This is a genomic window from Nonomuraea sp. ATR24, from assembly GCF_041950485.1.
Classification (GTDB): domain Bacteria; phylum Actinomycetota; class Actinomycetes; order Streptosporangiales; family Streptosporangiaceae; genus Nonomuraea; species Nonomuraea ceibae.
On the sequence record NZ_JBGNUU010000027.1, the window covers coordinates 1 to 56637 of the forward strand.

The window sequence follows — 56637 nt, forward strand, 5'->3', positions numbered from 1 at the left end:
ACTGGCTTTTGACACACTGTTGAGTTCTCAAGAAACGGACGCTTGCTCCCCAGTCCTGCGAGAGGCGCTCATTTCGTTGTGTCTTAATTCTTTCAGCCGTTCAAGTCTCTGTCAAATTGACCGGACTCGCTCGACCTGCGGGAATTTCGACCGCCCCGTCTCCGGAGCAACCCTTCTAACTTACTCCGAACTCCGACTCTTGTCGAATCGGCGCCCCGTGGACGTGAAGCATCCACGGACCGGAGGTGGTTGGAGGAGGTGCCCTGGGCGAGTCCGGTGATCACACCGTCCTCGCGGGACTGGTGAACTCTATGTACGGCTCCCGCAACCGTCAAATCGGCGGCGCGCGGCGGTGTGTTCCCAAGGGCAGGGGTAGGAACCCCCGCGTGAATGATCAGCCGGTGCCCAGAGCGCTCATCGTCCTGATGGGGATCGCCGGCGCGGTGATCGCACTGTTCGGGATCCGCGAAGTGGCCTCCATCGCCGGGCCGGTCATCCTGGCCCTGGTTCTCGTCATCGCGGTGTCACCACTGCGCGGGTGGCTCGCCCGGCACGGCGCGCCCGTCTGGATCCAGGTGGCGGTGCCGTTCCTCATCCTCGTGCTGGTGCTGCTCGGGATGGCCGCGGTGCTGACGGTGTCGGCGGTGCAGCTCACCACCCTGATCAGCTCGTACGCGGGGAAGTTCAGCCAGTTGCTGGGCGACGCCGAACGGTTCGCGGTCGCGCACGGCATCAGCGACGCGCAGATCGACCGCGCCTTCGACAGCTTCGACCCCGAGCGGCTGCTCGGCATCGCGCAGAGCCTGCTGGGCGGCGTGATCGGGGTGCTGTCGAGCCTGTTCCTCATCGTGGTGCTGCTGCTGGCGATGTGCCTGGACGCGCCGATCACCTCGCGCATCCTCGCGGCGGGCGAGGGGCGCCGGCGGGGGCTGGTGATCGCGCTGGCCGGGTTCACCCACAAGACGCGCCGCTACCTGATCGTCTCGACGGTGTTCGGGCTGCTCAACGCCGTGCTGGACGTCATCGCGCTCACGCTCATCGGGGTGCCGCTGCCGCTCCTGTGGGGGGTGCTGGCGATGATCGGCATGTACATCCCCAACATCGGCTTCGTGCTGAGCCTGATCCCGCCCGCGCTGCTGGCGCTGCTGCACGGCGGGGTGAAGGAGATGCTGCTGGTCGTCGCCGCCTACGGGGCCATCAACGTGGTGACGCAGTCGTTCATCCTGCCCAAGTTCCTCGGCGACGCGGTGGGGCTGTCGACGACGATGACGTTCCTGTCGCTGATCCTGTGGACGTTCGTGCTGGGGCCGCTGGGCGCGATCCTCGCGATCCCGCTGAGCCTGCTGGTCAGGGCGCTGCTGATCGACAGCGACCCGCGGGCGGAGTGGGCGGGGGCGCTCATCTCCAGCAAGCCCGCGAGCCTCCCCCGGTAGCCCGGTAGAACTGTCAGCCGGTGGGCACCAGGCGGCGCAGCGTGACGCCGCTCAGCCGCTTGACGTCGTTGGCCAGGTGGGCCTGGTCGGCGTAGCCGGCGCGGGCGGCGACGTCGGCGAGCGGGACCCCGGCCCGGGTCAGCCTGAGCGCGCGCTGGAACCGTACGACGCGTTGGAGGGTCTTGGGCGCGTAGCCGAAGCCGGTCAGGGAGCGGCGGTGGAGCTGGCGGACGCTGAGCCCGAGGTCCCACGCCGTCTCGGCGACCGTGCGGCCGGTGCGCAGGCGGGCGGCGATGGCGGGGACGGACGGGTCGGGGGCGGCGGTGCGGCGCAGCCGCGTCTGCACCACCGCGAGCAGCACCCGGAGGGGGTCGTCCGGCGGGTCGGCGGGCAGCCCGGCGAGGGCGTCGAGCGCGGCGGCCGGGACGCGCTGGTCGCGCAGCTCCGACAGCGGCACGCCGAACACGTCGCCGGCGGCGCCCGGCTTGAAGCGGACGCCGGCGAACCGGTCGCCGGCCCGCATCGCGACCGGGGCGGGCCGGGTGTCGGGCCCGGCCACGAACGGCCCTCGGGGGCCCCAGATCAGGTCGACGCAGCCGTCGGGCACCACCAGCTGTGCCCGGTCGTCCTCGCTGGCCTGCCGCCACAGGCAGGCCACGCGATCGGCAAGGGCCGGCTCCGGAGCCCGTTCCGCGTACATGCCCCCAGGCTACGCACGGGCACCGACAGAACTTCAGAGGCGTCCGTACGCCCGCAGGGTGTTGAGGTTGGCCACCGTGATGTAGCCGCCCCACTCGTGCCGCACCAGCGGCGTCCACATCTCCCAGTTGGGCGCCCAGCCGCCCTCGTCGTCCTGGTCGCGCAGCATCACGTCCAGGTGGCGCTCCAGCACGGCGGCCTCGAACAGGGGCAGCGTGAGCGGCTCCGGCGCGAAGTCGAGCGGGTAGTGCACGTGGCCGGGCTGGTCGGGTTCGAGGGAGACCGCCGCCAGCAGCGCGGGCTTGAGCCGGGTGAACTCGGCGAGCGCCCGCTCCCTGTCGGGTACGTGTTCGAGGAAGGTGAGCACGGCGCGCGCCTCGTACTGCTCGGCCTTGTCGGTGATCCGGGCGATCCGCGACCAGCAGAAGGCGGTGGCGGGGCCGAGCCACGGGTGGGTGACGCCGTGCTTGTGGAGCAGGCCCGCGAGCGGGGCGGTGGGGTTGAGGTCGGCGGGCGGGTCGTCGGGCGTCTGCCACCAGGGGGCGCGCGGCTCGCCGGTGGGCAGCATGAACGGGACACCGCCCTCGGGGGTGCTGACGGCGGCGAGGTAGTCGCAGGCGGCGGCCACCATCGGGTCGCCGAACGCGTCGAGCTCGTCCAGCAGCCGGAAGGCGACCTCGACGGGCTGCGGCTGGCTGCCCGCGCCGCGCAGGTCGGGCTCCAGCGCGTGGCCGAAGCCGCCGTCGGGGTTCTGGTAGGCGCGCAGCGCGCCGGCCACCCGCTCGCGCGAGCCGCCGGCGAACAGCGCCTCGAACCTGAGCCTGTCGATGAGTCTGGCGTGCAGCCGCAGGTAGCCGGCCGCACGGTCGAGAACGTCCATGCGGCCGACGGTACGCCACCGGCCGCATGGTTCTCTTGTACGAATCGGCCTCGTCAGGGAGCGGCCAGCGCTTCCGTGGGGGACATGCGGGCGGCGCGGACCGCCGGGTAGAAGCCGGCGACGCCGCCGATGACGAGCGTGGCCAGCACTCCCCCGGCCATCGCCCACGCGGGCACGGTCGCGGGCCAGCCCTGGAGGCTCGCGTAGGCGGCGGTGACGAGGATGCCGAGCGCCACGCCGCCGACGCCGCCGACGGCCGACAGCAGCAGCGACTCGGCGAGGAACTGCAGCCTGATCTGGCCCCGGGTGGCGCCGAGCGAGCGGCGCAGGCCGATCTCCGCGCGGCGTTCGAGCACCGAGATGACCATCGTGTTGGCCACGCCGACGCCGCCGACCAGGAGGGCGACCCCGCCGAGGCCGAGCAGGAGGGCGTTGAGCGTGGCGTCGGTGGCCTGCTTGGCGGCGAGCACGTCCGACGGCCTGGACACCTCGACCTCGTTCGGCGCCCGCGGGTTGGCGGTGGCGGCGAGCACGTCGCGCACCGCGGTCACCGACGGCTCGCCGGCCCTGGCGTAGATCGTGGTCGGGTAGCCGTCGAAGTCCAGCCGCTCCTCGGCGACGGGCCAGCCGACCAGGGCCGCGGTGTCGAGCTCGGGGGCAAGCGGGACGTGGGCGAGCACGCCGACGACCGTGAACCACTGACCGCCGAGCCGGACCCGCTGGTCGGGGCCGGCCTGGACGACGCCGAGCCGGTCGGCGGCCTTGGCGCCGAGCACGACGGCCGGGTAGCGGTGGGTGGCCTCGTTGAGCCAGACGCCGGTGGTGAGGGCGGCGTTCACGTCCGCGGGCAGGTCGAGGCGGGCTGCCAGGACGGAGATGCTGCCCGACTCGCTCTCCGGGATGTGCTCGTTGCGGTAGACCTTGGCCGGGGTGCGGCCGGTGGCGGTGACCGAGGTGACCGGGCCTATCTGGCCGATCATGCCTTCGGCCTCGGCGGGCAGGTGGGCGTCGGCGCCGAAGAGCGTCTGGCCGGGGGCGACGGTGAGCAGGTTGGTGCCGAGCGCGGCGAGCTGCCGGTTCAGGTCCTCCCGGCTGGAGGCGGAGATGCCGACGACGCCGAGCATGGCGGCGATGCCGATGGCGATGCCGAGCGCCGACAGGAACACGCGCAGCGGTCTGGCGCGCAGGCCGGAGCCGCCCGTCCTGATCACGTCGCGGGGGCGCATGCGGGGGCTTTCCAGGACGTTCACCGGCGTGCCCCGTCGAGCATCCGGCCGTCGAGCATCTCCACCTGGCGGGGCAGCGAGGCGGCGATGTCGCGGTCGTGGGTGATGACGACGACGGTGGTGCCCGTGGCGTTGAGCTCGCGCAGCAGGTCCATGACGCCGGCGCCGGAGCGGGAGTCGAGGTTGCCGGTGGGCTCGTCGGCCAGCAGCAGGCCCGGGTCGCCGACGACGGCGCGGGCGATGGCGACGCGCTGCCGTTCGCCGCCGGACAGCTCGTGCGGGCGGTGGCCGAGCCGGTGGCCGAGCCCGACGCGCTCCAGCGCCTCGGCGGCCCGGTCGCGGCGTTCGCGCAGCGCGGGCCCGTTGTAGAGCAGGCCGTCGGCGACGTTGTCCAGTGCCGGGACCCCGGCGGCCAGGTGGAACTGCTGGAAGACGAAGCCGATGACGTTGGCGCGCAGGGCCGACAGCTGCCTGTCGCCGAGCGTGCCGACGTCGTGCCCGGCGATGCGGACGGTGCCGGCGGAGGGCCGGTCCAGGGTGCCGAGCATGTTGAGCATGGTCGACTTGCCGGACCCGGACGGCCCGACGATGCCGACGAGCTCGCCGTGCCCGATGCTCATGGTGACGCCGCGCAGGGCGGCGACGTCGCCGTACTCCTTGCGCACGTCGGTCAGCTCGGCGATCACGTGGGCACCGCCACGGTGACGCCCTCGGCGATGCCGGTGACCTCGACCTGGCCGTCGGCGAACATGCCGGTCTCCACGGCGGCGTAGCGGGTGGCGGGGCCCTCGACGACCTGGACGCCGTAGCCGCCCTCGGCGAGGGCGACCAGGGCGCCGACGGGGACGGCCAGGACGTTCTCGCGCTGCCGGGCGACGACGGTGACCTCGACGGGGGCGCTGTCGTAGGTCTTCTTCAGCCCGGACACCGACACCTCGACCTCGACCGTGGTCGCGGTGTCGTCTGCGTCGCCGCTCTGTTCGGCGACGCGGCCGACGGCGGTGACCTCGCCGTCGACCTCGGTGCCGTCGGGCAGCTCGACGGTGGCGGACATGCCCTTGCGCACCAGGTGGCTGTCGGCCACGTCGAGGTCGACGAGCACCCGGCGGGCAGTGCCCGTGGCGGTGAGGACGGGGCCGGCCGCGCTGTCGCCGAGCGCCTTCTTGAGCTCGGCGACGCGCAGGGGGCCGCCGGCCACGACGACGTCGCCGGGCTCGACGCGGCCGGTGACGTCGAGGCCGAGGTCCTCCTGCCAGTTCTCGACGGCCTCGCGGGTGGCCCAGGTGTAGGCGTCGTCGACGTCGAACCCGGTGTAGCCGAGCTTGGCCAGGTTGCGTTCCAGGAGCTTGACGTCGGCGCCCTCGACGCCGTCCTGGAGGGTGCGGTAGAGGGGCATGGCGCCGTAGAGGAGGGGGCGGCGGTCGGCGTCGACGCTGTAGACGGCGCGGCCCCGGGTGATGGTGGCGCCCTCGGCGGGCAGCCAGGTGATCGTGCCCTGCGCCTTGGCGGTGACGGTCGTGGCGGGGCCGTGGCCGAGGGCGCCGTCGACGGTCTTGGTCTCGGTGAGGGTGGTCCTGGTGACGGTGGCGGTGGCGGGCGGGGTGCGGACGGCGGCGGCCGGGCCGGTGGCGTCGCCGCCGAAGCCGAGCGCGGCGGCCGTGACGGCGGCGGCGAGCAGGGCGGCGCCGGCGGTCCAGGCGACCGGGCGCACCAGTGACCGCCGGGGCCGCGACAGGGGTTCCGGTGTGCGGGCCATCCCGGTCACTTCCGCCTCCCGTTGCGGGGCAGCCGGTCCTGGCACGTGTCCATCGCCTTCCGGAACGCGGGGTCCTCCGGGTCGATCCGGCCGTCGGCCTTGAGCCTGAGGCCGCTGCCCGGCTCCGGGTCCGGCATGTCCACGCCGTTGTCGCGCATGCACTTGGCGTAGGCGCGCATCCGCTCCTCGTCCTCGGGGGTGAGCTCGCCGCGGTCCTTGAACGGGGCCAGCGATCGGCAGGCGGCCATGGCCTTCTCGAACTCCGCCTTGCCCGCCTGGGCCTTGCCGAGCACGCGCACGTTCCCGCCCGGCTCGGGGTCGGGCATGTCGACGCCGTGCTCGCGCATGCACGCGGCGAACTTCCTGCCCTGCTCCTCCGGGTCCGTCGTGGCGGCCGGGGAGGCGGAGGCCGTCGGCGCGGCCGAGGCGCTCGACACCGAGGCGACGCCGGTGGCGGGCTGCTGCGTCCCGCATCCCGCGGCCAGCGCGAGCAGGGCCGCGGTGAGAAGTGTTCGTCTCATGCCCCCGACGGTGCCGGGTGCGGATCAGAGCGGGCTGGGAGCCGCCTGGGAACCAGGTAGGAGCACCGAGAACGTGGCGCCCCGGCCCGGCGCGGTGTCGACGTCCACGCTGCCGCCGTGGGCGCGCACGATGGCGGCGACGATGGCCAGGCCCAGTCCGTTGCCGCCGTCGGACCTGGATCTGCCCTGGCTGATCCGGTAGAGGCGGTCGAACAGGTGGGGGACGTGCTCGGGCGCGATGCCGGGGCCGGTGTCGGCGACCTCCAGCACGGCCCGCCCGGCCCGGCTGCCGACGCGGACGGTGACGGCGGCCTCGGGCGGGGTGTGGGTGAGGGCGTTGCCGATGAGGTTGGCCGCGACCTGCCGCAGCCGGGCCTCGTCGCCCAGGGCGGAGACGGGGGCCAGCGCGCCGCCCAGGCCGGCCAGCCTGACCTGCCGGTCGGGGACGCGGGCGCGGGCGTCACGGATGGAGTCGGCGGCCACCGCCAGCAGGTCGACCGGCTTCCGGTCCAGCGGCCGTTCCTCGTCGAGCTGGGCGAGCGTGAGCAGGTCGTTGACCAGGACGCTCATCCTGGCGGCCTCGTCCTCGATGCGGCCCATCATCTCGCCGGTGTCGCCGCCGCCCCGGCGGTAGAGCTCGGCGAAGCCGCGTACGGAGGTGAGGGGGGTGCGCAGCTCGTGGGAGGCGTCGGCGAGGAAGCGACGCATGCGGGCCTCGGAGGCGGTGCGGGCGGCGATCTCCGACTCGACGCGGTCGAGCATGACGTTCATGGCGGCGCCGAGGCGGCCGGCCTCGGTGTGCGGGTCGGGGGCGGGCACGCGGCTGGCGAAGTCGCCCCGGGTGATGTGGCCGGCCGTGCGCTCCATGCGGGTCAGGGGGCGCAGGCCGAGGCGTACCAGGGCGTCGCCGGCGAGGCCGAGCAGGAGCAGCACGAGCGCGCTGACGGCGGTGGCGATGGCGATGCTGGAGGTCCTGACCTGCTCGGCCTCGGCGAGCGACTGGGCGACCACCCACACGGTGCCGTCGGGCGACGGGGTGACGAGCACCCGCCAGGACGCGCCGGTGGTGCCGGGCACGGTGTACGGGGCGCCCACCCGCAACGTCTCGATCGCGGGGCCGGGGCTGCCCGCGCCGGGCGTCTGGGCGATGATGCTGCCGTCGGCGGCGAAGACGAGGATACGGAGCTGGCTGGCGAACCGTTTGGCCAGCACGCCGCTCTTCACGACCGCCCCCGTGGGCTGGACCCGCTCCCCGCTGATCTTGCTGAGGCCGGTGAGCTCCTTGTCCACCCGGCCGACCATGGTGTTGTGCAGCAGCGTGATGCCGAACACGTTGGCCAGCACGAGCGCGACCGCGGTGAGGGCGAGGACGGCCATGACGAGGCGGGTGCGCAGCGTCCAGGTGGCGGGCCTCACCGGGGCGTCCTGAGCGTGTAGCCGAAGCCGCGCACGGTGTGGATGAGCTGCGGCTCCCACCGGTCGATCTTCTTGCGCAGGTAGTAGACGTACGACTCGACGATGCTGGAGTCTCCGTCGAAGTCGTAGCGCCAGACGCTGTCGAGGATCTGCGCCTTGCTGACGACGCGGCCGGCGTTGGCCATCAGATACTGCAGCAGGTTGAACTCGGTGGGCGACAGCTCGACCGGGACGCCGCCGCGCCGCACCTCGTGGGCGGCAGCGTCGAGCTCCAGGTCGGCGTAGCGCAGGACGTCGTCCGGCGGGGCCGGGGTGCGGCTGCGGCGCAGGATGGCGCGGATCCGCAGCACGACCTCCTCCAGGCTGAACGGCTTGGTCACGTAGTCGTCGGCGCCGAGCGTCAGCCCGCGCACCCGGTCCTCGACGGCGTCGCGGGCGGTCAGGAACAGCACCGGGACGCGCTCGCCGAGCCGCCCGGCGACCTCGAACCCGTCGATGTCCGCCAGCATGACGTCGAGCACCACCAGGTCGGGGTCGAACTCGCGGGCGGCCGCCACCGCCTCGGCGCCGGTCTCGGCGGTCCTGACCTCGAAGGAGACCAGGCGCAGCGTTTGCGAGAGCAGGGCGCGGATGTTGGGTTCGTCGTCGACGACGAGCACCCTGGCCGGACGGTCCATAAGCCAAGGAATACCTCAGGGACTTCAATGCCAGCTCAAAGCGGATTTAATCGGTTGCCGCGCCGGGGCGGCTCTTCCTAGCATCAGCCGCATGTTCGGCACCGTCTACATGCGCATGCGCCGCAGCCGGCCTCTGGCCCGCTAGCGGACGACTGAGCGCGTCCGCGGCGCGCCCGGGGCCCTTCGAGCCTCCCATCGACTCGAAGACCCGAGAGGGCGAAAGCTGTGGCGCAGAACTTCGCGCACGGAAACTATTCACACACCCAGAAGAAGGCCAGGAGCTCCGGCGGCGGCCGCACGCCCCGGGATCGGGCGCGGCGCGAGCTGTCGCAGAACTTCCTGGTCGACAGGCATGCCCTGGAGCTGGTGGTCAAGGCCGCCGCACCGGCCGGGCCCGTCCTGGAGCCCGGGGCGGGCGAAGGCGCGCTCACGCTGGCGCTGGCCGAGGCCGGGGCCCAGGTCACGGCCTACGAGATCGACCCCCGGCTGGCCGGCAGGCTGGCCTCCCGGACGCGCGACGATCCGCGGATCGACGTGGTCCGGGGCGACTTCACGGCGGCCCGCGCGCCACGCGAGCCGTTCGCGGTCGTGGGCAACATCCCTTACGCGGTCACGTCGAGGATCGTCGACTGGTGCCTGCGGGCGCCGGGGCTGACCTCGGCGACCCTGCTCACCCAGCGGGAGTACGCCCGTAAACGCACGGGCGACTACGGCCGCTGGAGCCTGGTCACGGTCGAGTCATGGCCGTGGTTCGACTGGCGGCTGGGCGAGCGGGTCGGCCGGAAGAGCTTCCGGCCGGTCCCGTCGGTCGACTCGGCGATCCTGCGCGTCGAGCGCAGGCCGGAGCCGCTGGCCGGCTCGCGCCGCGACTATCAGGCGCTGGTCGAGCTGGGCTTCAGCGGGGTGGGCGGGTCGCTGCGCGCCTCGCTGCGGACGCGCTACGAGGGCGTGGACGCGGCGCTCGCCGCCGCGGGCGTGGCCCGCGACACCGTGGTCGGGTACGTGCGACCCGACCAGTGGATCACCCTGTACGACCGGCTGAGGTGAGGCCGCCCGGGCCCGCCGGAGTGGCGGGCCCGGTCAGGCCGGGCGCCTGCGGCTTGCGCCGGCCCCACGGCATGGCCAGCAGCAGCACCGGCAGCAGCACAATCGAGGCCCGCGACCAGTCGGCGTGCAGCACGCCCCACGCCTCGCCCCTGTACTGCGTCATGTAGATGTAGCCGTAGGCCGACCAGAGCGAGACGCCGAGGATCGCCGGCCAGGCGAACCGGGTCGGCCTGGCGACCAGGAACGGCATGAACCACAGCAGGTACTGGGCGCCGAGCCGGGGCGTGACGACCATGAAGATGAGCAGGATCGCGATCGTCATGTCGATCGGGTCGGCGCGCCGCCAGACCAGGATCGCGGCCACCACGCACGCGTAGATCAGGTAGGTGCCGAACGTCGCCAGGTCGGGCCGCAGGTCCCAGTGGCCGCCGGTGAAGTGCGGGGTCCAGCCCCACTCGCCGACGATCGGGCGGATCGACTGGATGGTGCGGATGACCTCGGGGATCTGGTCGAACGCGGTGCCGGCGAACACCGGCAGCGTCACCAGGAAGAACAGCGGCACCGCGCCGGTCGTGAACAGCGCCACGATCCGGGAGCGCAGGTGGGGCAGCAGCAGCAGGAAGCCCGGGATCAGCCAGATGGGCCAGCTCTTGGCGCACAGGGCGAGCCCCATGAGGACGCCGGCCAGCGCGGCCCGCTTGAGGTCGGCGCGGTCCGTGGGGCCGGGCCGCAGCGCCTGGAGCACCATGCGCGGCAGCACCCGCAGCCCGCCTTCGGAGACGGCCTGGCGCACCCGGCCGACGGCGGCGTCGGTGACGCCCACCCGGTGCGGCGAGCCGGGGCCGCGCGCGACGACGAACGCGGCCACGCCGAACACCAGCGCCACCGGCTCGACCTGCCCGTGGATGGAGGCGACCAGCAGGGCCAGCGGGTTGAGCGCGTACTGGAAGGCGCGCAGCGACGCCTTCGGGCCGCCGGCGAGCTTGGCCACGAGCGGGATCAGCACGATGTCGGCGACCACGGTGACCAGGCGGCCGGCGTAGTCCCACGGGATGCCGAGCCAGAGCAGGATGCCGTAGACGTAGGGGATCGTGGGCAGGAAGTGCCAGCCGCCGTTGCTGGCCAGCACCGGATCCTCGCCGCGCAGCACGGCCTCGCCGGCCGGGCGGAAGCTGTTGACGTAGTCGACCGGCTGCCACTGGGTGTCGGTCGCCGCTGTGAAGAGCAGCAGGACCCGCACCGCGATCCCGACGAGGATCGCGACGAGCAGGGACGGCCGCCAGTCTCGCCACTGGGCGATCAGGGCGAGGACGACACCGGTGACGAGGACGACCCCCGTGAGGACTGCGTGTTCCATGGCGGAATCTAGAGTGCCGTACGCGCCCGCATGCTGCCACATTCTTATCCCCGACATGCCGGGTCGTACGGCGTCAGAACATGACTGTCTGTGCTGAACTTTTTCCATGGGGGGATCGCAGGTCAACCAGGCGCTGGTCAGGCTCTATTTCGAGGCACGGGAGGGGCCGGGGGACCCGGTGGCCGCCTGGGCGGAACTCACAGCCAACTCGGAGGTTTACCGCCGGGCGCGCGGCGGGCGGCGGGTCCCGCTGGACGACGGCACGGCCGCCGAGCTGGCCGCCGCCGCGATCGTGCACACCGCGTCCGAGCACGGCGCGGACCAGGTGGCGGCGCTGGCGACGGCGCCGCTGGCCGGGCTGGTGGCGGGGCTCGGCGGCGCGGTGCTGACCGAGCAGTCGAACGCGCCCGCGCAGATGCTCGGGCCGGGCTATCGCGGGCCGCGCCCGGAGGACTGGGCGCGCGCGTCGTACGTGCTGCTGTGGGGTGAGAACAACCGGACCGTACGCTCCCCCGATACCCCGTGGGTGATCGCCGGGCGCTACAAGGGGCAGAAGGTGGTGGCGATCGGCCCGCACCCGACGCGCCTGTCGGACGAGACGGTGGTGGTGCGGCCGGGCGCCGACGGGGCGCTGGCCATGGCGGTCGGGCACGTGCTGCTCAAGGAGTTCTACCTGGACCGGCCCGCGTTCGCCGCGCAGGCGCTGGCGGGCACCGACCTGCCGCTGCTGGTGCGGCTGCGCGAGCGCGGCGGCGCGCTGGTGCCGGGCGGGCTGCACGGGGGCTCGGCGGGGCGGCTGAGCCTGTACGGCGAGGAGGGGGCCGCCGGCGTCGAGGTGGCGCTGCCGCGGTTCGACGCGGGCCCGGACGTGCTGCGGCGCGGGGTGCCGGCGGCGTCCGAGGGCGGGCAGCTGGTGACGACGGTGTTCGACCTGCTGCTGGCGGTGTACGGGGTGGCCAGGCCGGGGCTGCCGGGCCGGTGGCCGTCGGGGTACGACGACCGGGACGAGCCGTACACGCCGGGCTGGCAGGAGGCGTGCACGGGCGTGGCCGCGTCGCGGGCGCTGAAGATCGCGCGCGAGCTGGGGGTGACGGCGGAGAAGACGGGCGGGCGGTGCATGGTGGTGCCCGGCCGGCTGGAGACGCCGCACGCCGACACGGCCTACCGGGCGATGCTGGCGCTGCTGGTGCTGACCGGGTGCCGCGAGGGGTGGGCGCAGCCGGCGGGCGGGACGGACATCCCGCTGGTGCCGTACCTGTGCCTGCACGCCTGTGGCGAGGACCGGGCGGACGTGGGGGCGCTGAGCTGGGCGCTCGGCGACGGGCTGTTCGAGCGGCGGACGGCGCGGTCGATGCTGCTGGAGGCGGTGGGCGACGGGCTGCCGATGGCGCCGCCGCCCCGCGTGCTCTGCCTGCCGAGGTGGATCTACCCGCTGCCGCCCGAGGTGGACCTGCTGATCGGGCCGGACGACCGGTGCGACCTGGCGCCGCCCGACCCCGGCCTGGTCGCCGACGCGGTGGCCAAGCTGTCGGCCGGGCACGCCGGTCACCCGGGTCATGCCGGTCATGCGGGCCACGCCGGGCGGCCGGACGTGCCGGAGCCCGGCGGGCGGCGGATGCGGCTGCTGATCGACCACGCCTGGATGCACGAGTACGGCGAGGCCCTGCCCGTCTACCGCCCGCCGGGCGCCGGCCTGCCGATCAAGCCGACGCACCTGGTGCGGTGAGCCCTACTGGCGGTCCAGGTAGGCCCGGTGGCTGCGGGAGAACTCGTAACCGTTGTACTTGTCCCAGTTGATGGACCAGGTCATCAGGCCGCGCAGCCCCGGGTAGACCCCGCGCGGCTTGTACGGCCCGCAGTTCGTGCCCTTGGACAGGCAGTCGAACGCCTTCTGCACCTCCCCGACCGTGGTGAAGCCGTTGCCGGCGTTGGGCGAGGCGGGCAGGCCGATGGCGACCTTCTCCGGCGGCAGCGCCGGGAACACGTTGGCCGCGTTGCCCATGATGGGGAAGCCGGCCAGCAGCATGTCCGTCATGGCCACGTGGAAGTCGTGGCCGCCCATCGTGTGGTACTGGTTGTCGAGCCCGGTGATCGGCCCGGAGTTGTAGTCCTGCACGTGCAGCAGGGTCAGGTCGTCGCGCATGGCGTGGATGACCGGCAGGTAGGAGGCGCTCCTGCGGTCGGCCGTGCCGTTCGGCCCGGGGCCGTAGAACTGGTAGCCGAGCTGGACGAAGAACGTCTCCGGGGCCATCGTCAGCACGAAGTCTGACCCGTACCTGCTCTTGAGGGTCTTGAGCGCCTGGATGAGGTTGACGATCACCGGGGTGGTGGGGTTGGCGAGGCTGGTGTCGCCCTGGTTGAGGTAGAGGGAGTGGCCCTCGAAGTCGATGTCGAGGCCGTCGAGGCCGTAGCGGTCGATGATGGCGCTGACCGACTGGACGAACTTGTCGCGGGCGGCCGTGGTGGTGAGCTGGACCTGGCCGTTCTGGCCGCCGATGGAGATCAGCACCTTCTTGCCCTGGGCCTGCTTGGCGTCGATGGCGGCGATGAAGTCGGCCTCGGACTCGACGTTGGGGCACTCGGCCACCGGGCACTGGCTGAAGCGGATGTCGCCGGAGGTCACCGAGGTGGGCTCGCCGAAGGCCAGGTTGATGATGTCCCATTCGGCGGGGACGTCGCTCATGCGGATGTAGCCGGAGCCGTTGGCGAACGAGGCGTGCAGGTAGCCGACCATGACCCGTTCGGGCAGGTCGCCGCCGTCGCCGCCGCCCACCGTGGTGGTGCCGGTCACCTCGCCGGTGTACGGGGAGCAGTTGCCGGCGGCGTCGCAGGCGCGGACCTTGAAGCGGTAGGCCGTCTGGGGGGTCAGGCCGGTGGCCGTGTGGGTGGTGCCGGTCGTGGCGGCGGGGGCGCCGCCGTTGCGTGAGACCTCGTAGCGGGCGACGCTCCCGGAGTTGTCGGTCGAGGCACTCCAGGTGGCGGTGAGGCTCGTGCTGGTGGCGTTGCCGACGGCGAGGTTGCCGGGCGTGCTCGGCGCCTCGGTGTCGGGCTGGCCGCCGGGGCCGTCGAGGATCACGTCGTCGAGCACGTACGCGCCGGTGCCGTACCAGCCGTTGACGTGGATGGCGACGCTGGTGGTGGTCGCGCCGGTGGTGAAGGAGGTCTTCAGCTGCTGCCACTGGGCGCCGGGCTGGCCCCAGGTGCTGGCGTTCACCCCGGTGCCGGTCGCGCCCAGGAAGACGTAGCCGCCCTGGACCCAGGCGGAGAGCTGGTAGGCGGTGCTGGGCTGGACGGTGATCGTCTGCTGGCAGCGGGCGAAGTCGGCGCCGGCGGGGGTGCCGCGGACGGCGCCGGCGCCGCCGTGCACCGGGGAGGAGACGGCCTCGGCCGACGAGCAGGTCCAGCCGGACAGGCCCGACTCGAAGCCGGGGTTCAGCACGATGTTCGCGGCCAGGGCGGAGGTGGGGTGGAGGGCGGTCAGGCCCAGCGCGAGGGCGGCCGCCGCCGCGAACCCTCGGAACTTCATGGTGATCCTTCCTTGTCTGGCATGAGAAGGGAGGGCGCCGGCAGGTGTGGCGCCCTCCCCCGTCGATCACCTGCCGGTCAGAAGCCGGCGGTGGTCTTCGTGAACTCCCACTCCGTCTGGGCGATGCCGCTGCAGTGAGCGGTGACGCCGCCGCCCGGGCAGGGGCGGTCGCGATTGACGGCCCAGTAGGCGAGCCTGGTCAGGCCCTTGGACAGGGCCCAGTCGCGGATCTGCGTCCAGATCGCCGGCGAGGTCAGCTCCTGCTGGTCGGACAGGCCGTTCATGCCGGAGATGCCCATGTGCGCGTACGCCTGCGCGTCGGTCCAGCCGTAGGCGTTCTTGAGCGCGGTCTTCAGGCCCTCGGAGGCGTTGACCGTGTCCTGGTACATGTTGGAGCCGCCGAAGTCGAACGGCATGATCGTGAAGTTGTCGATCGGCACGCCCAGGGCCTTGGCCTGGTTGATCAGCCGGACGCCGTGGGCGTTGGGGCCGGTCCTGGTGGTGCCGAAGGTGACCACGATCTTGACGTTCGGGTTGTTCTGCTTGACGATCTTGAGGCCGTTCAGGATGCGGTCCTGGACGGTGTAGTTCTCGAACTCGTCGGTGTTCTCGATGTCGAAGTCCACCACGGCGGGCCCGACGGCGTTGATGACCTGCTGCACCGCGCCGGCGAACGCCTGCGGCGTGGAGCAGTTCGGGCCGAGCTTGTTGCCCGACCAGCCGCCGAAGGACACCTGGACGCTGCCGCCCTTGGACTTGATCGTGGAGATCGCCTGGGCGTCGGCGCCGCCGGTCAGCGGCCGGTTGCCGTCCCACGCCGGGTTGCAGCCGCCGCTGGCCAGGATGAAGGCCATGGTGAACGACTTGACGCCGGTGGCGTCCATGACGGTGCCCGGGTTCGGCGGGCTGCCCCAGCCCATGTAGAGGTAGGGCGCGCCGGGCATCCTGGTCGGGTCCGGCTGGCCGGGGCCGTCGGGCGTGGTGACGGTGACCGCGTTGCTGGCGGCCGACACGTTGCCGGCGGCGTCGCGGGCCCGGACCGTGTAGGTGTAGGAGGTGTTCGGGGTGCGGCCGGTGTCGGTGAACGACGTGCCCGTCGCGGTCGACACCAGCGTGCTGCCCCGGTAGACGTCGTAGCCGCTGACGGCCACGTTGTCCGTGGAGGCGTTCCAGGCCAGCGAGACGCTGGTCGTGGTGGTGCCGGTCGATCGCAGGTTGGCCGGCACCGACGGCGCCTGGGTGTCGTTGCCGCCTCCGGTGGCCGTCTTCCACAGCGCGGGCACGTTCGGCGGCTCCCAGCCGGGCAGGGAGGTGTGGCTCTGGATCGCCTCGTAGTCGGCGCCGTTGTGGGTGACGCGGGTGCCGGCGGTGTAGGCCGTCCACGCGGCCCAGGCCGGGTAGGCGGCGATGGCGGCGCTCGTGGCGCTGCCGGTGGCGCCGTAGGCGGCCGGGCTGATCGCGGCCACCCCGGACGCGGTCAGCGCCGCTGAGGTGAGCAGGGCGAGGGACAGGCGACGGATTCTCATGGCATTCCCCGGAGGTGCGGCTTGACGGTCCTGGAGAAGTTCCAGTTGTGGCTGGCGTCCCAGTTGATGGACCAGGTCATCGCGCCCCGGATGCCCGGGTAGGCGCGCGGCGGCCGGAAGGTCCCGCAATTGGTCAGCTTGGCCAGGCAGTCGAGCGCCTGGTTGACGAGCGTGGGCGACACGATGCCGCCGCCCGCCGCACCCGGCCCGGCGGGCAGCCCCAGGGCCACCTGGTCAGGGCGCAGGCCGTTCTCCAGCTGGATGCAGGCGAGCGCGGTCATGAAGTTGACCGAGCCCTGCGAGTACGCCTGCGACTGGTCGCAGCCGAGCATGGAGCCGGAGTTGTAGAACTGCGTGTGGACGACGGTGAGGATGTCCTTGATGTTCAGCGCGAGCTTGAAGTACTCCATCCCGGTCGACTGCATGTCGATGGTCTGGGGGGCCATCGTGATGATGAGGTCCGCGCCGGCCTTGGCGCGCAGCGAGCGCAGGGCCTGGCCCATGTAGGTGGCGTTGAGGCCGTTCTCCAGGTCGATGTCGACGCCGTCGAACCCGTAGCTCTGCATGAGCCCGTACACCGAGTCGGCGAACCTGGTGGCGGCGGCCGCGCTGGCGACCTGCACCCGGCCGGCCTCGCCGCCGACGGACAGGATGACCTTCTTGCCGCGCTGCTGCAGCGCCCGCACGTCGGCCCTGAACTGGGCGTCGGTGTAGCCGCCGACGGCGGTGGCCAGGGCCGGGTCGAGCGAGAAGACGACCTCGCCGGCCGTGGAGGTGGCCTCGCCGAACGCGATCGCGATCAGGTCGTAGTCGTCCGGCACCTGGGAGAGCTTCAGCTCGGTGGCGGCGTTGACGAAGTTGTGCCAGTAGCCGGTGAGGAAGTGCTTGGGCAGCGGGCCGGGGTTGCCGGTGTCGCAGCCGGTCGTGGTGGCGGTGACGGGGTCGCTGGCCGCCGACTCACCCTGGTCGTTGTACGCCTTGACCGTGTAGGTGTGCGGCTCGCAGGTGCCCAGGCCGCTGATCGTGGCGCTGGTGGAGCTGACTGTGGCCTTGACAGCGGTGCCCTCGTAGACGCGGTAGCCGGTGACGGTTCCGCTGGAGGCGCCCCACGTCAGCGCGATGCTGTTGTCGGTGCTGGTGGCCTGGACGGCGCCGGGCTTGCCGGGCGCGCCGGGCTCGTTGTCGCCGCCGCCGCACGGCGCGCCGTTGAGCGTGCAGTTGGTGATGCCGGGAAAGTTGCCGGGCGTGCCGTTGAAGCCGAAGCTGGCGCTCGCCCCGGCGGCCAGGTTGCCTGCCCAGCTCGGGTTCGTGAACGTGTAGTGCTGGCCGTTCCTGGACATGTTGGCGTTCCAGGCGGACGGGATCGTGAAGCCGGCCGGCACGTCGAACTGGACGTTCCAGCCGTTCATGGCGGTGGTGGTGCCGTTGGTGATGGTCACCTTGCCTTCGAAGCCGGAGCCCCAGTCGGAGACCTTGGCGAAGGTGGCGGTGGCCGAGGCAGCCTGGGCGGGGAGCGCGATGAGGCTGACGGCGAGAGTCGCGAGGGCTACGAGGATGACGCGAGGTTTCACATGTCGTCCTTCTGGATGATGTGCCGTACGGCTCGCGCCGGGGGGTGAGAACGCGAGCCGTACGGCACAGCCCGCAGCGGCGAGGCGCGGGCTCCTGGGGGGGTGTCACGCGGGCCATGATTTCTTTTAGGAAAGTTTCCTAAGAGTTGCCGTGATCGTAGCTTTGACACCGTTGCCTTACAAGACCCAAAGCAGTTCCCAGGTTAAGGACGCCGATAATGCCCGAATCGGCCTTTCCGGTATTACGGCTGCTGGGTGATGCGGACGTCGTCCACAGCCGCCTCCACCAGGGAGGCGGTGCCCGCGTCGGCCGCTTCGACGACGATGCGGACCGTCTGCCCGGCGAAGGCGTTCAGGTTCGCGGTCGCCACGCTCCAGGCGGCGTCACGGTCGGTGGCCGCGCCCGCCTGGTTCACCACCGTGGCCGTGGTGGCGCCCACCACCCTGACCCGGAAGTAGTCCGCGCTCGACGCGTTCGAGCCGTGCGCGAGATACCAGGAAAGGGACAGGCCGAGCGTGCCCGAGGCCGGCAGCGTGATCGGCGGCGACTGGATCGACGTCACGCCGCCGTCGATGTCGTACGTCCCGGCCGAGCCGCCCAACCGGCCCGTCACCAGGTCGTTCGAGCCGCTGACCGTGGTGCCGAGCTGCTTGACGCCCGAGGAGTCGGTCTGCTCCGGGTCGCCGCGCTCCCACTGCCCGGCCGTCGCCGTGTCCGTGCCGCCCGGATTCGCCGTCCAGCCCGTGGCCGTCTCGAACGTGTCGGAGTAGACGGTCACCGGCGGGGTGCCGGTGCCGCAGTACTGGGACTCCTTGCCGATCACCCGGTAGACGCAGTCGGCGCTCTCCAGGAAGAGCAGCACCGCCTCCCGGTTGCGCGTCGTCTGCGGCACGATCTGCTCGTCCGGCGGGTAGAAGCCGGGGCTGGCGCCCCTCGGGTACATCTCGAAGGTGTAGCTGAAGATCTTGTAGACGCCCCACATCCAGTCGTTGATCGTGCCGTCGGTGATGTAGAGGTCACTGGACTGCTCGGGCGTGTAGCCGTTGCTGGCGGCCATGCTCTGCCCCAGCGTCGCGTGCGCGTCCCGGTCGTCCTGCGTCAGGCCCGGCGCCGTGTCGTTGTAGGTGTAGCCGTACGGCCACAGCACCAGCTCGCTGTAGGTGTGCCAGTCGAGGTGCGCCTTGATCTGCTGCACGCCGCCCACGACCCGGCCGCGCACCCAGTTCGCCGCCGCGCTCACCTCGGGCGCCGACTCGGCCGACGGGCCCCGGTACGTCTCGCTCGACGTCGAGCCGGACGAGCCGCCGCAGCAGCCCCACTGGTAGGCCCAGTTGCGGTTCAGGTCGGTGCCGACGGCCGAGGATCCGCTGTTCGGCTGCCTGTTCTTGCGCCAGGACCGGTAGCTGCCGGTGGCGATGTCGTACTCGCCGCCGTCCGGGTTGAGGTCCGGCATGATCCAGATCTCCCGCGTGTTCACCAGGTTCGTGATCCGCGAGTCCGTGCCGTACCCGTCGGTCAGCAGGTCCATCATGTAGAGGGCCATCTCGACGGTGAGGTGCTCGCGCGCGTGCTGGTGCGCGGTGAACAGCACCTCCGGCTCCGCCTCGTCCGTCCCGGCGTTGTCGCTGATCTTGACGCCCACGAGCTGCCGGCCCTGGTACGAGGTCCCGTACGTGAACGTGCTGACCAGCCCGGGATGGTCGGCCGCCAGGTCCTGGATGAACGCGATCATCTCCGCGTACGTGTGGTAGCCGGAGTCCGCGGGCGGGAAGTCAGCCACCCGCGCACGGGCCGGGGGTAACGGGCCGGGCGCCTCCGTCACCCGGTAGCCGAGCTTCCGGATCGCGGACACCTCGGCTTCCGTGGCGGTGACCAGGACCGAGTCCTTCGTCACCTCGTCGATCGCGGCCCCGGTCGCGGCGACCGCGCTGCGCTCCCGCGCGTCCGCCGGGCCCTGCACCCGGTACTGCTTGTTCGCCGGCGGCTCCGCGGTCGCTCCCGCCCCGGTCGCGCCGGTCAGGCAGATCAGACCCAGGACGGCGAGCAGGATGACTAATCGGCGTTTCACCTTCGTCCTCCCAGGCGCGTGGGCTCGGTGTTGACACGCGCCTGAACTGAGAGTGAAGACGACGGCCCGGCTAGGAAAGGCCCAAATCCGGCGGGAACGGCACCAGTGTCTCCTCCAGCGGCTTGCGCGCCAGGTCGGGCACCCGCACGCCGGGGGCCGCGTAGCCCACCGGGAACAGGATGTAGGGCCGCTCGCTGGCCGGGCGCTCGCAGATCTCCGTCAGGAACGCCATCGGGTTCGGCGTGTGCGTCAGCGTCGACAGGCCCATGGAGTGCAGCGCCGCGATGAACAGGCCGCAGGCGATGCCCACGCTCTCGTTGACGTAGTAGTGCTTGACGCGGGAGCCGTCGGGGCGGGCCCCGTACTTCTGCGCGAAGCACACCACCAGCCAGGGCGCCACCTCCAGGTAGCCCTTGTCGGAGTTCGTCTCCAGCGGGGCCAGCGCCTCGCGCCACTCCGGGGGCAGCCGGCCGCCCTCGTAGTTCTGGCGCTCCTCCACCTCGGCGGCCTCGCGGATGCGCTTCCTGGTCTCCCGGTCGCCGATCACCACGAACGTCCACGGCTGCTGGTGCGCGCCCGACGGCGCGGTCCCGGCCGCCCGCACGGCCAGCTCCACGGCCTCGTACGGGACCGGCTCGTCGCTGAACATGCGGACGCTGCGCCGGGAGTCGGCGAACGCGTAGAACTCCTCGCCGCGCCTGATCATCTCTTCGGGGGTGTAGCGGGGTGGGGCATAAGGGATGAAAGGGTGCTCCATGACCCCGCAGTCTCCGTACGCCTCGCTTCTGTGACAACAGGGGGCGGTCTATGCTGCACGTTTCGACACGAAATTTCGGCTTAAGGTGGCAAATATGCCAGCACGGCGCCACGGACTGGACGAACTGGACCTTCGACTGCTGCGCCTCCTCGCCGAGCGGCCCCGCGCCGGGCTCCTGGAGATCGCCCGCCTGCTCGGCGTCGCCCGCGGCACCGTCCAGGCGCGCCTCGACCGCCTCACCGCCGACGGCGTCGTGACCGGCTTCGGCCCTGTCCTCTCCCCCGCCGCCCTCGGCTACCCCGTCCAGGCGTTCACCACCCTGGAGGTCGAGCAGGCCGCCCGCGCGCACATCTCCGAAGCGCTCCACGCCATGCCCGAGCTCCTGGAAGCCCACATCGTCACCGGCCCCGGCGACGTCTGGTGCCGCATCGCCGGCCGCGACAACGAACACGTCCAGCAGGTCATCGACAGCATGCTCGCCATCCCGGGCGTCCGCCGCAGCACCACCGTCATCACCCTCTCCACCGTCGTCCCCCACCGCGTCCACCCCCTCGCCGCCCACCGACTCCCCGGAAACTCCTGAGCGAGGCACTTCACCTGGCACCGCCCGACAACGTCCCGGCGATCACGGACCGGTCCGAGGCGGCCAAGGACGTGGTGCTGGCGGCGTTCTCCGCCATCACGCACGGGACCTCACGCAGGGTGAATGTCATACTGGATGCGCTGGCAGCCGCCCTGGACACCATCGACAGCGACCATGCTGGATTCCTCGCCGAGTTCACCGAGGTGGGTCTCGGTGACACCAAGGCCCGACGACTTTGGAGAGAGCTGATGTCCACCAAGACGTACCGCTACCAGTCCGAGTACGCGCAGCAGCTCCGGGCCGAGGGCGAGGCGCGATCGGTGCTGAAGGTGCTGGAGCAGCGGGGGGTTCAGGTGCCCGATGCGGTGCGGGAGCGGGTGATGGCCTGTACGGACACCGACCTGCTCGACGAGCTGCTCGTGCGGTCGTTGAAAGTCAGCTCGGCGGAGGAGCTCTTCGGCTGAGTCCCGCCAGGCGATACCGTGATGTGTCACCACGTTTCACCTGGAGTGCAGCGGCATGTTCTTCGGTATCACCGACCTGTGGACCTACGTCATCGGCGCCTTCTTCATCATCCTGCTGCCGGGGCCCAACTCGCTGTTCGTGCTGACGCTGGCCGCGCAGCGGGGGGTGCGTGAGGGGTATCGGGCCGCGGCCGGGGTGTTCGTGGGCGACACGGTGCTCATGGCGCTGGCCGCCGTCGGGGCGGCCTCGCTGCTGAAGTCGTCGCCGCTGCTGTTCTCCGTCGTGAAGTACGCCGGCGCCGGCTACCTGGTGTGGATCGGGTTCCAGATGCTGCGCGGGGCGTGGCGGGCCTGGCGTGACCCGTCGCCCGCCGAGGCCGCGGCGGAGGTGCGGCCGGGGCGCGACCCCCGGCCGTTCCGCAAGGCGCTCGCCATCAGCCTGCTCAACCCGAAGGCCATCCTGTTCTTCATCTCGTTCTTCGTGCAGTTCGTGGACCCCGGCTACGCGACCCCGGCGCTGTCGTTCCTCATCCTGGGGGCGATCATCCAGGTGTTCAGCCTGCTCTACCTGACGGCGCTGATCTTCGGCGGGAGCTTCCTGGCGGCGCAGTTCCGCTCGCGCAGGCGGCTGAGCGCCGGGCTGACGTCGGGCGTGGGGGTGCTGTTCGTCGGGTTCGGGGCCAAGCTGGCCACGACGTCGCTCGGCTGAACTCTTTCCCAAGCGGTATGGCGGCTCCGACATGCGGTAACGGCCGGCCGTCCGATGGAACGCGGCAAAACAGGCCGTCGCGGCCCGGGACCTCAGGTACGGTAAGCCACCGGTAAGTGACCGGCAACCCGCCGGTGCGATCGTCTCAGGCGTCAGGGTGACCGCCAGGTGACATCGAGCGGCCCATCCGGCAAGCCTGCCAGCCCGTAAGCCCGGGTAGTGCCCCGGCCATCGGCCTATCAGCGGAGTCAGCGTTGAATCATCCACCCGTGACCCTGCCCCGTCTCACCGCCCTCGCCCGCCAGGCGGCGCCCCGGCTGCTCGAAGCCGTGGTGGCGCCGATGGCGGTGTTCTACCTGGCGATGGTCGTGCTGGGGCTGCAGTGGGCGCTCATCCTGACGTGCGCCTGGGTGTACGGGGGCGTGGCGTGGCGGCTGATCAGGCGGATCCCGGTGCCGGCGACGATGCTGCTGGCCGCCGCCGCGATCACGTTGCGCACGATCGTCGGCCTGTGGACCGGCAGCTGGATGTGGTACTTCATCCAGCCCGAACTCGGCACGATCTGCATCAGCATGGCCTTCCTCGCCTCCGTACGGCTCAACCGGCCGCTCGTGCAGAAGCTCACCCTCGACTACATCCACCTGCCGAACGCGGTGCTCAAGCACGAGCGGGTACGCCGCTTCTTCGCCAGGATCACGCTGCTGTGGGCGTTCGTGCTGCTGGCCAACTCGACGGTGAGCATCGCGCTGGCCGTGTACGAGTCGCTGGCGGGATCACTCGGCGGGTTCATGCTGCTGCGCACCTCAGCGGTGGCCGTGATGAGCGGCCTGGCGATCGCCGTCTCGGTCTTCGCCTTCAAGCGGGTGCTGCGGCGGCTGCACGTCGCCCACGGTTAGCCTCTCCACCAGCACGAATCCCCCGCACATCCCGATCACCAGCCCCGTCAGCGTGGTGAACAGCTCCACCAGCCCCGCCGCCGCCTCGATCTCGACGCCGAGCGGGCCGCCCACGATCATCACGATCAGCGCGTACATGCCCCAGCCGAACATCGCCCCCGAGCCCAGCCAGCCCGCCGCCAGCGGCTGCCAGAACGCCCTGCGCCCGCTCCCCCGCACGACGACCAGCAGCGCCGCCCCGGCCGCGATCGCCAGCCCGCCCTTCAGCACGCCCTGCGCGGCCGCCACCGCCGACAGCCCGCCGCCCAGTGCCCAGACGATCCGCGTCCCGCCGAGCAGCGCGACCACCAGCAGCGCGCCCCACCCGACGACGAGCTGGAACGGCTTGGTCGCCGGCGCGGGACCGTACCCGATCGGGGTGGAGAAGAGGGCGGGCCAGCGGTCGCGCGCGTACAGCACGAACGCCGTCAGCAGGCCCGCGCCCTGGCCGAAGAAACCGGTGTAGACGGCCAGGTAGACCCACGGCTCGATCGGGCCGCCGTTCGCGAACACCCCCACGCCCTCCAGCCCCAGGCCCAGCGGCGCGGTCATCATCACCACCGACAGCAGGCCCGTGCCCACCCACAGCGGCAGCAGCACCAGCCAGGCGGGCAGCCGCATCCCCCACCGCATCGTGAACGCCAGCGCCAGCACCAGGGCCACGGCGTCCATGCCGAACGTCAGCGCGTTCATGCCGAGCATGGTGGAGGTGCCCATGAGGTTCGGGTCCGTGACGCCCAGCGAACTGCCGGTCAGCCAGAGGATCTTGATGGTGAGGTAGGGAAGCATGGCGGCGATCGCCACGAGCGCCGCGGTGATCCGGCCGATTCCGGCCCTCGGAGTCGTCATACCCCGACCCTCCCCCGGCCCCGCCCCCCGCACCTCCCGCCCCCAGGGGACCCCCCTCCCCCCTCCGGGGGACCTGCCCCCCGCATGCGCCGGGCCGCTCGGCGGGGTCGTGGCCGGCGGGGTGCCGCTCGGCGGTGGGAGGTCGCGTACGGAGAAAGGTCAGGGGAGGGTGGCGGTCAGGATCCAGCCTTGGGGGGTGGGGCCGGCGGTGAGGGTGCCGTCGGCAAGGCGGACGCGTTCGCGGAGGCCGGCGAGGCCGAGGCCGCCGCCGATCGGGAGGGCGGGGCGGGGGCCGGTGGCGGGGCCGTTGCGGACGGTGACGCGGTGGGGGCCGATCTCGACGGTGACGGCGGCGCCCGGGGCGTGTTTGGCCGCGTTGGTGAGGCCTTCCTGGACGACGGCGTGGGCCAGCTCGGGGACGGGGCCGGTGACGTCGAGGGTGATGCGCATGCCGGAGGCGCGGGCGCGTTCGACCAGGGCGGTGACGTCCTCGTGGACGGGGACGAGCGGCGCGGTGTCGGCGTCGTCGCGGAGCACGCCGATGATCTGGTGGAGCCGTTCGGTGGCGTCGGCGGCGGCGAGGCGGAGTTCGCCGGCTGCCTTGACCTGGGCGGGGTCGAGGTTGGGCGACATTTCGAGCCCGGCGGCGCGCACGGCGATGAGGGCGAGGTCGTGGCCGAGGGAGTCGTGCATGTCGCGGGCGATCCTGGCGCGTTCGCGCAGGCGGGCCTGTTCGGCGGTGGAGTGGCGGGCCTGGGCGCGTTGCTGGAGGAGACGGCGGCGCAGGAGCCCGAGCAGGTACGGCACGGCGTAGGTGCCGGCGAGGCCGGAGGTCATGGTGACCCAGAGGGCGAGGGTGCCGCCTCTGGTCAGGACGAGGACGACGCCGATGCCGGTGGCGACGGCGGCCAGGGCGAGGGCGGGCCAGACGCGGGCCAGCCGCCGTCCGGTCAGGTACGCGTACCACATGACGAACGCCGAGACCGGCAGGAGCGGGAGGATCTTGACCCCGCTGGACGGCGGCGAGAGCCAGGTGAGGTCGCTGGTGGCGAAGCCTTCGCGGAAGTCCCACGGCCCGAACGGCAGCAGCAGCGCGACGGCGGCGAGCGGCCACGGCCGGCCGACGAGGACGACCACGCCCATCAGCGCGATGCGGGGCACGGTGACCAGGGCGAAGGCGGGCAGGCCGTCGAGCGGGTCGGGGCCCATGATGGAGACCGCGACGGACAGCAGGAACCAGAGGAGCACGTCCCGGATCACCTGTTGACGGTTCGCGCGGCGCAGTCGTTTCACGGGTCCGAAGCTACCGGCGGCGCACGACCGGCCGGTGCCGCCGATGGTCGGTTCGGGACCCTGACGAAAGTCAGGGGTGGTGCGCCGTCCCCCGGTTCGGGTGGGGCTAGCACCACCACAAAGGCGGATACCTCCACTCCTGTGCCGGGCTTCCTGAACCGGTTTGATCGAAGCAGGTCGCAGGCCGCCCCTGACGAAAGTCGGGGGTGGTGCATGCCGATCGGCCGATGTGCCGGCACCCGCGGGGTTCCTAGTTTCGGAGTGCGCTGGCCCTGACCCGGCTCGGGGAAGGGCCCGCGTTCGACCGGGGGCATCCCCGATGTCCCGTCGTCCCTCACGCCACCAGGCTTGAGAGCGCTCCTGACTGATCGGAGAACACACTGATGTCCCACACCATCCTGGAGTGGCTCCAGCAGGTGATGTCGTCACCGTGGCTGTACGTCGCGCTGTTCGCGCTGGCCCTGCTCGACGGGTTCTTCCCTGTCGTGCCGGCGGAGACCTCCGTCATCACGGCCGGGGTGTTCGCGGCGAGCGGGCAGACGAACCTGGCGCTGGTCATCGTGGTGGCGGCGCTCGGCGCGTTCTGCGGCGACCACATCTCCTACCTGCTGGGCCACAAGGGCGGCGGCAGGCTGCGGGAGCGCAAGGCGTTCGTGTGGGCGCGCGGCGCACTGGCCGAGCGTGGCGGGCTGGTGCTGGTCGTGGCCCGGTACATCCCGGGCGGGCGGACGGCGACGACGCTCACGATGGGCGCGGTGCGCTATCCGCTGCGGTCGTTCACGTTCTTCGACTCGATCGCGGCGGTCTCGTGGGGCGTCTACTCGGGGCTGATCGGGTTCTTCGGCGGGATGGCGTTCGAGAACGACCCGATCAAGGGTCTGCTGCTCGGCCTGGGCATCGCGCTGTCGGTCACGGCCGTCGTGGAGATCGTCCGGTGGGTCAGGAAGCGGCGCGCCATCAAGGCTTCTCCCGAGCGCCTTCCGGCGGACACGTCCGTTTGACCCTTTTTGGCGACTATCCAGGTTGAAAGGAGTGGGCATGACTGTGCTGGCCGCGGTGATCGCCCTGATCGGTTCGCTGTTCTTCGCGCTCGGAGCCGCGTTGCAGCAGTTCGAAGCGGTCGGCACGGCCAAGCCCGGCCTGCTCGCCCTGCTCCGGCGGCCGCGCTGGCTCATCGGCGGCGCGTCGATCCTGGTGGGAGGCGGGTTGCACATCGTGGCGCTCGGCCTCGGCCCGCTGACGGTCGTCCAGCCGATGGGGGTGGCGAGCCTGCTGTTCGCGCTGCCGATCGCCGCCACGCTGCACGGCCGCAGGCCGGAGCGGCGGGAGCTGGCCGCGGCGGGCGTGGTGGCCGCGGGGCTGATCGGGCTGGTGCTGCTGGTGCCGGAGTCCGACGGCCCGACCAGGCTCGACCCGGCCGGCGTGCTCACGCTGCTCGGCGTCGCCGGGGTGGCGGCGGTGCTGCTGTGGGCGGGGTCGAAGGCCGCCTCCCACGCGGGCCGGGCCGCGCTCCTGGCGACGGCCTCGGGGGTCCTCTACGGCGCCACCGCCACGCTCCTGCGGGTGCTCGTCGACGGCGGCTGGAACTGGTGGTACCTGCTGGCGCTGCCCGTCCCGGCGCTGCTGGCGCTGATGATGCTGCAGCGCGCCTACGCCGTCGGCCACTTCGGGGTGTCCTTCGCCTCGCTGCAGATCGCCGACCCGCTCACCGCCGTCGCGTTCGGCGCGCTGCTGCTCGGTGAGCCGGTGCCGACGGGAGTCCTGCCGATCGCGGCGGCGGCGCTGACCGCCGCCGGAACCGTCGCCCTGGCCCGCACCACGCCGCTGGAGGCCAGGACATGACCGCCACAGCGCGCACCACACACGTGAAGCTCCTCCAACCTCGACACAACGGAGTCACCACCATGGCCATGCCCCTGCACGCGGTCGACGATTCGGCCGCCCTCGTCCCGGTCCCCGCCCGCCCGCGCCGCATCCTGATCTCCACCGACACCTACCCGCCCGACGTGAACGGCGCCGCCTACTTCACCCACCGGCTGGCCACCGGCCTGGCCGAGCGCGGCAACGAGGTGCACGTGGTGTGCCAGTCGGACCTGGGCCCGGCCAGCGCGGACGTGGTCGACGGGGTGATCGTGCACCGGCTGCGCTCGGCTCCGGTCCTGGTCCACCCGACCATGCGGGTGACCGTCCCGACGCGGCTGGACCGGCTCGTCGCCGCGATCGAGCCGGACGTGCTGCACACGCAGGGCCACTTCGTCGTCGGCCGGGCGGCCATCGCCGCAGCCCGCCGCCGCGACATCCCGGTGGTGGCGACCAACCACTTCATGCCGGACAACCTCTTCCAGTTCGGCCACATCCCGGCGCGGCTGCGGGCCAAGGCCGGGCGGCTGGCCTGGCGCGACTTCGGCCGGATCTTCGGCAAGGCCGACCACATCACGACGCCGACGCCGCTGGCCGCCAAGCTGCTGAGCGACCAGGGCTTCACCCGCGAGGTGGAGGCGGTGTCGTGCGGCATCGACCTGGCCCGGTTCCAGCCTCGGGCGGAGCCGAAGGCGTGGGCGCGCAAGGCGTTCGGGCTGCCGGACCGGCCCACGGTCCTGTTCGTCGGCCGGCTCGACGAGGAGAAGCGGCTCGACGAGATCGTCCGCGCGCTCCCGTACGTGCTGAACGACACCGACGCGCAGGTGGCGTTCGTCGGCAAGGGCAACCAGCGCGAGGTGCTGGAGCGGCTGGCCCGGCGCATCGGGGTGGGCGAGCGGACGTTCTTCCTCGGCTTCGTGCCGGACGAGAGCATGCCGCAGGCGTTCGCCGCGGCCGACGTGTTCGCCATGCCGGGCGTCGCCGAGCTGCAGAGCATCGCCACGCTGGAGGCGATGGCGTCGGGGCTGCCGGTGGTGGCGGCCGACGCGATGGCGCTGCCGCACCTGGTGGCGGGCAACGGCTACCTGTACGAGCCGGGCGACGTGATGGCGCTGGCCCGGCACCTGTCCGGCATCCTCTCGGACGACGCGCTCCGGGAGCGGCTGGGCAGGGCCAGCCGCGAGCTGGCGCTCACCCACGATCACCAGACGTCGCTCGCCCGGTTCGAGCAGATCTATGACGAGGTCACGCGATGACATCCAGGCAGGACGCCCCGCAGGGCGCGATCGGGTTCGCCGTCGGCGGGACGGTGGCGGGGGCGCTGGTCGCCGTACTCGCCCTCGGTTACGCGCAGCTCGCGCTGCCGTCGCAGCCGCTGCTGAGCGACTACGCGCTGGTGTCCGGGGGGCTGCTGCCCGTGCTGGCCGGCATGCTGGCGCTCGCGGGGGCGTGCCTGACGCTGGCGTACGGGCTGGCCGTACGGGAGCCGGGGCGCACGGCGGCGACCAGGGTGCTGCTGCTGGCGGCGGCGGCCGGGCTGATGATGAGCGCGGTCTTCCCCACCGATCCGGGCGGGTCGGAGATCGGCACGCTGACCGGGGAGATCCACCGGTGGGCCGCCGCCGTCGTGTTCACCACGCTGCCGGTGGCCGGGTGGTCGCTGGCGCGGGGCCGGAAGGCGCTGCCGCGCTGGAACGCGGTCCGGGCGCTGAGCCTGACGTCCGTGGTCGCGCTGGCCGTCTACCTGGCGGCGCACCCCGCCTCGTTCACCTCGGCGTGGATCGGCGGCGCCGGCTACTACGGCCTGCTGGAGCGGGCGCTGGTGGTGGCTGAGATCGCGTTGATCGTCGCCATGGCGGTGGCCGCGGGCGGACGCGCCGTCGCCGCCCGGACGCCGCTTCCCGTCCCGGCGGCCGAGCCGGTGCGGCCGCCGCAGGAGAGCGAGCGGCTGGTCGCCTGATCAGCGCGGACGACCGGCATGGTTAGACGGGCGGTGAACCGTTGCCGGGCTAGCGTGATCACATGCTCGTCACACGTCATTCCGAAGCCTGTTCCGTGCTCGCCGACTCCCGGTACGTGCCGCCGCCCGTGCGGCAGGGCGCGCCGGTGGGGACGCTCGCCTGGCTGCGCGCCCGGGTGTCCAGGTTCAGCTCCGGGGAGGAGCACGCGCGCCGCCGGGCGACGCTGTCGGCGCCGCTCGCCCGGCTCGGCCCGGCGGCGCTGCGGGAGGCGGCCCGGGCGCTGACGGCGGCCCGGCGGGGCGAGTGGCGGGACGTGCCCACGGAGGTGCTGGGCGAGGCGCTCGGGTTCGCGGAGCCCGGCCGCCTGGCCGAGGCCGTCCGGGCGGCGGCGCCCGGCTACCTGTCCGGCGAGGAGTCCGGCGCGGCCGACGCGGCGGTGGCCGAGCTGGTGAAGCTCGCCGAGCGGGCGGCCGGGCCGGAGGACGAGCGGATCGCCCTGGTCACGCTGCTGCTGCAGGCGCACGCCTCCGTGGAGGGGCTGATCGGCAACGCGCTGGCCCACGAGGCGCCCGGCGTCGCGGTGGACGACCTGCTGCACGAGACGCTGCGGCACGACCCGCCGCTGAAGGTGACGCGGCGGGTGGACCGCGAGAGCGGGGACGAGGTGGTGATCGACCTGGTGGCCGCCAATCGCGACCCTGAGGTGTTCGCGTCGCCGGAGCGGTTCGACCCGGCCCGCGGGGAGGCCCCGCATCTGACGTTCGGCGCCGGGCTGCGGCCCTGCCCGGCGTCACGGCACGCGCTGGCGCTGGCCGCCGGGGTGCTCGACGCGCAGGTGGAGATCGGAGAGGGACGATGAGCGAGAGGTTCCGGGCGCTGCACCGGCCGGGCGAGCCGCTGCTGCTGCCCAACGCGTGGGACTACGGGTCGGCCGCGGTGCTGGCCGGGGAGGGGTTCGCGGCCGTCGGCACCACCAGCCTGGGCGTGTCGGCCGTGCACGGCAAGCCTGACGCGGGCGGCGCGACCAGGGACGAGACGGTGGCGCTCGCCGCGACGCTGCGGACGCTGGACGTGATGGTCAGCGTCGACGTCGAGGGCGGGTTCAGCGACGACCCCGGCGAGGTGGCCGAGCTGATCGCCACCTTGGCGGAGCTGGGCGTGGCCGGGGTCAACCTGGAGGACGGCCGGGCCGACGGCACGCTGCGGCCGATCGGCGTCCACCAGGCGATCATCGAGGCGGCCCGCGGGCACGGCGTGTTCGTCAACGCGCGGACCGACACCCGCTGGCTCGGGACCGGCGACACGCTGGAGCGGGTGCGCGCCTACGGGCACGCCGACGGGATCTTCGTGCCCGGTCTGAGCGATCTGGGGGAGATCGCCCGGCTGGTGGAGAGCACACCACTGCCGGTGAACGTGCTCTACCAGCCGGGCGGCCCGTCGCTCGCCGAGCTGGCCGGGGTGGGCGTCGCCCGGGTGAGCACCGGCTCGCTGCTCTACCGGGCGAGCCTGCGCGGCGCCCTGTCGGCGCTGCGGGCCGTACGCGGACAGGAAGAGCCGGACCTGCCCTCCTACGCGGACATCACCGCCATGCTGCCCGAGCCACGATAATCGGGGCATGCGCTTCGAGATCCTGGGCCCCAGCGCCGCGCTGGGCGACGACGGCACCCCGGTGCCGCTGGGCGGGCCCCGGGTGCGCGCGCTGCTCGCGCTGCTGGCGCTGGAGGCCGGCCGGGTGGTGGGCGCCGAGCAGCTCGTCGACGGCCTGTACGGGTCGCGCCCGCCGGAAGGGGTCGCCAACGCGCTGCAGTCGCAGGTGTCGAGGCTGCGCCGGGTGCTGGGGCGGGACCGGGTGGAGTTCCATCCTGCGGGCTACCGGCTGGTGGCCGATCCGCTGGACGTCGACGCGCACCGGTTCGAGCGGCTGGCCGGTCAGGGCCGGGAGGCGCTGGCGGCCGGTGACGCGCGCCGGGCGGCGGCGCTGCTGCGCGAGGCGCTGGAGCTGTGGCGCGGGACGGCGCTGGCCGACGCGCCGCACGCGGAGGCGGCGGCGGCCCGGCTGTCGGAGCTGCGCCTGGCCGCCGTCGAGGACCGCGTCCAGGCCGATCTGGCGCTGGGCGGCCACCGCGAGGTCGTCGCCGAGCTGAGACGGCTGACCGCCGACCATCCGCTGCGCGAGCGGCCGCGCGCCCAGCTCATGCGCGCCCTGTACGGCAGCGGCCGGCAGGCGGAGGCGCTGGCCGCGTTCGAGGAGGGGCGGCGCATCCTGGACGAGGAGCTGGGCGTCGAGCCGGGCCCGGAGCTGGCCGCCGCCCACCTGGCGGTTCTGCGGGCCGATCCGTCGCTGGGCGCGCCGGCGGCGGGCTCGACCCGGCAGGGGCTGCGCGCCCAGCTCACCAGCTTCGTCGGCCGGGCCGAGGAGCTCGCGCAGGTGCGCGCCGAGCTGGCCGAGGCCAGGCTCGTCACGCTGATCGGCCCGGGCGGCTCCGGCAAGACGCGGCTCGCGGGCGAGGTGGCCGGGCGGGCCGAGGGCGACGTGTGCTTCGTGCAGCTCGCGCCGGTGTCCGACGGCGCGGAGGTGGCGGCGGCGGTGCTGGCCGCGCTGGACATCCGCGACCGCACGCACGGCGCCGAGCTGCCCGCCGTCGAGCCGGCCGAGCGGCTGGTCACCGCGCTCGCCGACCGCACGCTGCTGCTCGTCCTGGACAACTGCGAGCACCTGGTCGAGGCCGCGGCGGACCTGGCCGACCTGCTGCTGGCCTCCTGCCCGGGGCTGCGCGTGCTGGCGACCAGCAGGGAGGCGCTCGGCATCATCGGCGAGCGCATCCTGCCGGTGCCGCCGCTGCGGCTGCCGCCGCCGGACGCCGCCGACCCGCTCGGCTATCCGGCGGTGCGGCTGTTCGCCGACCGGGCGGCGGCGGTGCGGCAGGGGTTCACGGTCGGCGACGGCAACGCCGCGGACGTGACGCGCATCTGCCGGGCGCTCGACGGGCTGCCGCTGGCCATCGAGCTGGCCGCGGCCCGGCTGCGCACGCTGACGGTGCGGGAGGTGGCGGCGCGGCTGGACGACAGGTTCCGGCTGCTGGCGCGCGGGAGCCGGACGGCGCTGCCCCGGCACCAGACGTTGCGCGCGGTGGTGGCGTGGAGCTGGGACCTGCTGGACGAGGCGGAGCAGCGGCTGGCCAGGCGGCTGACGGTGTTCGTGGGCGGGGCGACGGCGGAGGCCGCCGAGCGGGTGTGCGGGGAGCCGGAGGAGGTGCTGTTCTCGCTGGCGGAGAAGTCGCTGGTCGAGTCCGTCGGCGGCCATTACCGGATGCTGGAGACGATCCGGGCGTTCTGCGCGGAGCGGCTGGAGGAGTCGGGCGAGAGCCGCGAGCTGCGCGACAGGCATGCCGCCTACCACCTGGAGCTGGTCCGCACCGCCGACGCCCACCTGCGGCGCAGCGAGCAGCTGGAGTGGCTGGCCCGGCTGGACTCCGCCGGCGACGACCTGAACGCGGCGGTGCGGTGGGCGACGGAGTCGGGCCAGGCCGAGCTGGCGCTGCGCCTGGTGGCCTACTCCGCCTGCTACTGGTGGATGCGCGGGCACCGGGTCACCAGCGCGACGCTGGCGGCCGACCTGCTGGGGCGGCTGGACGACACGGTCCCGGAGGGCATGGACGAGGAGTACGCGATGTGCGTGCTCGTCGCCGCCTGGACCGGGCGGGCGATCGACGACCAGATGGCGGCGCGGCTGGAGGCGCTGCACGGGCTGCTGCCGGAGGAGTACCTGCTGCGGCGGCTGGAGTTCCTGACGCTGCTGCTGCCGATGTTCACCGGCCCGCCCACCGACTACCGGTCGGTGGACGTCGCCCGGCAGCTCGTCGACCGGCTGCCGCCCTGGCAGCGGGCGCTCATGCACAGCGGCGAGGCGTTCATCATGCAGTTCGAGGGCCGGCTGGAGGAGGCCAAGGCGCAGTTCGAGCAGTCGCTGGACATCTTCCGGGCGATGGGCGAGCGGTGGGGCGCCATGCTCGTGGTGTCGGGGCTCGGCGACGTGGCGTTCATGCAGGGCGACTACGCGGCGTCGGCCGCGATGGCCGACGAGGCGCTGCGGCTGTCGCGCGAGCTGGGCGCGCTGGCCGACACCAGCGACAACCTGTGCCGCCGGGCCGACACCCGGGCGCGAGTCGGCGACTTGGAGGGGGCGCGTGCCGACTACCGTGAGGCCGCGCGCCTGTCGCGGCGGATCGGCGCGTCCGACACGCTGGCCCGGGCGCACTGCGGGCTGGGCGAGCTGGCGCTGGCCGCGGGCGATCTCGCCACGGCGCGGCGGTGGGCCGAGCAGGCGAGCCAGGAGTGCCCGGAGGAGTGGCACAGCACGGCCGACGTGCGCGAGCGAGTCGCCGCCCTGCTGACGCGGGTCGGCGGGGCCGTCAGCCGGCGGTAGGCGGGCGGTCAGCGCCTGCCGCGACAGTGGCGGCATGACGAAGAAATGGGCCTGTCTGGCTGTCGCCTGCCTGGCCACGCTCCTGCTCTCGCTGGACATGACGGTCCTGCATCTCGCACTGCCCCGGCTGGTCGGCGACCTGGGCGCGAGCTCGACCGAGCTCCTGTGGATCGGCGACATCTACGGGTTCGCGCTGGCCGGCCTGCTCATCACGATGGGCAACCTCGGTGACCGGATCGGCCGCAAGCGGCTGCTGCTGATCGGGGCGGTGGCGTTCAGCGCGGCCTCGGCGGTCACCGCGTACGCGCCCAGCCCGGAACTGCTGATCGTGGCCAGGGCGCTGCTGGGCGTGGCCGGGGCCACGATCATGCCGTCCACGCTGTCGATCATCCGCAACGTGTTCACCGACGCCGCCGAGCGGACCACGGCCATCGGGATCTGGAGCGGCATGAGCGCCGCCGGGTTCGCGGTGGGGCCGGTGGTGGGCGGGCTGCTGCTCGACCACTTCTGGTGGGGCTCGGTCTTCCTGATCAACCTGCCGATCATGGCCGTGGTGCTGGTGTGGGGCTTCCTGGTGCTGCCGGAGTCGCGCAACCCGGACGCCGGGCGGATCGACCTGCCGAGCGTGGTGCTCTCGTTCGCCGGGGTCGTGGCGGTCATCTACGCGGTCAAGGAGGTGGCGCACCGGGGTCCCGACGCGGACGTGCTCGCCGCCGCCGCGCTGGGCGTGCTCTGCCTGGTGGTGTTCGTGTGGCGGCAGACGCGGCTGGCCGAGCCGCTGATCGACGTGCGGCTCTTCCGCAGGCGCGCGTTCACCGCGTCCATCAGCACGAACCTGCTGGCCATCTTCACGATGATGGCGATGTCGCTGATTTTCGCCTGGTACTTCCAGCTCGTGCTGGGCTGGTCGCCGCTGCAGGCGGGGCTCGCGGGGCTGCCGGGCGGCCTGAGCGGCGCAATCGGCGGCATCCTGGCCGGCAAGCTCATCGGCGTCATCGGCAGGAACGGCGTGGTCGCGCTGGGGCTGGCGATGAACGCGCTGTCGTTCCTCTACTACAGCACGCTCGGCATGGAGGTGAACTACCTGGCCATCGCCGCCGTGATGATGCTGGGCGGCATGGGGATCGGCCTGGCGTTCACCGTCAACAACGACAACGTGCTGGCCACGGCGCCGGCGCAGCGGGCGGGGGCGGCCGCGGCGGTGTCGGAGACGTCGTTCGAGCTGGGCGGCGCGCTGGGCATCGCGATTCTCGGCACCGTGCTCAACAGCACGTACACGAGCGGGGTGCGGGTGCCCGCCGGGGTGCCGGCGGAGCCGGCCAGGGAGTCGATCGCCGGGGCGATGGCGCTGGCCGAGACGCTGCCCGCCGAGCAGGCCGGGCAGCTCGTGCAGGCGGCGCGGACGGCGTTCGTGGAGGCGGTGCACGTCACCTCGCTCGCCACGGCCGGCATGCTGGCGCTGGTGGCTCTGCTGGCGCTGGTCGGGCTGCGCGGCGTGCCGAAGGTCATCCCCGAGGAAGTGCTGGCACGCGCTCACTCGTGACGGCCGGGCGGGGCAGCAGGGCGCGGCGGCGGGCCAGGACGAGGGCCGCCGCCAGGCCCGTGATCAGCGGCGGCACGACGAAGGCGAGCGACGGGCCGAACCGGTCCACGAGCTGCCCGGCCGCCGACGAGCCGACGGCGATGCCCAGCCCGATGGCGCCGTTGAGCCAGGTGAACGCCTCGGTGCGGGCGGCGGCGGGCACCAGTCCGTCGATGATGGTGTAGCCGGTGATCACGACGGGCGCGATCACCAGCCCGGCCAGCGCCGCCGCGCCGTACAGCAGGGGCAGGGAGCCGGCGAGGACGAGGGCGCTGGTCGCGGCGGCGAGCAGGACGAGCCCGCAGCCGAGCCGGACGGTCGCGGGGACGCGCCAGCGCACGGCCCCGTACAGCAGCCCGCCGGCCAGGCTCGCGCCGGAGAACGCGCCGTAGACGGGTCCGGCGGAGGCGGCGGTGCCCAGAGCCTCGGTAAGCGAGGTGATGCCGACCTGGAGGCTGCCGAACACCGACCCCATCGCGAGGAAGGCGGTCGCCAGCAGCGCCACGCCGCGCAGGCGCAGCACCCCGACCGCCCGCTCGGGGCCGGGCGAGGCCGCCGAGCGGGCCGAGCCCGGCGGGGCGGCGGTGCGCACGGCGGCGAACGTGAGCGTGCCGGTGACGACGAGGACGAGCGCCACCAGCAGCGCCACCACCGGCGAGTACGACGTCGACAGGGCGACGAGGACGACCGGGGCGAGGGTGAAGGTGAGCTCGTCGGTGACGGACTCGACGGCGAAGGCGGTGTTGAGCGCCGGGCCGCTGAGCCGGTGCGCCCATCGGGCCCTGACCATCGCGCCCACCTGGGGCGCGCTCGCGCCGGTGAGCGCGGCGGCGGCGACCAGCAGCGGCACGGCGGCGTGGGCGGCGGCCAGCGCCACCAGCCCGCCGAGGGCCAGCGCGTGCGCGCCGACCTGCGGGACGAGGACCCTGGCCTGGCCGTGGCGGTCGGCGAGCCGGCCGAAGCGGGGCCCGGCGAGGGCCTGGGACACGGCCGCCGCCGCGGCGGCGACGCCCGCCGGCCCGTAGGCGCCGGTGGACCATTCCACCAGCAGCAGGACGCCGAGCTGGGTCATCGCGAACGGCAGCCGGGCCACGAGCGCGGGCAGCAGGAAGCGCCAGGCGCCGGGCGTGGCCAGCACCGGGAGGTAACTCTTCAAGGGGGGTCTCCGTCCAGGTCAAGACGGAGCCGTCCCGGAGGAGCGCACCGTCTGGTGGGCTTCGACCGGGGTGATACCGGCAGGAGGGCCGGCCGCCGAGCGGTCTATCAGGCGCGTGCGAGACGCGACGGAGTCATCCTACGCGGTCGGCCCGGCCTCGCAGGCCCGGGTCCTGCTGGGCGCGAGGGCGTCCAGGCGGTCACCGACGAGCTTGGCCAGGCCCTCGATGGTGGCGATGCCGTGGCTCTCGCCGGGCTGGTGGTCGGTCTGCACCGACAGCAGCAGGTCGCGCCCCGGCCCGGTGACGCGGCCGTAGCTGGTGACGGCCCAGGTGTTGTGCACGAACGGCCGGGGCGTCCAGCCGTTCTTGAGCGCCACCCGGTCGCCGGGCCTGGCGGCGGCGCTGACGCCCCAGTCCTGGTCGCGGTGGACGCGGCCCATCAGCCCGAGCACGTGCTCCCGGTCGGCGGCCCGCAGTCCCCTGCCGCCTTCGGCGAGCAGTTTGAGCAGCTTGACGCGGTCGGCGGGCGTGGTGGTGGTGCCGCCCCAGTAGCGGCCCGCTCCGGGCGTCGTCTCGCGCAGGCCGAGCTTGCGGTAGAAGGCGGCCAGCCCGGGGCCGCCGCCGGCCCGCCACCACAGCGTGTCGGCGGCCTGGTTGTCGCTCTCCCTGATCATGCGCGCGGCCAGGTCGCGCTCGCTGCCGCGCAGCGGCTGCTTCCGGCGGGCCAGCAGGGCCATGAGGATGTCGACCTTGGACCCGCTGGCGGTGATCATGCCGCGTTCGTGCGCGCGGTGGCCGATCGTCACGCCGGAGACCAGGTCGAGCGCGCTGTAGGCGACACGCCCCGGCCTGCGGTCGAGGTAGCGGGCCACCTGGCGTGTCAGCCTGGCCTTGGCCGTCCGGCCCGCCTTCGCGTCGGGCAGCGTCAGCACGCACCGGGCCGCCGCGGCGGGCAGCCGCGCCGCCACGCCCGCCGAGCCCCGCACGGGCGCCGCGGCCTCGCTCTCGCACCCTGTCACCAGCAGCAGAACCGCCACCGCGGCCCATGATCGCGCACGCACGCCCTACCCCCCGTGATCTCACCGGGGGTCAGCCGATCTCCTGCCCAGCCGCCGCGCGCGCCAACCCTAGAGGTGCTCGCGCAGGAACCCGGCCGTCGCCTCGACGGCCTGCGTCACGTACGGCTCGCGGTCGTAGAGGTCGACGTGCTGCTTGGCGTCGATCCAGACGAGCCGCTTGGGCTCGTCGAGCCGCTTGTACGCCTCCTCGGCGCCCTCCGGCGAGCAGAACCGGTCCACGACGCCGTGCACGATCAGCGCCGGGCGGGGCGACAGGAAGTCGGCGCCCATCATGTTGTCCATCGTGACCAGCTCGCGGACGCTCGCCCGGGTGACCCGGTTGTCCCAGTGGGGGGACGCTGAGCGGTCGGTCCCGTAGTAGGCGTACGGCTCGTCGCCGGGCATGGCGGCCTCGCCCTCCTCGGCCACCGCAGGCAGGTAGGCGACCGGCCCGCCCTGGTCCTGGCGCTCCAGCACCTCGGCGAACGAGGCCAGCACCGCCGCGTAGTCCATGCCCGACCGCATCGCGTACGGGTTGTTGTAGGCCCCGGCGATGCCCGTGAACGCCTTGACGCGGGGGTCGAAGGCGGCGAACTTGAGCGCGTAGCCGCCGCCCAGGCAGATGCCCACGGCCCCGATCCGGCCGGCGTCGACCTCGGGCCGGGCGCGCAGGAACGACACCGCCGCGCGCAGGTCGTGCAGCTTGCCCTGGGGGTCCTCGTGGCAGCGCGGCTCGCCGCCCGACTCGCCCCAGTTGCGGTGGTCGAAGGCGAGCGTGACGAAGCCCTCGGTGGTCAGGCGCTCGGCGTAGAGCCCGGTGACCTGGTCACGCACGCCCGTGAAGGGGCCGGTGAACACGAGGGCGGGGTGCGGCCCCGGCCCGCCGGGCACCCGCAGGTCTCCCACCAGCACGACGCCGTCGACGGCGAACTCGACTCTCATGCTCCCAGTGTGACGCGGAACGCCCGCGGCGCGGAGCCGCGGGCGTCGCGATCAGGAGTCGAAGCCGAGCCCCATCCGGTCCAGGGCGCGCAGCCACAGGTTGCGCCTGCCCTGGTGCTGGTCGGCCTGGGCGATGGACCAGCGGGTGAACTGGATCACCCCCGACCGCACCGGCTCGGGCGGGAACGGGACGGGCTTCTCCTTGACCATGCGCAGCTCGGTCCGCTCGGTCCGCTCGCCGGAGAGCAGGTCGAGCATGACGTTGGCGCCGAAGCGGGTGGCGCCGACGCCCATGCCGGTGTAGCCGGTGGCGTAGGCGAGCCTGCCGCCGTGCGCCTGCCCGTAGAAGGCGCTGAACCGGCTGCACGTGTCGATCACGCCGCCCCACCGGTGGGTGAAGCGCACCTCGTCGAGCTGCGGGAACGTGGTGTAGAAGTGCCCGGCGAGCTTGACGAACGTCTCGTCGCGCTGGTCGTACTCGGCCTTGACCTGGCCGCCGTTGTAGTAGACGGCGTCGTAGCCGCCCCACAGGATGCGGTTGTCGTCGGTCAGCCGGTAGTAGTGGAACTGGTTGGCCGAGTCGCCGACGCCCTGCCGGTTGCGCCAGCCGATCTCGGCGAGCTGGGCGTCGCTGAGCGGCTCGGTCATCAGCGCGTAGTCGTACACCGGCACCACGAAGTGCTTGAGCCGGCGCAGCAGCGGCGGGAAGACGCCGGTGCCGAGCGCCACCCGGCGGCCGGACACGGCGCCCCGGGGGGTGCGCAGCTCGATCGTGTCGCCGTCGTCGTGCATCGAGCGGACCGGGCTGCGCTCGTACACCCGCACGCCGAGGCGCACGCACGCGTCGCGCAGTCCCCAGGCGAGCCGGGCCGGGTCGAGCATGGCGCAGCCGCTGCGCTCCCACAGCCCGCCCAGGTAGGTGGGCGAGTTGACCTCGGCCCGGACCTGGTCCTGGTCGAGGGGCACGTAGTCGAGGCCGAGCCGGTCGATGACGTCGAGGTTCTCCTGGAGAGCGTCGAGCTGCCACGGCTCGGTGGCGACGTTGAGCTCTCCGGTGCGTTCGAAGGAGCAGTCGACGCCGTAGCGCTCCAGCGTCCGCTCGATCTCGTCGAGGTTGTCGGCGCCCATGCGCTCCAGCCGGTCGATCTCGTCCGGCCAGCGCTCCAGCCCGTTGGACAGGCCGTGGGTGAGGGTCGCCATGCAGAACCCGCCGTTGCGGCCGGATGCCGCCCAGCCGATGCGGCGGCCCTCCAGCAGGACGACGTCCTGGCCGGGGTCGCGTTCCTTGGCCATCAGGGCCGTCCACAGCCCCGAGAAGCCTCCGCCGACGACGACGAGGTCGGCGGTGGTGTTGCTGTCGAGCCGCGGTCGCGGCTCGGGTCTGGCCGGGCTGTCCAGCCAGTACGGCTTGCGCTCCGCGTCAGCCAGCGCCTTCAGCGGATCCACAAATCCCACTTCCCTTACGGTGTCTTATTTTGTGAAATTGCGGGACCAAATTGGTGATCACGCGCGGGTTCCCCCCGCCGGAATCCGATCTCGCCTCCCTGTTCTGGGTCGGAAACTGCTCGTGGCCGAGAAGTACGTGTCACATCCGGCGGCGGGCGGCGACCGCGTTGACGATCGCGATCAGCACGCCGATGCCGAAGATCAGCGTACCCATCACGTTCACCTGCGGGGGAATGCCCGTCTTCACCGACCCGATGATCCACAGCGGGAACGTCGGGGTGGAGCCGTTGACGAAGCTCGTGACGACATAGTCGTCGATGGACAGCGCGAACGCCAGCATCGCCCCGGCCAGCACGCCGGGCATGATCGACGGCAGCGTGACCTGCCGGAACGTGCCCCACGCGGACGCGCCGAGGTCCTTGGCCGCCTCCTCCAGCGCCGGGTCCAGCGTGACGACCCTGGCCCGGACCGTCACGGTCACGAACGACAGCGAGAACAGCACGTGCGCGATCGTGATCGTCATCGCGTCACGCCAGACGCCGGCCGAGACGAACAGCGACAGCAGCGACGCGCCCATGACCAGCTCGGGCGTGGAGATCGCGGCGAACACCAGGAAGTTCGTCGCGCCCCGGCCGCGGAAGCGGTGCCTGCCGAGCGCCAGCCCCAGCGTCGTGCCGAGCACCACGGTGATGACGGTGCTGGCCAGCGCGATCTTCAGCGAGTTCGCGAGCGCCTCGGTCAGGCCCTCGATCGCGAACAGTTCCTCGTACCAGCGCAGCGTGAAGCCCTGCCAGCTCGCGTTGGACTTGCTCTGCTTGTCGTTGAAGCCGAACAGCACCATGACCGCGATCGGCGCCGACAGCCAGGCGATGATGAGCCAGGTGTAGGCGTGCAGCAGCCGGTCGCCCAGCCTGCCGCCCCTCATCGGGCCGCCGCCTCGAGGACGTTCTCGGTGCCCAGCACCCTGGCGTACGCGAAGATGCCCACCAGCAGCACCGCCATCAGCGTGAACGACAGCGCCGAGGCCGTCGGGTAGTCGTTGTTGACCAGATACTCGGTCTGGATGATGTTGCCGATCATGGTGTTGCCGGTGCCGCCGAGCACCTGCGCGTTGACCGGGTCGGCCGTCGCCGGCACGAACGTCATCAGCACCCCGGCGAACACGCCCGGCAGAGACAGCGGCAGCACCACCTTGCGGAAGGCCGCCCCGCGCGTCGCGTACAGGTCCTGGGCCGCCTCCACCACGCGCGGGTCGACCCGCTCCAGCGCCACGTAGATCGGCAGGATCATGAACGGCAGCCAGTTGTACGTCAGCCCCGCCACCACCGCGAACGCCGTGGCGAGCACGTGGAAGCCGGCCGGCAGCAGCCCCCACGACTTCAGCGTGCCGAGCAGGACGCCGTCGTCGGCCAGCAGGAAGCCCCACGAGATCGTGCGTAGCACGAACGACACGAAGAACGGCAGCAGCAGCAGGAACAGGTAGACCGACTTGCGGCTGCCGCCCTTGAACGCGATCCAGTACGCCACCGGATAGCCGATGACCAGCATCGCCACCGTGGCGCACGCCCCGTACACGAGGGAGCGGACGAGCTGGGTGCTGTAGCCGCCGATGGCGTCGCCGTAGTTGGAGACGCTGAACGTCATGACGAAGCCGTCGATCACGTTGCCGGTCTGCAGCGACACCGACGCCATCGCGGCCAGCGGCACCACCAGGAAGATCGCCAGCCACATCCAGCCCGGCAGCGCGAGCAGGTAGGGGGTGAGACGTCGCATCGGCCTAGGCCTGGGTGATCGACTGGAAGATCGGGTTGAACACCTGCTCCTGCGCCGTGGTCAGCTTGGTGTAGTTGCGCAGCTTGGCGTAGTCGGCCTCGGTGGGGAACATCAGCGGGCTGTCGGCCATGTCGAGCAGCGCCTGCTTGTCCTCGCCCGAGGCGGTCTCAGCCTTCTTGCGCAGCAGGTCCTGCACGGCGGGCACCGGCGTGACGAACTGGATGAACTCATCCAGCTCGGCGGCGATCTCCGGCTTGTAGAAGTAGTCCATCAGCGTCATGGCGTCGACCGGGTTGGCGGCGTTCTTGGGGATGAGCATGTTGTCGGTCCAGATCGTGCCGCCCTCCTCGGGCACGTAGAACTTGACCGGCTCACCCGCGAGCTGCCGCTGGAACACGTCGCCCGACCAGGCCATGGTCAGCCACACGTCGCCCCTGGAGACGGCGTCGATGTAGTTCTGGTCGTAGTACTTGCGCACGATCCCGGCCTCGCGCTGCGCCTTGAGCTTCTCGCCGGCCCGCTTCCAGTCGTCCTCGGTGGACTTCTCCGGGTCGACGCCGAGGGCGATCATGCCGAAGTTGCCGATCTCCTGGGCGTCGGCCATCATGCCGACCCGGCCCTCGTACTTGGCGTCGAACAGCGCCTCGATGCTGGTCAGCTCGTCCTTGACGTACTTGGTGTTGTACGCGATCCCGGTCACGCCGGAGGCGTAGGGCATCGTGTAGACGTTGCCGGGGTCGTAGGAGCGCTCCTTGTACTTGGCGCCCGCGTTGGCCTGGAAGTTCGGCATCCTGCTCTGGTCGAGCGCCACCGCGTAGCCGAGCTCGATCATGTGCTGGAGCTGGATGCCGTTGGTCATCACGACGATGTCGTAGCCCAGCGACTGGCCCGCCCGCAGCACCGGGTCCGCCTTGCCGAAGAACTCCGCGTTCTCGTTGATGTCCTCTTTGTACTCGTAGGAGATCCCGGTCTCCTGCTGGAACTTCTTCAGCGGCCCGTGGTCCTCGGGCATGTACTCGGGCCAGTTGGCGAAGACGACCTTGCCGTTCTTCTTCTGCTTGGCCCAGAAGTCCTTGACGGCGTCGGGCTTGGGGGGCGCGGCCTTCTGGCCCTGAACGCCGCAGGCGGCCAGCGCGAGCCCGGCGGCGGACAGGCCGGCCAGCCTGAACGCGTCGCGGCGGGTGCGGGGCTGGGTCATCCCTCTGACGAGGGCGGGGGTGTGCAGGCGGTCCATGATGTGCTATCGACTCTCCATCACATAGGAGTGGCGCGCCTGCCACGACAGCCACACGGAGTCGCCCCGCTCCGCGGTGGTGGTCGCGTCCTGCGCGTTCTGCTGGAACACCGTGATCTCGGCCCCGTCGGCGAGGGTCACGGCATAGCTGGTGTAGGTGCCCAGGTAGACGACCTCCGCCACGATGCCCGGCAGCGCGCTCAGCTCGCCGTCGGGCTTGTCCGCGGAGATGCGGATCTTCTCGGGCCGGATCGTCACCGACACCTCGCCGTCGTGGCCGGGCACCAGCACCCGGCCGCCGCCGGTCTCCAGCACGCCGCCGGCCGCGGTGCCGGACAGCAGGTTGGAGGTGCCGATGAAGCCCGCCACGAAGGTGCTGGCGGGCCGCTCGTAGATCTCGCGCGGCCCGGCGAGCTGCTCGACGAGGCCGTCGTTCATGACCGCGATGCGGTCGCTCATGGTCAGCGCCTCGCTCTGGTCGTGCGTCACGTACACGAACGTGATGCCGACCTCGCGCTGGATGCGCTTGAGCTCCAGTTGCATCGCCTGGCGGAGCTTGAGGTCGAGCGCGCCGAGCGGCTCGTCGAGCAGCAGCGCGCGTGGCCGGTTGACCAGTGCCCGGGCCAGCGCGACCCGCTGCTGCTGCCCGCCGGACAGCTCGCGCGGGCGGCGCTTCTCCCGGCCGCCGAGGTCGACGATCTCCAGCATCTCGCCGACCCGCCGCCGGATCTCCTCCTGCGGCGTCTTCTTCTGCTTCAGCCCGAAGGCCACGTTGTCCCACACGCTCATGTGCGGGAACAGCGCGTAGGACTGGAAGACCATGTTCACGTCACGCCGGTTCGGCGGGACGTTCGTGACGTCCTGGCCGTGCAGCCGGACCACGCCCTTGGAGGGCTCCTCGAAGCCCGCGATCATGCGCATTGTCGTGGTCTTGCCGCACCCGGACGGGCCGAGGAGGGAGAAGAACTCCCCCTCGGCGATGTCCAGCGTCACGCCCTTGACCGCCTGGACGACCTCGCCATGTGAGAGGTATTCCTTGACAACCCCCTCAAGCTCGATCGCACTCCGCTCGATCAAACCTTGCTCGGCCATATCCAGGTTTCGTCCCTTGTACGTTATTCGCCGATGTAGTGCATGACGTGCTTGACCCTCGTGTAGTCGTGCAGGCCGAACACCGAGAGGTCCTTGCCGTAGCCGGAGTGCTTGAAGCCGCCGTGCGGCATCTCCGAGACGAACGGGATGTGCGTGTTGACCCACACGACGCCGAAGTCGAGCCGGTTCGACATCCGCATCGCCCGGCCGTGGTCGGAGGTCCACACCGAGCTGCTCAGCCCGTAGCGGACGTCGTTGGCCTTGGCCAGGGCGTCGGCCTCGTCGGTGAACGTCTGGACGGTGATGACGGGGCCGAAGACCTCGTTCTGCACCATCTCGTCGTCCTGCTTGAGGCCGTCGATGACGGTCGGGGCGAAGAAGTAGCCCTTCTCGCCCACGCGGTGACCGCCGGTGAGCACCTTGGCGTGCGCGGGGGCGCGCTCGACGAAGCCCTGCACGCGGGCGAGCTGCTGCTCGTTGTTGAGCGGGCCGTACAGCGCGTCCTCGTTCGACAGGTCGCCGGTCACGGTCGCGGCGGCGGCCTCGGCGAGCGCGGCGACGAACTCGTCGTGGACGCTCTCCTGCACGAGCACGCGGCAGGCGGCGGTGCAGTCCTGGCCTGCGTTGTAGAGGCCGGCGACGGCGATGTCGGCGGCGGCCTTGCGCAGGTCCTTGACGTCGTCGAAGACCACGACGGGAGCCTTGCCGCCGAGCTCCAGATGGACGCGCTTGAGGTCGTCGGCGGCGCTCCTGGCCACCGACATGCCGGCGCCGACGGAGCCGGTGATGGCGACCATGGCGGCGGTCGGGTGGCCGACGACCAGGGCGCCGGTCTCGCGGTCACCGGTGACGACGTTGAACACGCCCGCGGGCAGCACGCTGCCCAGGATCTCGGCCAGCTTCAGCGTGGAGGCCGGGGTGGTGTCGGACGGCTTGAGCACGATCGTGTTGCCGGCCGCCAGCGCGGGGGCGATCTTCCAGACCGCCATCATCATCGGGTAGTTCCACGGCGTGACCTGGCCGATGACGCCGATCGGCTCGTGCCTGATGACGCTGGTGTGCTCGGCCAGGAACTCCCCGGCCGTCGGGCCCTCCAGGGTGCGGGCGGCGCCGGCGAAGAAGCGGAAGTGGTCGGCGGCGACCGGGGTCTCGTCCTCGGCCATGCGGGCGCGCGGCTTGCCGGTGTTGAGGCACTCGGCCTCGTTGATCTCGTCGGCCCGCGCCTCGATCGCGTCAGCGACCTTGAGCAGCAGGTTCGCCCGCTCCCCCGGGGTCGTCCGCCCCCACGACTCGAACGCGGCTGCCGCGGCGGCGTACGCCGCGTCGACGTCCTCGGCGCCGGAGATCGGGGCCTGGAGGTAGGCCTCCCCGGTGCACGGGTCGACGACGTCGGAGAAACGGCCGCTCTTGGCGTCCACGAACTCACCGTTGACGTAGTTCTGCAGACGGGTGGTCAAGGTGATGACCTCCTGGTGGGGTGGCTGAGATGCCGCGACTCTTACAGAGCACTTGCATCAGGACAAGGGATTTCGTGGTGAAGATATCAAATTGCTACGAATTCGCTTGACAGAGCGCCGAGAACTGACAACATGTCGCACCAGGACGGCAACCCGGCGGGAACGCCCCCGTAACGCCGGACCGCTAGGAGGATTCCTCGCCATGACGACGCCGCCTCGGGTGCGCCGCGGCTCCGGCGCCTCGCCGGGTCCGGTCGTTCTCGACGACCTGGCCAAGCAGATCATCGAGCAGCTCCAGGCGGACGGCCGCAAACCCTACGCCGCGATCGGCAAGGCGGTCGGCCTGTCCGAGGCAGCCGTGCGGCAGCGGGTCCAGCGCCTCCAGGACGCCGGGGTCATGCAGATCGTCGCGGTGACCGACCCGCTGACGCTCGGCTTCCCCCGCCAGGCCATGATCGGCGTCACCTGCGAGGGCGACCTGGAGGCCGTGGCCGACGAGCTCTCGGCGATCGCGGAGATCGACTACGTGGTGCTCACGGCGGGCTCCTTCGACGTCATCGTGGAAGTGGTGTGCGAGGGCGACAGCCACCTGCTGGAGATCCTGAGCAAGATCCGCGCCATCCCGGCGGTGCGCGCCACCGAGTCGTTCGTCTACCTGAAGCTGCGCAAGCAGACCTACTCCTGGGGCACGCGCTGACCCAGGCGGGCCACCGCCCGCACCGGCGCCCCGTCGGCGCCGCCGAGCCGGATCGGCATCAGCCACACCTCGACCGCCAGGCCCGCCGCCTGTGCCTCCAGCAGCCGGTCGAGCCCGGTGAGGTTCTCGGCGATCACCGCGTGGGCGCCGCACAGCACCCGGTGCGCGGGGAAGTCCGCCGCCGGCGTCGGGTCGACGCTCAGCGCGTCGATCCCCACCGTCCGCGTCCCCGCCGCGACCAGCAGCTCCGCCGCCTCCTCGGTCAGGTACGGATGCGCCCGGTACGCCTCGCTCCCCCAGTGGGCCGACCAGCCGGTCGCCACGAGCACGATCGGCGCCCCGGCAGGCACGGCCCCCAGACGCTCCGGCGTGATGGCCGCCCGCGGTCCCAGCCCGCGCGCGTCCACCACCACGGCGGGCCCGGCGAAGCGGTCCAGCGGCAGGGCGTCGAGCCGGGGCAGCGTGTCGTCGACGTGGTAGGGCGCGTCGACGTGCGTACCCGACTGCGAGCCCAGGTGCAGCCGCAGCACGTTGACGCCGTCGCGGCCGGTGGTCAGCGCGGGCTCGACGCTCACCTCGGGGTCGCCCGGGTAGACCGGCATCCCGGTGGCCAGCGGCACCGACAGGTCGACGAGCTCCCCGCTCACACCGCCGCCTCGGCCCCGGCGATCGGCGGCACCGGGGTGTCGGCCGAGCGCACCAGGCGCGGCCCGTCGGGGCCGTAGACCTCGCGCGGCTCCGGGAAGACGGCCAGCAGCGCCAGGTAGAGCACCGCCGCCGTGCCCAGGCCGACCGGCAGCGAGATGTCGATCCCGCCCGCCAGCCCGCCGAGCGGCCCGACGAACTGGCCGGGCAGGTTGACGAACGCCAGCGCCAGCGCCGCCGAGACGAGCCAGGCGGCCAGTCCCCGCGCGTTCCAGCCGTGGGCGAACCAGTAGCGGCCGCCTGTCTGCCTCCGGTTGAACACCTGCAACGCCTCCGGGTCGTACCAGCCCCGGCGGGTCACGTACCCCAGCATCATGATCACCATCCACGGCGCGGTGCAGGTGATGATGAGGGTGGCGAACGTGGAGATGCTCTGCGTGAGGTTGGCCGCGAAGCGGCCGACGAAGATGAACACGATCGACAGCGTCCCGATGAACACCGTCGCCCGCACCCGCGAGAAGCGCGGGAAGACGCTGGAGAAGTCCAGCCCGGTGCCGTAGAGGGACGTGGTGCCGGTGGACATGCCGCCGATCAGCGCGATGAGGCAGACGGGCACGAAGTACCAGGCCGGCGCGATGGCCAGCAGCCCGCCGACGTAGTTGGGCGCGGCCGGATCCATGTACTCGGCGGCCTTGGCGGCGATGATCGACGCGGTGGCCAGGCCGAAGAAGAACGGCAGGATGGTGGCGATCTGCGACAGGAACGCGGCGGCCATCACCTTCGAGCGCGGCGTCGAGGCCGGGATGTAGCGGGACCAGTCGCCCAGGAACGCGCCGAACGACACGGGGTTCGACAGCACGATGAGCGCCGCCCCGATGAACGACGGCCAGAACAATGGGTCACCGGCGGCCAGCGTCCCCGGGTAGGACGGGTCGAAGTCGCCGGCGAACGCGACCGCGCCCAGCACGAACAGCAGCGACGCCGCCGCCACCGCGATCTTGTTGACGAACAGCATGAAGCGGAACCCGTACACGCACACCACCAGCACGAGCCCGGCGAACAGCGCGTACGCGACGCCGTAGGTGACGTCGGTGTCGGGCAGCCCCACCAGCCGGTGCGCGCCGCCGACGAGCGCGTCGCCGGAGGACCACACGGAGATGGAGAAGAACGCGATCGCCGTCAGCAGCGACAGGAACGAGCCGACGATCCGGCCGTGCACGCCCAGGTGCGCCGAGGACGACACCGCGTTGTTGGTCCCGTTCAGCGGCCCGAACAGCGACAGCGGCGCCAGGATGAGCGCCCCGACGGCCAGCCCGAGCACGGTCGCGGCCAGCCCCTGCCAGAACGACAGCCCGAACAGGATCGGGAAGGCGCCCAGCACACAGGTGGCGAAGGTGTTCGCGCCGCCGAACGCGACCCGAAACAGGTCGACCGGCCGGGCGGTGCGCTCGGCGTCGGGGATGCGCTCGACGCCGTACGTCTCGATCTCGGTGATGCTCGTGCTCATGGCTTCTCCCGCAGGGCGAGCAGGCTGACCAGGTCGTAGGCGACGTGGGAGGCGGCGACGGAGGTGATCTCGGCGTGGTCGTAGGCGGGGGCCACCTCGACCACGTCCGCGCCGACGAGGTTCGTCCCGGCCAGGCCGCGCAGGATCTCCAGCAGCTCGCGGCTGGTCAGGCCGCCCGCCTCCGGGGTGCCGGTGCCGGGGGCGTGCGCCGGGTCGAGCACGTCGATGTCGACGGACACGTACAGCGGCCGGTCGCCGATCCGCTGCCGCAGCGCGTCGATCACCTCGTCGAGGCCGCGCCGCAGCACGTCGGCGGCGGTGAGGATGCCGAAGCCGAGCCGCCGGTCCTCCTCCAGGTCCTTCTTGCCGTAGAGGGGGCCGCGGATGCCGACGTGGCTGAGCGCCTCGGTGTCGACGATGCCCTCCTCGACGGCCCGCCGGAACGGGGTGCCGTGCGTGTACTCGGCGCCGAAGTAGGTGTCCCACGTGTCGAGGTGGGCGTCGAAGTGCAGCAGCGCCACCGGCCCGTGCTTCCTGGCGGCCGAGCGCAGCAGCGGCAGCGCGATCGTGTGGTCGCCGCCGATCGTCACCAGGCGGGCGTCCAGCGCGTCGGCGGCGGCCTCGATGCTCTCGATGGCCTCGCCGATGTGGAACGGGTTGGCCGCGATGTCACCGGCGTCGGCCACCTGGACCCGCTCGAACGGGGAGACGTCCAGGCCGGGGTGGTAGGGCCGCAGCAGCCGCGACGCCTCGCGCACGGCCGACGGGCCGAACCGGGCGCCGGGCCGGTAGGAGACGCCGCTGTCGAACGGCACTCCGACCACGGCCACGTCGGCGCGGCCCACCTCGTCGAGGCGGGGCAGACGGGCGAAGGTGGCGGGTCCGGCGAAACGCGGGACCCGGGCGGAGTCGACGGGGCCTGTGTGCATGCACGCAGTCAACGTCACCTCTCTGACCTGCGGCAATTGGGCGATTCACGAAGTACTACGGTGGGGGTTGTGGCTGAGCACAAGGTGACGGTCGAGGATTTGCTGCGCTCGCCCGCGCTCCAGCTCCGCCTGCTCGCCGGCGAGGCCGGGGTGGGGCGGTCGGTGTCGTGGGCGCACGTGAGCGAGCTGGACGACCCGACGCCGTGGCTGCTCGGCGCCGAGGTGATCATGACGACGGGCATCGGCGTGCCACGCGCGGCGGCCCGGCAGCGCGCCTACCTGGAGCGGCTGGACGACGCGGGCGTCTCGGCGCTGGCGCTGTCGGCGCAGCTCCACGTGCCGCCGCTGCACGAGGCGTTCTTCGAGGCGGCCGAGGCGCGCGGGATGCCGGTGCTGGAGGTGCCGCTGGCGGTGCCGTTCATCGCGATCGCCCAGGAGGTGGCCGCGGCCGTGCAGGAGGACGCCCGGCACCGGCTGGGCGCGCAGTTGCAGGTGTTCGGCGCGCTGCGCTGGCTGGCCGCCGAGGACCTGGACACGGCCACGCTGTTCAAACGGCTGGAGCGGCTGTCGGGCTACGACGTCTACCTGTGCACGCCGCAGGGGCGCCCGCTGCTGCCCGGGGTGCCCGTGCCGTCGCTCGACGCGCTGCCGTCGGCCCCCGACGCGCCGCCCACGATCCCGGGCGGCTTCGCGCTGCCGGTGCCCGCACCCGGCGGCCCGGCCGGGTTCCTGGTGGCCTTCGAGCGGGAGGGCGCCAGGCCCGCCGGGCTAGCCGTGGTGCAGCACATCGCCACGGTCGCGGCCCTCCAGGTGGCGATGGCCAGGCACGAGCGCGAGACGCTGCGCCGCGAGGGCGCCGAGACGCTGGCCGAGCTGCTGCAGGACGTGCTCGACCAGGCCACGGCCCGCCGCCGCCTGGCCCGGCTCGGCCTGGCCGCCGACGGGGAGACGGTCCTGATGGTCGTACGGGGCGCGGCCGACGACGCGCTGCGCCGGGCGCTGGCCGACCATCCGCACCTGATGCTGCGGCGCGGCAGCGACCACTACGTGCTCGGCGCCCCCGGGCTGGGCGACGCGCTCACGGCGCCGGCCGGGGCGCGGACCGGGGTGAGCAGGCCGTTCGCGGCGGGCGGGTCCACCCGGGTGGCCCGGCGCGAGGCCGTCTGGGCCGCCGACCGGGCCGCCGCGTCAGGCCGGCCGCTCGTCCACTACGGCGACGACACCACCGGCCGGTGGCTGCCCGACGACGCCGACACACTCACCGCGCTGGTGGACGACGTGCTGGGCGAGGTGCTCGCCTACGACGAGGCGCACGACTCACGGCTGCTCGCCTCGGTGCGCACCTGGATGGAACGCGACCGCCGCACCGAGGACGCGGCGGCCGCCCTGCACATCCACCCCAACACGCTCGCCTACCGGCTGCGCCGCTTCGCCGCCCTGACGGGCCGCGACCTGTCGTCCAGCGCCGCCTTCGCCGAGGTCTGGCTGGCCCTCCAGGCGGCCCGCCAGCTCGGCCTGCACGACTAGGAGAGCTGGACCGTCGCGATCTCCCAGGCCGACAGGGGCAGCCGCAGCACCCCGCCGGTCACCGGCACCTCCGCGCCGGGGCGCCCGCGCAGGTCGGCGAGGCGCGCCCGGGTGAACCCGCCCTCGACGACCGCCTCGGTCGCCTCGTCCGTGAGCGCGACCACGCGCAGCTCCTGCCACCCGTCGCGGACCCGCAGCGACGTCATGACGACGCCGTCACCGGCCACCGACAGCCCCGCGGCGGGCGCGGGCAGCGGCAGCGCCGGGTCGCCGGTGCCCGCCACGGCCAGCAGGTCGTGCCGGAACGTCTCGGCCGCCTCGGGCACCGCCTTCCAGGTGCCGCTGTAGGGCATCAGCGCCAGCTCCACCGAGCGCAGCCCGCGCGACTGCGCCGCCGGGGTCGGCAGCTGCGGCCCGGCGGGCTCGGGGCGCAGCACGTGACGGTTGCGCGACAGGAAGCCGATCGAGCGCAGCAGCGTGAGCGCCAGCTCCTTCCCGTCGTCGACCAGCTCGTACTCGGTGACGTGCTCCAGCAGCGCCGCCACTCCCCCGGCCGCCACCCACGAGGAGGCGGGGAACGTCGGCAGCGGCTCCTCGCCGCAGCCGCCCTCGGCGTCCAGGCCGCGCGTGACGACGGCGAACTGCCCCTCGGCGTGCGACCGCGTCGCCCGCTCGGGCAGCGGCACGTGCAGCCGCACCCGGTGGTCGGCGCACCGGTTGTCGAACTCCACGGTCAGCCGCGCGAACGGCTCGCCCGCGCGCAGCTCGACCCGGGTGCGGACGGCGATCTCCTCGGTGACCTCGGTACGCGACTGCGCCGGGATCTCCGGGGTGCCGTCGATCCCGTCGCCGGCGGCCGGCCACTGGTAGGTGCGCCACACGTCGAACGCCGCCACCAGCGGCCCCGAGCACACCTTCGACACGTGCACCGACTCCGGGTCCTGCACGACGCGGTCGTGGGCCGGAGGCGCGTAGTTGTAGCTGTCGCCCACGTCGCCGCCGTCGACGATCCGCCCCGCCCCGGTCAGCGTGACGCCGTCGGCGCTGGTCAGCGTGAGCGTGCCGTCACGCGCCACCTCGACGTTGAGCAGCCCGTTGTCGAGCATCCGCTCCTCGGCGCGCACCGGCACGAACGGGTCGCCGGACGGGGCCCCGGCCACCTCCGAGTAGGGGGCGGTGCGCACCGCGGCGTGGCCGAGCGGCGGCGTGCTCACGTACGCGGCGAGCGTGCGGCGGGCCTCGGCGAGGATGCGGACGCGGGTCACGCCCTCCAGCGCGCCGCGCACCTGGCCCACGTTGAAGGCCGCGCTCGACTCGCGGGCGACGGTGAAGGTCAGCACGCCGTCGTCGACCGACCAGCCGGTGATGTGCTGGCCGTACAGCTCGGTGCCGTGGATGAAGGTCAGCGCGGTGGCCGGGTCCATCTCCTCGTCGAGCAGCAGCGTCGGGGCGTACTCCAGCGGCTGGAGCGGGACCTTGACCCCGTCGGCGTCGAGCAGCGGGTCGCTGCCGGCCACGTTGATCGCCACGACGCCGCGTCTCGGGGCGGGCGTCGGGTTGACGACGAGCACGGCGCCGGACGGCACCGTTCCGGCCAGCCGGGCGGTCACCATGTCGCGCACGGCCTGGCCCAGGTGCTCGGCCTCGGCGATGCGGGCCGCCACCTGCTGGGCGGTCTCGTCCACGCCGCAGCCGGTGACCGAGTCGTGGCCGCTGGCGTCGACCAGCCGCCACCAGGCCATGTCGAGGAAGCGGCCGGGCCACTCGCCGCCCCAGAGCGCGGCCAGCGGCTCGGCGTAGCGCTCGACCATCCGCTCGGCGCGGCTCATCGCCTGCTTGACGTGGGCGCGTACGGAGATCACGCCCGGCAGGATGTTGGCCCGGGCGTGCGAGCGCAGCTCGCCGGTGACGCGGGGCAGCCCGGTCACGTCGGCGGAGTGCGCCTCGATGTAGCCGGACAGGGTGTCCATGCGGGCGCCGAGCTGCTTGACCATGTCGGGCAGGCCGCGCACCGGGGCGGAGTGGTCGGTGCCGTACATGGCCAGCAGCGGCCCGTCGGGACCGTGCCAGCCGCGCATGGTGCGGACGAACGCGGCGCCGCGCTCGCCGAGCTGGGCGGGGTCCTCGAACAGGTGGGCGCCGTTGCCGTAGCCGCCGGCGGGCAGGTACTGGGCCCGGATGGCGGTGCCGTCGGGCGCGACCCAGGCGAAGGCGTCGGTGGTGACGGACGCGGGCACGCCCCGGTAGACGCAGGCGTGCAGCAGCCCGGCCCGCCTGAGGATCTGCGGCATCTGCGCGGTGTGCCCGAACATGTCCGGCAGGTAGCCGACGGCCATCGCGCCGCCGAGCTTGTCCGCCCTGGCCATGCCGAGCTCCAGGTTGCGCACGATGTTCTCGCCCGAGCACAGGAACTCGTCGAGCAGGATCTGCCACGGCCCCACCGCCAGCCGCCCGGACTCGACCAGGGCGGCGATCCGGTCGCGGTTCTCCGGGCGCACCTCCAGGTAGTCGTCCACGCAGGCGAGCTGCCCGTCGAGCGTGAAGTGGTAGTCGGGGTCCTTCTCCATCGTGTCGAGCACCTCGTCCAGCAGCGCCACCAGCCGCAGCCGGAAACGCTGGAAGGGCTCGTACCACTCGCGGTCCCAGTGGGTGTGCGGGACGACGACGATCTCCGCGGTCATGCGGCTTCGCCTCCGATCGGCAGGTCGTGCTGGACGGCGTAGCGGGCGGCGATGCGCTGAGCGGTGACGATGTCCTCCAGCGCTCCGGCGGCGTCGGTCAGCGGCGGCTTGCCGTCGTTGACGAACGCGTGGAAGGCGGCCAGCTGCACCTCGAACGCCTCGGTCACGTCACGCCACTCGGTGCGGCTCTCGCCGCCGGACACGACGGTGAGCGTGGTGGGCGCGTTCATCAGGTAGGGCGAGGGGAAGACCAGTTCCAGCGAGCCGCTGTCGTGGTGGATGACCACGCTCTCGCGGTAGGCCGGGTAGTCCTCCAGGTAGTGCCAGCGGATGGCGAACCGGCCGGCGGCGGGCAGCGGCCCGGAGATCTCGATCGACCCGGGCGCCTCCCCCCAGGTCTCGACGTACGCGATCTCGTGGGGGGAGCCGGTGAAGCGGCGCAGCAGTGACAGGTCGTGACAGATCGACCCAAGCGCCACCCCGTACAGGGAGCGCACGGCGGCGGGCGCGGACTCGCCGAGCGCCTTCGACACCAGCCCGTCCTCGGCCGCCCGCAGCGAGGCGAGCAGCTCCGGGGACACGTCGCGGGCCTGGGTCAGGTTGGCGAAGGCGAGCTGCGACTCCCCGCTCGGGTGCAGCACGGTCACCTCGACCGACCGGATCCGCCCCGGGCCGCCGAGCTCGGCCAGCAACTCCTCGGCCCGGCGCACGGCCGGGTCGTACTGCTTCATGTAGCCGACCATGAGCCGCCCCTCGGGCAGCGCGTCCACCTCGGCGCGGGTCAGCGCCAGCGGCTTCTCGCACAGCACGGCGTAGCCGGCCGCGAGCGCCTGCCGCACGGTCTCGCCGTGGGAGCCGGAGGCGAGCACGAGCACGGCGTCGAAGCCGCCGGCCTCCAGCATCCGGGCGAGCTCGGTGTGGCGGCCGGGGGCGCCGAGCCGGTCACCCACGGCGTCGGCGAGCGTCCGCGACAGGTCGCAGACGGCCGTCACCTCGAACAGATCTCGGCGGCGCGACAGCAACGGCACGTACACCGCTTGCGTGACGGCTCCGCATCCGACAAGCGCGATCTTCAAACCCGCTCCTCCAGCATGGTCTCAACCAGCCAGCCCCTCCGGCGTGGCCTCAAAGTCCGAGTTCCCGTAGCTTCTCGCGATTGGCAGCTTGATCGGCGATGTTCCGCTCAACTGACCGGCGTCCGGGCAGCGTGTCCTGCTCGATGATGACCCAGCCCTGGTAGCCGATCTCGCCGAGCGTGCTGATCACTCCGGGCAGGTCGAGCTCGCCCTCGCCGAGCGGCGCGAAGCCGCCGCGGCCCATCAGCTCGCGCAGGTCCACGCCGTCGGCCAGGGCCTGGGCGAGGATCGCGCGGTCGCCGTCCTTGACGTGGACGTGGCCGACGCGGCCCGACCAGTCGCGCAGCGCGGTCACCGGGTCGCCGCCGGCCAGCAGCAGGTGGCCGGTGTCGAGGCAGAGCTGCACGTCGGTCAGCTCCAGCAGCCGCTCGACGTCCTCGGGCGTCTCGACGTACGTGCCGAGGTGGTGGTGGAAGGCGGGCTCGTAGCCGCGGTCGCGGCAGCGCTGGGCCGCCTCCTGGACGCGGGAGGCGTAACCGGCCCACTCGGACGCCGCCAGCCCGGGCGCGTTCCCGCCGGGGCGGGCGAAGCGCGCGGGCGAGCCGGAGCAGCCGAGCGTGGGCCGGGGCGCCAGGTGCGCGGGCGCGGCCGGGGCGGCGTCGAACACGTCGAGCGTCGCGTCGAGCGCGGCCAGCCCCTGCTTGAACGCCTCGGCGTCGCTGTAGCGCAGGTCGGCCCAGCCGCCTGCGAGCAGCAGCCCGCCCAGCCGCTCGGCCAGGTCGTCCTTGGTGCCGAGGTAGCCGATGGGGCCGAGGTCGATGCCCGCGTAGCCGGCGCCGGCGATCGCGCCGACCATCTCGGCGGCGGTCAGCGGCGGCGGGGCGTCGCTCAGCTCGAACACGCCGAAGCTCACCGGGGCGTTGGCGACACTGATCAGGCGCATAGAGCCATCACCTCGTTCTCGTAGGTTTCGAGTCGGTGCCGCCCTTCGGCGGCGGGCAGCAGCACGCGGTCGCCGCGGATCACCTGGCGGGCGCCGCCGGGGCGGACCAGGATGAGCCCGTCGGCGTCCAGGGCGAGCAGTTCGTCGCCCAGCCGCAGGAGCAGCGGCGCGCCGGGCCCGGCGGAGATCGCCGTGCGGCCCGCCGCTACGGCGTCGAACGCCGCGCCGGGGTCCTCGGCCAGCACCCACGTGGTGGGCGAGCCGGGCAGCCCGTCGGAGCCGGGCCGGTGGAAGTCGCTGGCGCCGATCGCCACCAGGTCGGGGTGCCAGGCGTCGGCCCAGGCCAGGGGCGCGCCCCAGCGGCGGTCCCACCAGCCGGAGTGCCAGACCTCGGCGATCCTGGGCCGCTCGGTGAGCGGCTGCAGCCACGCGCAGTCGCCGCCGAGCGGGTGGTTGATGGAGATCAGCCCGCCCGCCCGATCGGCGTGCTCGACCCAGGAGTCGGCGGGCTGCCGGAAGTCGACCCAGCCGACGTCGCCGAACACGTTGGCGTGCCCCCGGTCGGTGGTGACCTCCTGGCCGGGCAGCAGCGTGATGGCCCGGCCGGCCTTGGCCAGCTCGGGGTGGTGGCTGACGGTGTTGTGGTCGGTGACGGCGAGGAAGTCCAGGCCGCGCCCCAGCGCCAGCTCCGCCAGCTCGGCGACGGTGAGCGCCCCGTCGCTGTGCAGCGTGTGGGCGTGGAAGTCGCCGGCGAACCAGCGCAGCCCGCCGACGTCCGGGATGTCGCGGCGCGGCGGGCGCTCCCCGTGCGGCGGCTCGGCGCTCTCCGGCTCGGGCACGGGCGCGGTGTCGATCTCCAGCGTGTAGTCGAGGCCCTGCGGCGGGACGCGGTGCAGCCGCAGCCACACCTGCCACTGGCCCGCTTCGAGCTCGCCGGGCAGGTAGCCGGGCGTGGCCCAGCCCGGGGTGATCGTGTAGGAGTCGCGGGCGCCGCCCGACCAGCCGCGGAACCCGCCGGGGCCGCCGCAGCCGAGGTCGAGCACGCCCTGCGACCGGTCGTAGGACAGCCGTACGGTGACCGCCGGGGCGCCCTCGGGCACCTCGAAGGGCACCTCGCGCAGGATGCGCTCCAGCCGGTCGTCCAGGCTCCAGTGCCCGCGGATCACGCTCATGCCGTCACCAGCTCGCCGTCACGGTAGACCAGCGCCCGGTCGCCCCGGGGCACCGCGTAGCCCTGCTCGCCCAGCGCCGGCTCGTGCCCCTCGGGGACGACGGCCTGCACGAGCACGCCCGCCACGTCCAGGGTGACCAGGTGGGAGGCCCCCAGGTTCTCCAGGATGACGACGCCGC

The 56637-nt window shown here is 72.7% G+C and carries 50 protein-coding genes (1 of these 50 only partly in view); 17 read left to right on the forward strand and 33 right to left on the reverse strand.

What is annotated here, in order from left to right:
- The first annotated feature begins 386 nt into the window (after window positions 1-386).
- Window positions 387-1433 (forward strand): AI-2E family transporter, encoded by a 1047-nt coding sequence (locus ACBI99_RS40080; protein ID WP_357590343.1) that lies wholly within the window; start codon window positions 387-389, stop codon window positions 1431-1433.
- A 13-nt stretch (window positions 1434-1446) separates the two neighbouring features.
- On the opposite strand, the gene ACBI99_RS40085 is transcribed toward ACBI99_RS40080, so the two are convergent.
- From ACBI99_RS40085 to ACBI99_RS40120, 8 genes are read right to left on the reverse strand one after another with little or no spacing between them, the layout of a single operon-like run.
- Window positions 1447-2133, reverse strand: a complete 687-nt coding sequence (locus tag ACBI99_RS40085) for a DUF6597 domain-containing transcriptional factor (RefSeq protein ID WP_357590345.1) — start codon at window positions 2131-2133, stop codon at window positions 1447-1449.
- A gap of 33 nt (window positions 2134-2166) precedes the next feature.
- Window positions 2167-3012 carry a hypothetical protein gene (locus tag ACBI99_RS40090; protein ID WP_219517223.1) on the reverse strand — a complete coding sequence of 282 codons (846 nt, stop codon included), beginning with the start codon at window positions 3010-3012 and terminating at the stop codon, window positions 2167-2169.
- 53 nt (window positions 3013-3065) lie between these two features.
- On the reverse strand, window positions 3066-4238 hold the full coding sequence (locus ACBI99_RS40095) for an ABC transporter permease (RefSeq protein ID WP_375074885.1): 1173 nt from the start codon (window positions 4236-4238) through the stop codon (window positions 3066-3068).
- A gap of 20 nt (window positions 4239-4258) precedes the next feature.
- On the reverse strand, window positions 4259-4921 hold the full coding sequence (locus ACBI99_RS40100) for an ABC transporter ATP-binding protein (RefSeq protein WP_308126161.1): 663 nt from the start codon (window positions 4919-4921) through the stop codon (window positions 4259-4261).
- A complete protein-coding gene (locus ACBI99_RS40105; RefSeq protein ID WP_375074850.1) occupies window positions 4921-5994 on the reverse strand; it encodes a peptidoglycan-binding protein in 1074 nt (357 codons plus the stop codon). Before ACBI99_RS40105 ends, ACBI99_RS40100 begins: the two co-directional genes overlap by 1 nt.
- Before the next feature lie 5 nt (window positions 5995-5999).
- On the reverse strand, window positions 6000-6515 hold the full coding sequence (locus ACBI99_RS40110; RefSeq protein WP_375074851.1) for a hypothetical protein: 516 nt from the start codon (window positions 6513-6515) through the stop codon (window positions 6000-6002).
- Between the two features lie 24 nt (window positions 6516-6539).
- Window positions 6540-7931: a sensor histidine kinase gene (locus tag ACBI99_RS40115; RefSeq protein ID WP_375074852.1), complete on the reverse strand. Its 1392-nt coding sequence runs from the start codon at window positions 7929-7931 to the stop codon at window positions 6540-6542.
- Entirely contained in the window at window positions 7928-8608 is a 681-nt protein-coding gene (locus tag ACBI99_RS40120) for a response regulator transcription factor (RefSeq protein WP_219517227.1), read from the reverse strand. Before ACBI99_RS40120 ends, ACBI99_RS40115 begins: the two co-directional genes overlap by 4 nt.
- Window positions 8609-8932: 324 nt before the next feature.
- Between ACBI99_RS40120 and erm the strand changes: the two genes are divergently transcribed.
- Window positions 8933-9655 (forward strand): ErmE/ErmH/ErmO/ErmR family 23S rRNA (adenine(2058)-N(6))-methyltransferase, encoded by a 723-nt coding sequence (gene erm / locus ACBI99_RS40125; protein WP_375074886.1) that lies wholly within the window; start codon window positions 8933-8935, stop codon window positions 9653-9655.
- Here the strand turns inward: erm and ACBI99_RS40130 are convergent.
- Window positions 9630-11012 carry a hypothetical protein gene (locus ACBI99_RS40130; RefSeq protein ID WP_375074853.1) on the reverse strand — a complete coding sequence of 461 codons (1383 nt, stop codon included), beginning with the start codon at window positions 11010-11012 and terminating at the stop codon, window positions 9630-9632. The two genes, erm and ACBI99_RS40130, sit on opposite strands and share 26 nt — an antisense overlap.
- Window positions 11013-11118: 106 nt before the next feature.
- Here ACBI99_RS40130 and ACBI99_RS40135 point away from each other — a divergent pair, with 106 nt between their 5' ends.
- Window positions 11119-12738: a molybdopterin-dependent oxidoreductase gene (locus ACBI99_RS40135; protein WP_357590359.1), complete on the forward strand. Its 1620-nt coding sequence runs from the start codon at window positions 11119-11121 to the stop codon at window positions 12736-12738.
- A 3-nt stretch (window positions 12739-12741) separates the two neighbouring features.
- Here ACBI99_RS40135 and ACBI99_RS40140 read toward each other — a convergent pair whose 3' ends face one another.
- The 5 genes from ACBI99_RS40140 to ACBI99_RS40160 all read right to left on the reverse strand — a co-directional run bounded on the left by ACBI99_RS40140 (window position 12742) and on the right by ACBI99_RS40160 (window position 20461).
- Window positions 12742-14538: a chitinase gene (locus ACBI99_RS40140; protein WP_219517233.1), complete on the reverse strand. Its 1797-nt coding sequence runs from the start codon at window positions 14536-14538 to the stop codon at window positions 12742-12744.
- A gap of 77 nt (window positions 14539-14615) precedes the next feature.
- Window positions 14616-16064 carry a carbohydrate-binding protein gene (locus tag ACBI99_RS40145; protein WP_375074854.1) on the reverse strand — a complete coding sequence of 483 codons (1449 nt, stop codon included), beginning with the start codon at window positions 16062-16064 and terminating at the stop codon, window positions 14616-14618.
- Window positions 16061-17635: a chitinase gene (locus ACBI99_RS40150; RefSeq protein WP_375074855.1), complete on the reverse strand. Its 1575-nt coding sequence runs from the start codon at window positions 17633-17635 to the stop codon at window positions 16061-16063. Before ACBI99_RS40150 ends, ACBI99_RS40145 begins: the two co-directional genes overlap by 4 nt.
- Before the next feature lie 242 nt (window positions 17636-17877).
- Window positions 17878-19704 carry a M14 family zinc carboxypeptidase gene (locus ACBI99_RS40155; protein ID WP_375074856.1) on the reverse strand — a complete coding sequence of 609 codons (1827 nt, stop codon included), beginning with the start codon at window positions 19702-19704 and terminating at the stop codon, window positions 17878-17880.
- Window positions 19705-19774: 70 nt separating this feature from the next.
- On the reverse strand, window positions 19775-20461 hold the full coding sequence (locus ACBI99_RS40160; protein ID WP_219517240.1) for a nitroreductase family protein: 687 nt from the start codon (window positions 20459-20461) through the stop codon (window positions 19775-19777).
- Between the two features lie 94 nt (window positions 20462-20555).
- On the opposite strand from ACBI99_RS40160, the gene ACBI99_RS40165 reads away from it, so the two are divergent.
- From ACBI99_RS40165 to ACBI99_RS40180, 4 genes are all read left to right on the forward strand, one after another.
- Complete coding sequence (locus ACBI99_RS40165) at window positions 20556-21044, forward strand: Lrp/AsnC family transcriptional regulator (protein ID WP_375074857.1); 489 nt, start codon at window positions 20556-20558, stop codon at window positions 21042-21044.
- Between the two features lie 71 nt (window positions 21045-21115).
- Complete coding sequence (locus ACBI99_RS40170; protein ID WP_375074858.1) at window positions 21116-21508, forward strand: hypothetical protein; 393 nt, start codon at window positions 21116-21118, stop codon at window positions 21506-21508.
- Between the two features lie 55 nt (window positions 21509-21563).
- Window positions 21564-22217, forward strand: a complete 654-nt coding sequence (gene leuE, locus ACBI99_RS40175) for a leucine efflux protein LeuE (RefSeq protein WP_375074859.1) — start codon at window positions 21564-21566, stop codon at window positions 22215-22217.
- Window positions 22218-22486: 269 nt separating this feature from the next.
- Window positions 22487-23113: a VC0807 family protein gene (locus ACBI99_RS40180; RefSeq protein ID WP_375074860.1), complete on the forward strand. Its 627-nt coding sequence runs from the start codon at window positions 22487-22489 to the stop codon at window positions 23111-23113.
- On the opposite strand, the gene ACBI99_RS40185 is transcribed toward ACBI99_RS40180, so the two are convergent.
- The gene (locus ACBI99_RS40185; protein WP_375074861.1) at window positions 23021-24001 is read right to left on the reverse strand and encodes a hypothetical protein; all 981 of its coding nucleotides are present in this window, start codon (window positions 23999-24001) and stop codon (window positions 23021-23023) included. The two genes, ACBI99_RS40180 and ACBI99_RS40185, sit on opposite strands and share 93 nt — an antisense overlap.
- 159 nt (window positions 24002-24160) lie before the next feature.
- Window positions 24161-25294, reverse strand: coding sequence for a sensor histidine kinase (locus ACBI99_RS40190; RefSeq protein WP_375074862.1), 1134 nt, complete (start codon window positions 25292-25294; stop codon window positions 24161-24163).
- Between the two features lie 383 nt (window positions 25295-25677).
- On the opposite strand from ACBI99_RS40190, the gene ACBI99_RS40195 reads away from it, so the two are divergent.
- The 8 genes from ACBI99_RS40195 (at window position 25678) to ACBI99_RS40230 (ending at window position 35084) form a co-directional block, all read left to right on the forward strand.
- Window positions 25678-26295 carry a DedA family protein gene (locus ACBI99_RS40195; RefSeq protein WP_357590372.1) on the forward strand — a complete coding sequence of 206 codons (618 nt, stop codon included), beginning with the start codon at window positions 25678-25680 and terminating at the stop codon, window positions 26293-26295.
- A gap of 37 nt (window positions 26296-26332) precedes the next feature.
- Window positions 26333-27136 carry a DMT family transporter gene (locus tag ACBI99_RS40200; RefSeq protein WP_357590374.1) on the forward strand — a complete coding sequence of 268 codons (804 nt, stop codon included), beginning with the start codon at window positions 26333-26335 and terminating at the stop codon, window positions 27134-27136.
- A 68-nt stretch (window positions 27137-27204) separates the two neighbouring features.
- Window positions 27205-28410 carry a glycosyltransferase gene (locus ACBI99_RS40205; protein ID WP_246646056.1) on the forward strand — a complete coding sequence of 402 codons (1206 nt, stop codon included), beginning with the start codon at window positions 27205-27207 and terminating at the stop codon, window positions 28408-28410.
- Window positions 28407-29114, forward strand: coding sequence for a DUF998 domain-containing protein (locus ACBI99_RS40210; RefSeq protein ID WP_219509959.1), 708 nt, complete (start codon window positions 28407-28409; stop codon window positions 29112-29114). The genes ACBI99_RS40205 and ACBI99_RS40210 overlap by 4 nt, the downstream gene beginning before the upstream one ends.
- Window positions 29115-29176: 62 nt before the next feature.
- Window positions 29177-29974, forward strand: a complete 798-nt coding sequence (locus ACBI99_RS40215) for a cytochrome P450 (RefSeq protein WP_375074863.1) — start codon at window positions 29177-29179, stop codon at window positions 29972-29974.
- On the forward strand, window positions 29971-30723 hold the full coding sequence (locus ACBI99_RS40220) for an isocitrate lyase/phosphoenolpyruvate mutase family protein (RefSeq protein ID WP_375074864.1): 753 nt from the start codon (window positions 29971-29973) through the stop codon (window positions 30721-30723). The genes ACBI99_RS40215 and ACBI99_RS40220 overlap by 4 nt, the downstream gene beginning before the upstream one ends.
- A 7-nt stretch (window positions 30724-30730) precedes the next feature.
- A complete protein-coding gene (locus ACBI99_RS40225; RefSeq protein ID WP_375074865.1) occupies window positions 30731-33541 on the forward strand; it encodes a BTAD domain-containing putative transcriptional regulator in 2811 nt (936 codons plus the stop codon).
- Between the two features lie 34 nt (window positions 33542-33575).
- A complete protein-coding gene (locus tag ACBI99_RS40230) occupies window positions 33576-35084 on the forward strand; it encodes an MFS transporter (RefSeq protein WP_375074866.1) in 1509 nt (502 codons plus the stop codon).
- Here the strand turns inward: ACBI99_RS40230 and ACBI99_RS40235 are convergent.
- The 9 genes from ACBI99_RS40235 to ACBI99_RS40275 all read right to left on the reverse strand — a co-directional run bounded on the left by ACBI99_RS40235 (window position 35047) and on the right by ACBI99_RS40275 (window position 45282).
- The gene (locus ACBI99_RS40235; protein ID WP_375074867.1) at window positions 35047-36279 is read right to left on the reverse strand and encodes an MFS transporter; all 1233 of its coding nucleotides are present in this window, start codon (window positions 36277-36279) and stop codon (window positions 35047-35049) included. The genes ACBI99_RS40230 and ACBI99_RS40235 overlap by 38 nt on opposite strands.
- A 138-nt stretch (window positions 36280-36417) precedes the next feature.
- The gene (locus ACBI99_RS40240; protein WP_357590384.1) at window positions 36418-37317 is read right to left on the reverse strand and encodes a serine hydrolase; all 900 of its coding nucleotides are present in this window, start codon (window positions 37315-37317) and stop codon (window positions 36418-36420) included.
- Window positions 37318-37407: 90 nt separating this feature from the next.
- A complete protein-coding gene (locus ACBI99_RS40245; protein ID WP_375074868.1) occupies window positions 37408-38280 on the reverse strand; it encodes an alpha/beta hydrolase in 873 nt (290 codons plus the stop codon).
- A gap of 51 nt (window positions 38281-38331) precedes the next feature.
- Window positions 38332-39726 (reverse strand): FAD-dependent oxidoreductase, encoded by a 1395-nt coding sequence (locus ACBI99_RS40250; RefSeq protein WP_357590508.1) that lies wholly within the window; start codon window positions 39724-39726, stop codon window positions 38332-38334.
- A gap of 139 nt (window positions 39727-39865) precedes the next feature.
- Window positions 39866-40651 carry an ABC transporter permease gene (locus ACBI99_RS40255; RefSeq protein ID WP_219509971.1) on the reverse strand — a complete coding sequence of 262 codons (786 nt, stop codon included), beginning with the start codon at window positions 40649-40651 and terminating at the stop codon, window positions 39866-39868.
- Window positions 40648-41499 (reverse strand): ABC transporter permease, encoded by an 852-nt coding sequence (locus tag ACBI99_RS40260; RefSeq protein ID WP_219509973.1) that lies wholly within the window; start codon window positions 41497-41499, stop codon window positions 40648-40650. The genes ACBI99_RS40255 and ACBI99_RS40260 overlap by 4 nt, the downstream gene beginning before the upstream one ends.
- 4 nt (window positions 41500-41503) lie before the next feature.
- Window positions 41504-42733 carry a spermidine/putrescine ABC transporter substrate-binding protein gene (locus ACBI99_RS40265; protein ID WP_219509974.1) on the reverse strand — a complete coding sequence of 410 codons (1230 nt, stop codon included), beginning with the start codon at window positions 42731-42733 and terminating at the stop codon, window positions 41504-41506.
- A 6-nt stretch (window positions 42734-42739) separates the two neighbouring features.
- The gene (locus ACBI99_RS40270; protein ID WP_357590388.1) at window positions 42740-43810 is read right to left on the reverse strand and encodes an ABC transporter ATP-binding protein; all 1071 of its coding nucleotides are present in this window, start codon (window positions 43808-43810) and stop codon (window positions 42740-42742) included.
- A 38-nt stretch (window positions 43811-43848) separates the two neighbouring features.
- On the reverse strand, window positions 43849-45282 hold the full coding sequence (locus ACBI99_RS40275) for a gamma-aminobutyraldehyde dehydrogenase (RefSeq protein WP_357590390.1): 1434 nt from the start codon (window positions 45280-45282) through the stop codon (window positions 43849-43851).
- 202 nt (window positions 45283-45484) lie between these two features.
- On the opposite strand from ACBI99_RS40275, the gene ACBI99_RS40280 reads away from it, so the two are divergent.
- Window positions 45485-45979 carry an Lrp/AsnC family transcriptional regulator gene (locus ACBI99_RS40280; protein ID WP_219509977.1) on the forward strand — a complete coding sequence of 165 codons (495 nt, stop codon included), beginning with the start codon at window positions 45485-45487 and terminating at the stop codon, window positions 45977-45979.
- Here the strand turns inward: ACBI99_RS40280 and ACBI99_RS40285 are convergent.
- Genes ACBI99_RS40285 through speB form a run of 3 tightly spaced genes read right to left on the reverse strand, consistent with a single transcriptional unit; the run spans window position 45958 to window position 49060 of the window.
- Window positions 45958-46626: a cyclase family protein gene (locus tag ACBI99_RS40285; RefSeq protein WP_375074869.1), complete on the reverse strand. Its 669-nt coding sequence runs from the start codon at window positions 46624-46626 to the stop codon at window positions 45958-45960. The genes ACBI99_RS40280 and ACBI99_RS40285 overlap by 22 nt on opposite strands.
- Window positions 46623-48131 carry a purine-cytosine permease family protein gene (locus ACBI99_RS40290; RefSeq protein ID WP_375074870.1) on the reverse strand — a complete coding sequence of 503 codons (1509 nt, stop codon included), beginning with the start codon at window positions 48129-48131 and terminating at the stop codon, window positions 46623-46625. The genes ACBI99_RS40285 and ACBI99_RS40290 overlap by 4 nt, the downstream gene beginning before the upstream one ends.
- Window positions 48128-49060 carry an agmatinase gene (gene speB / locus ACBI99_RS40295; protein WP_357590396.1) on the reverse strand — a complete coding sequence of 311 codons (933 nt, stop codon included), beginning with the start codon at window positions 49058-49060 and terminating at the stop codon, window positions 48128-48130. The genes ACBI99_RS40290 and speB overlap by 4 nt, the downstream gene beginning before the upstream one ends.
- Window positions 49061-49129: 69 nt before the next feature.
- Between speB and ACBI99_RS40300 the strand changes: the two genes are divergently transcribed.
- Window positions 49130-50587 (forward strand): PucR family transcriptional regulator ligand-binding domain-containing protein, encoded by a 1458-nt coding sequence (locus ACBI99_RS40300; RefSeq protein WP_357590398.1) that lies wholly within the window; start codon window positions 49130-49132, stop codon window positions 50585-50587.
- On the opposite strand, the gene ACBI99_RS40305 is transcribed toward ACBI99_RS40300, so the two are convergent.
- The 5 genes in view from ACBI99_RS40305 to ACBI99_RS40325 are tightly spaced (at most 49 nt apart) and all read right to left on the reverse strand, a layout consistent with a single transcriptional unit that may run on beyond the window.
- On the reverse strand, window positions 50584-53268 hold the full coding sequence (locus ACBI99_RS40305; protein ID WP_375074871.1) for an alpha-mannosidase: 2685 nt from the start codon (window positions 53266-53268) through the stop codon (window positions 50584-50586). The two genes, ACBI99_RS40300 and ACBI99_RS40305, sit on opposite strands and share 4 nt — an antisense overlap.
- A complete protein-coding gene (locus ACBI99_RS40310; protein WP_219509983.1) occupies window positions 53265-54344 on the reverse strand; it encodes a Gfo/Idh/MocA family protein in 1080 nt (359 codons plus the stop codon). The genes ACBI99_RS40305 and ACBI99_RS40310 overlap by 4 nt, the downstream gene beginning before the upstream one ends.
- A gap of 49 nt (window positions 54345-54393) precedes the next feature.
- The gene (locus ACBI99_RS40315; RefSeq protein ID WP_246646050.1) at window positions 54394-55287 is read right to left on the reverse strand and encodes a TIM barrel protein; all 894 of its coding nucleotides are present in this window, start codon (window positions 55285-55287) and stop codon (window positions 54394-54396) included.
- Complete coding sequence (locus tag ACBI99_RS40320; RefSeq protein ID WP_246646051.1) at window positions 55278-56459, reverse strand: CehA/McbA family metallohydrolase; 1182 nt, start codon at window positions 56457-56459, stop codon at window positions 55278-55280. Before ACBI99_RS40320 ends, ACBI99_RS40315 begins: the two co-directional genes overlap by 10 nt.
- Window positions 56456-56637 carry the final stretch of an ABC transporter ATP-binding protein gene (locus ACBI99_RS40325; protein WP_219509984.1) on the reverse strand. The gene runs 889 nt beyond the window's last position, so only the last 182 of its 1071 coding nucleotides appear in the window; the start codon falls outside the window, past its right edge; it ends in the stop codon at window positions 56456-56458. The genes ACBI99_RS40320 and ACBI99_RS40325 overlap by 4 nt, the downstream gene beginning before the upstream one ends.

What these genes read in the sequence shown, in the direction of transcription:
- ACBI99_RS40085 (WP_357590345.1), bottom strand. Translation starts at nt 2,133, where the DNA reads ATGTACGCGGAACGGGCTCCGGAGCCGGCCCTTGCCGATCGCGTGGCC.
- ACBI99_RS40090 (WP_219517223.1), bottom strand. Translation starts at nt 3,012, where the DNA reads ATGGACGTTCTCGACCGTGCGGCCGGCTACCTGCGGCTGCACGCCAGA.
- ACBI99_RS40095 (WP_375074885.1), bottom strand. Translation starts at nt 4,238, where the DNA reads ATGCGCCCCCGCGACGTGATCAGGACGGGCGGCTCCGGCCTGCGCGCC.
- ACBI99_RS40105 (WP_375074850.1), bottom strand. Translation starts at nt 5,994, where the DNA reads ATGGCCCGCACACCGGAACCCCTGTCGCGGCCCCGGCGGTCACTGGTG.
- ACBI99_RS40110 (WP_375074851.1), bottom strand. Translation starts at nt 6,515, where the DNA reads ATGAGACGAACACTTCTCACCGCGGCCCTGCTCGCGCTGGCCGCGGGA.
- ACBI99_RS40120 (WP_219517227.1), bottom strand. Translation starts at nt 8,608, where the DNA reads ATGGACCGTCCGGCCAGGGTGCTCGTCGTCGACGACGAACCCAACATC.
- ACBI99_RS40130 (WP_375074853.1), bottom strand. Translation starts at nt 11,012, where the DNA reads ATGGAACACGCAGTCCTCACGGGGGTCGTCCTCGTCACCGGTGTCGTC.
- ACBI99_RS40135 (WP_357590359.1), top strand. Translation starts at nt 11,119, where the DNA reads ATGGGGGGATCGCAGGTCAACCAGGCGCTGGTCAGGCTCTATTTCGAG.
- ACBI99_RS40140 (WP_219517233.1), bottom strand. Translation starts at nt 14,538, where the DNA reads ATGAAGTTCCGAGGGTTCGCGGCGGCGGCCGCCCTCGCGCTGGGCCTG.
- ACBI99_RS40145 (WP_375074854.1), bottom strand. Translation starts at nt 16,064, where the DNA reads ATGAGAATCCGTCGCCTGTCCCTCGCCCTGCTCACCTCAGCGGCGCTG.
- ACBI99_RS40160 (WP_219517240.1), bottom strand. Translation starts at nt 20,461, where the DNA reads ATGGAGCACCCTTTCATCCCTTATGCCCCACCCCGCTACACCCCCGAA.
- ACBI99_RS40165 (WP_375074857.1), top strand. Translation starts at nt 20,556, where the DNA reads ATGCCAGCACGGCGCCACGGACTGGACGAACTGGACCTTCGACTGCTG.
- leuE (WP_375074859.1), top strand. Translation starts at nt 21,564, where the DNA reads ATGTTCTTCGGTATCACCGACCTGTGGACCTACGTCATCGGCGCCTTC.
- ACBI99_RS40185 (WP_375074861.1), bottom strand. Translation starts at nt 24,001, where the DNA reads ATGACGACTCCGAGGGCCGGAATCGGCCGGATCACCGCGGCGCTCGTG.
- ACBI99_RS40195 (WP_357590372.1), top strand. Translation starts at nt 25,678, where the DNA reads ATGTCCCACACCATCCTGGAGTGGCTCCAGCAGGTGATGTCGTCACCG.
- ACBI99_RS40200 (WP_357590374.1), top strand. Translation starts at nt 26,333, where the DNA reads ATGACTGTGCTGGCCGCGGTGATCGCCCTGATCGGTTCGCTGTTCTTC.
- ACBI99_RS40205 (WP_246646056.1), top strand. Translation starts at nt 27,205, where the DNA reads ATGCCCCTGCACGCGGTCGACGATTCGGCCGCCCTCGTCCCGGTCCCC.
- ACBI99_RS40210 (WP_219509959.1), top strand. Translation starts at nt 28,407, where the DNA reads ATGACATCCAGGCAGGACGCCCCGCAGGGCGCGATCGGGTTCGCCGTC.
- ACBI99_RS40215 (WP_375074863.1), top strand. Translation starts at nt 29,177, where the DNA reads ATGCTCGTCACACGTCATTCCGAAGCCTGTTCCGTGCTCGCCGACTCC.
- ACBI99_RS40220 (WP_375074864.1), top strand. Translation starts at nt 29,971, where the DNA reads ATGAGCGAGAGGTTCCGGGCGCTGCACCGGCCGGGCGAGCCGCTGCTG.
- ACBI99_RS40225 (WP_375074865.1), top strand. Translation starts at nt 30,731, where the DNA reads ATGCGCTTCGAGATCCTGGGCCCCAGCGCCGCGCTGGGCGACGACGGC.
- ACBI99_RS40230 (WP_375074866.1), top strand. Translation starts at nt 33,576, where the DNA reads ATGACGAAGAAATGGGCCTGTCTGGCTGTCGCCTGCCTGGCCACGCTC.
- ACBI99_RS40245 (WP_375074868.1), bottom strand. Translation starts at nt 38,280, where the DNA reads ATGAGAGTCGAGTTCGCCGTCGACGGCGTCGTGCTGGTGGGAGACCTG.
- ACBI99_RS40255 (WP_219509971.1), bottom strand. Translation starts at nt 40,651, where the DNA reads ATGAGGGGCGGCAGGCTGGGCGACCGGCTGCTGCACGCCTACACCTGG.
- ACBI99_RS40260 (WP_219509973.1), bottom strand. Translation starts at nt 41,499, where the DNA reads ATGCGACGTCTCACCCCCTACCTGCTCGCGCTGCCGGGCTGGATGTGG.
- ACBI99_RS40265 (WP_219509974.1), bottom strand. Translation starts at nt 42,733, where the DNA reads ATGGACCGCCTGCACACCCCCGCCCTCGTCAGAGGGATGACCCAGCCC.
- ACBI99_RS40280 (WP_219509977.1), top strand. Translation starts at nt 45,485, where the DNA reads ATGACGACGCCGCCTCGGGTGCGCCGCGGCTCCGGCGCCTCGCCGGGT.
- ACBI99_RS40290 (WP_375074870.1), bottom strand. Translation starts at nt 48,131, where the DNA reads ATGAGCACGAGCATCACCGAGATCGAGACGTACGGCGTCGAGCGCATC.
- speB (WP_357590396.1), bottom strand. Translation starts at nt 49,060, where the DNA reads ATGCACACAGGCCCCGTCGACTCCGCCCGGGTCCCGCGTTTCGCCGGA.
- ACBI99_RS40305 (WP_375074871.1), bottom strand. Translation starts at nt 53,268, where the DNA reads ATGACCGCGGAGATCGTCGTCGTCCCGCACACCCACTGGGACCGCGAG.
- ACBI99_RS40315 (WP_246646050.1), bottom strand. Translation starts at nt 55,287, where the DNA reads ATGCGCCTGATCAGTGTCGCCAACGCCCCGGTGAGCTTCGGCGTGTTC.
- ACBI99_RS40320 (WP_246646051.1), bottom strand. Translation starts at nt 56,459, where the DNA reads ATGAGCGTGATCCGCGGGCACTGGAGCCTGGACGACCGGCTGGAGCGC.